Here is a 57,010-nt window from a genome sequence, read left to right as displayed (position 1 = left end):
AGGCGGGGAGGACGAAGGAATCACGCACCACCCCCCCCCCCCCCCTCCTCCCCCCCCCCCCCCCCACCCCTCCCCCCCCCCCCCCCCCCCCCCTCCCCCCCCCCCCCCCACCCCCCCCCCCCCCCCCGCCGCGGCATCCGACGGTCAGCCCGTCAGGGTGAGCCGCCGATCGATCTGATCGGCGTAGGCGGTCTGGTCGCTCGCGGGCGGCGCGAATCCCATTCGGCGTTCGGCCTGGTCCTGATACTCGATTCGCGGCGCGTGAGCCTTGACGCGGTTCAGGGCCCGCTCGCGCTCGTGCGACGTGTCGACGGTGAGTCGCTGTTCGGCGACGTCGGCGCCCGTGCCGGCGCAGCCGCCGAGTCCGGCAGCGAGCGAGGCGGCAAGGGCGGCGATGATGGCGATGTTCCGGGTGTTCTTCGTGGTGTTCATGACTGCAGGTTCACGCGCACCGGTATTGCGCCTCGGATGAACCGGTATGACGCCGGTATGAACGGCAAGGGCGCTTGTTGACAGCCTCTCGCGGGCGCGTCGACAATGCGGATGTGGAGATCCGAGTACTCGGTGACCTCACGATCGACGGCGGTCGGCTCCGGCCCAAGGAGCGGATGCTGCTCGCCGTCCTCGTCCTTCGATCCGGGAACGTCGTCGCACCGTCCGAACTGGCCGACGCGCTGTGGGGCGACGACCTGCCGACGACCTGGCGCAAGCAGCTCCAGGCGCTCGTCGTACGCCTGCGCAGAGCGCTGGGAGCGACCGCCGTCGCGACGGTCCGCACGGGATACCGGCTGCGCATCGATGCCGGCTCGATCGACGCACTGCGATTCGAGCGCCTGCTCGAGGATGCCGCGACGCACCGAGCGACCGGTGATCCCGCACGCGCGGTCGACGTGATCGAGCGCGCGCTCGCGCTCTGGAGCGGGACGCCCTATGCGGATCTCGAGGCGTGGCCGCCGGCCGTCGCCGAGGCCGAGCGCCTCGAGGAGATCCGGGTCTCCGCCGAGGAGGACCTCCTGATGGCACGGCTCGAGAGCGGTGAGCACCGCTCGGTCGTCGCCGACGCTGAGCGCCTGGTGCGGAACGATCCGCTGAGGGAGCGCCGGTGGGCGATCCTCGCGACGGCGCTGTACCGGAGCGGCCGCCAGGCCGACGCCCTCGCCGCCCTGCGTCACGCGCGGGAGCGGCTCGCCGACGAGCTCGGCATCTCCCCGGGCGCAGAACTCAGCGGGCTCGAGTCCGCGATCCTCAGGCAGGACCCCTCCCTCGACGCTCCCGCGACGCCAACGGCGGGAAGCGCCGAGTGCCCGTACCGCGGGCTCCAACCGTTCGGCACCGAGGACTCGGACGAGTTCTTCGGGCGCGACGCCGACATCCGCGCCGCACTCGATCGCCTGGCCGCCTCGCCGTTCCTCGCGATCTCGGGGGCGTCGGGAAGCGGCAAGTCCTCACTCGTGCTGGCCGGCATCATCCCCGCGCTCCGAGCGCGAGGCGAGCACGTCGTCGTGCTCACCTCGGGTGCGACGCCGCTCCAGCGACTCCGCGAGGCGTTCGGCGAAGGCACCGGCGGCGTGGTGGTCATCGACCAGTTCGAGGAGCTCTTCCACTCCGGTTTGTCCGACGCCCACGTCGAGGAGGTGGGTGGCCTCATCGCCGCCGCGGTGACGGGCGGCCAACGCGTCATCGTCGCGGTCCGGGCCGACTTCCTCAGCGTGTGCGCCGCCGAGCCCGGCATCGGTCCGCTGTTCGCGGCGGGCGTGCACCTGGTCGGACCGTTGACGCCCGACGGCCTCCGCGAGGCCATCGAGCAACCTGCAGCCCTGGCGGGGCTCCGCCTCGAGCCCGGCCTGGTCGAGCTGATCCTCCGGGATGCCGCGGGCGCGCCCGGCGTGCTCCCGCACGTGTCGCACGCTCTCGTCGAGACCTGGGCGCGGCGCGAGGGATCCACCCTCACGGTGGCGGGGTACGAGGATTCCGGCGGCATCTCGGGGGCGATCGCCCAGTCGGCCGACCGCCTCTACCTGTCGCTCGATCCCGAGGCTCGCGCGACGTGCCGGTCCACGTTCCTCCGCCTCGTGGAGGTCGGTGCCGACGGTGCGCCGATGCGCCGACGCATCCCGATCCGGCCGATGCGACAGGATGCCGCTCACGAGCGCGTGCTCGCGAGCCTCGCGAGTGCGCGGCTCGTGAGCGCCGAGGAGGATTCGCTCGTCGTCGCCCACGAGTCGCTCGCCACCGCGTGGCCGCGGCTCCGGAGCTGGCTCGAGGACGACGCCGAGGGTCTCCGCACGATGCGCGCGCTCGCGAGCGCCGCCGACACCTGGGATGCCGACGGGCGGCCCGACGAGGACCTCTACCGCGGCGCGCGCCTGGCGAGCACCCTCGCCTGGCGGGACGCGGCGGCACCGGAACTCACGCCGGCCGAGTCGGCGTTCCTCGAGGCATCCGACGCCCGACAGCAGGCCGCCGAGGCCGACCTCGAGCGCCGCGCCGCGCACGACCGCGTGCAGAACCGGCGTCTGCGTGTTGCCCTCGGCACGGCGGTCGCCCTGTTCGCCGTGGCCGTCACCGCCGGAGGGCTCGTGGCCGCCGGCTCGGTCGAGACGGAGCGACAGCGGGAGACCGCACGGATCGAAGCGCTCACGAGCACGTCCCTGTCGCTGCGCGAGACGCAGCCGGATGTCGCCGCCCTCCTCGCCGCGGAGGCGCACCGCCGCTGGCCCGACGATCCCCGGTCCCGTTCGGCGCTGCTCGGGACGATGACGGGTTCCGCCGGTCGGCTCGACACGATCCACCTCGCCGGCGTGGAAGAGATCGCGGGAGTCGTCGTCCCCGGCACCCGGACCGCGCTCGTCGTGACGAATCTGCCCGACCTCCGGGTCGTCGACATCGACACCGGCGAGACGCTCCGCACCCTGGACGTTCCTCGCGACAGTGCGTTCCTGGACAGCCGGCTCGGACCGGCGATCAGTTGGGACGGGGCGCGCGTCGCCATGGTCGAGCAGGACCTCACGGACTACGTCGAACGGTCGGGCGGGCGCCTCAGCGTCGCCGATGTGACATCCGGCGCAGCAGTGCTCGAGCCCATGGACCTCGATTTCCTGGTGAGCACGCTCGCGCTCAGCCCCGACGGCAGCACCGTCGCCGCGATCGACGACGTGGGCACGCTCCGCCTCATCGACGTGCCGACCGGCGGCGTGCGGATCGTCTCCGGGGTTCCGACGCACGAGCCCGAGATGGACACCGATCGTGCCGGCGTCGTCCGGTTCGCGCCCGACGGGCGTCTGCTCTACGGGACGCTCGAGGGTCGGCTGCTCGTGGTCGACGCGTCGTCGGCGAGCGTGCAGGCCGAGATCGCGATGCCGGCCGGCGCGGTCAACGTCTCGATGACCGTCCTGCCCGACTCCCGGATCGTGGCGAGCGGCGATCGCCGCGTCGCGCTCGTGGATCTCGCCACCGGGCAGCTCTTGTGGTCACAGGAGTTCGCGGAATCCGGGGAGCTGTGCCGCTGGGTGACCGCCTCGGCGGAAATGGAGACCGTCTACTGCGGCGGGCTGGAGGGCACCATCGAGGAGCGCAGCCTGCGCACCGGCGCGCCCACCGGCCTCGTCCTGTCACCGCTGCTCGGGTACGTCGGACCGATCGCCATCACCTCCGAAGGGCGTGAGCTGGTCGCCGTCGGCCGCGGAGCCGCGACCATCGCGCGCTGGATGCTCGACGGATCGGGCCTCGCCGCCCGGCTCCTGCTCCCCGGCTGGTCGGTCATCGGCCCGTACTCACGCACCGATCCGCACGTCATCGTCGCCCGGCGCCCCGCCGCCTCGGAGGCGGCCGCCGGCTACACCGAGTACGCCGTGCTCGACACGGCCTCGGGAGAGATCGTGACGCGGATGCCGATCCCGTCGTACAACGTGTCGTGGGCGGGAAGCGGCATGCTCTACGGCGAGTTCGGCGGCGAAGGACCCGGCCACGACGGTCTCTACGACGTCCGCACGGGCGCCGTCGTCGGAGCAACGGCGCTTCCCGACGACCTCGTCCGCACGTTCTCCGACGCGTCGGGTGCGCGGATGTTCGCGTTCCGGGAGGGCGGCGAGATCTGGACCATCGACGCCGCGACCGGCGAGCGGGTGGAGCCGACGTTCGACGCAGACGGTTACCCCGTCTCGCTCTCGACGACCGACGACGGAAGCGAGGTGCTCGTGACCGTGTGGCAGGAGGGCGAGGATGGCGAGGAAGACCAGTACTGGAGCCACGTGTACGACGGAGACAGCGGCGAGCCGCTGCGCACGGGTCTGCATCGCGCGGCGGGGACCGCGTTCTCGTCGCCCGGCGAAATCCTCACGAAGTGGGACGACAACCGTCTCGTCCGCCACGACAGCACCTCGTTCGACCCGATCGACGTGCTCCCGGGCGTGCCCGGGCGCATCGAGGCAGTGAGCATCGACGGCGAGGGGCGGATGCTCAGCGCGTACTCGCCCGACGGCACCGTGTCGATCTACGATCTCGACGCGGGGCTCCGGCTCGGCGACCCGATCCCGGTGACGAACCCGTTCGCTGCGTCGGGCATGTTCCGATCCGACGGCGAGGAGATCGCCGTGAACGTCGCCGGCGGCGTCGCCGTCTGGGACATGCGGCCGGAGACCCATGCGGATGCCGCGTGCCGCATGGCCGGCCGCGACCTCACCCGCGAGGAGTGGAACTCCTACCTGGCCGACCTCGGGGCGTACCGTTCGACCTGCGGGTTCGGGGACGACTGACCCAGCGGAAGCTCAGGCGAGCAGCGCGCCGAGCCCGAACAGGAGCAGGATGTCGAGGTAGAGCACCGCCGACACCGCGAGGCCGGTCAGGTAGAGCGCGGCCTGCACGATCGCCGTGCGGCGACGCCCGAGCAGGAAGGCGACCGCGAACAGGATCACGGGAATCAGGATGGCGGCGATGAGCACGACCCATCCGAGCCCCGTGATCGACGTCTCGAGTGTCGACGCGATCCCGGCCATGCCGATGAGGTTGCCCACCCCCTCCCACGCGTCGTAGGCGAAGAACAGCCCGAACCCGATCGCGAGGGCGAGCTCGAGCCAGAAGGGAGCCCGTCGCTGGGGCGCCTCGACCTCGGCGGTCATGCGGTCACCCCCGCCACGAACGCGATCGGGATGAGTACGACCGCGCCGACGAGCAGCCACACGAGGCGTGCTCTCGGGCGGCGCCGTGTGAGTGCGAACGTCACTCCGAACCACAGCCCCGGCGCGAGCACCGCGAGCCACATGCCGAGCGCGAACATGCCCTGCGAGAGCGGGTCGGCGGCCGTGTTCTGGACGCGCAGCACGCTGAGGATCCACCCGAGCGTGTAGAGGAGGTACACGCCGCCGAACACCCCGAGCAGCACGAGTTCGGCCGAGCCGGGCTGAGCTGAGCGATCCCCCTCGGCGTCGTCGGCGTCACCCGCCTCGTCGGTGTCATCGACGGTCGAAGCCGATGCCGCGGCATCCGTCTTCTCGACATCGCCCACCACCGCACCGCCGTCGGTGGTGGAGGCCAGCGGAACCGGCGTGCCGACGCGCTTCCACCCCGGCGACAGCGACGCGTCGTCATCGCCCTCCCAGCGAAGTGCGTCGTCCTCGTCGTCGGAGTCGCGGCCCATGGCCCCACCCTATCGACGCGATCGGACGAGGCGGTGCGGCTCGGCTCACCGATCGGCCTCCATGAGCTGGCGGATGTTGATGCCGCCCCCGCGAACGTCGGTATCGCGATCGGCCTCGATCGCCTGGCGCAGGTTCGGCACCGCCGGGGCTGCCGGAACGGGCGCGGTGCCGCGATCCGCCTCGATCGCCTGGCGCAGGTTCGGCACGGCCGAGGCTGCCGGAACGGTCGCGGCGCCGCGATCCGCCTCGATCGCCTGGCGCAGGTTCGGCACCGCCGGCGCTGCCGGAACGGCCACGCTGGTGCGATCCGCTTCGATCACCTGACGCAGGGTGTCCGACACCGCTCCCGATGCGAAGGGATCAGTCGGTGCGAGCTGGGTGAGCTCGCTCGAATGGGCGACGGGGACCGATGCGACGGCGAGGGCGGATCCCAACAGGATCGCGACGGCTGGACCGGTCCGGCGAGTGATGCGTGTTGCGTTCATGTCACTCACGCTGCCGTGCGAGGGTTATGGGCCGACCCCGGCACGGTATGGGGCTGGTATGGCCTTCCGGGGCATTTCTGACTACATGACGGTGGGAGTGAGCGCCGACGCAGTGCCCCGACACAGCAGCCGCGACTTCACCCCAAGCCGAGGATCCGCTGGTGGACGTACACGTCGGGCGCCACCGCGGGTGCGCGCGCCTGGTCGGGCCCGCGCGGCTCGGTGTCGTTCGGGATGACGCGCGGCGGCGGCACGGGCCCGGGCGAGCGGTCGTCCTCGACTCTCCGTCGGTCGTACGGCTGGACCTCCGACGTGGCCCCGCGGTCGGCCTCCATCTGCTGGCGCAGGTTCGGCTGCACCTCACGTGAGATCGAACCCCGGTCGGCCTCCATCCACTGGCGCAGGTTCGTCTGCGCCTCACGTGAGATCGAACCCCGGTCGGCTTCCATCTGCTGGCGCAGGTTCGCGCTGGCGGATGACGTGAGCCCGCGGTCCGCGGACGCGGCCTCCCGGGCGACGTGGTGACCGCGTGGGTCGCTGTCGCTCGGCACGAGGCGGGCGCTTCCGCCGTCGGTCTGGGCGACGGTCTCGGCCGCATGGACGGTGATCGGCGTGATCGCGAGTGCGCATCCGAGCAGGACGGCGGTCGCCGATCGGCGGACGGAACGGGTGGTCGTGGTGTTCATGTCTTCGACGATCCGCCGCCTCGGTATGGGCCGGCCCCCCGACGGTATGAGCCCGGTATGCCAGGCCCGCCGTTGCGGGAGCGGCGCCCACCGGCACCGACGCGGAAGCGGGCCGGCTGCCGCCGACCCGCTGGAATGGGCTGATCGGTCATCGTGTGAGGCACGCCCCCAGGTCTGCAGTTTCCGTCGCGATGCAGGCGCGAACGAGGAGCTCGCGGACATAGCGGTCGGCGGCCTCGTGCGGCGACCGGTTCGCCAGGCGCGCGCGGGCTTCGAGCTCGCGGACGTAGCGATCGGCGGCCTCGTGCGGCGACCTGTCGGCGAGGCGGGCGCGAACCTCGAGCTCGCGCACGTAGCGGTCCGCGAAGGCTCGGACGAGCGCGCGGTGCCGTGCCGGGTCCATGGGCGCCGCGACAGCGGCTTGGGCGTCGTTCCCGCCGGCGACGGCCGTGGACTCCGCGGTCGCACAGCCGGCGAGGGTGGCCGCGAGTGCGACGGCGGTCGCAGCTGCGGCGAGGCGAATGTGGTTGGTCGTGGTGTTCATGCGGACCACGCTGCCGCGACGGGGTATGCGACCGACTTCCAGCGGTATGCGGTCGGTATGCAGAGTATGCGACGACGTTGACGCCGCCCGAGCAAGGGCGAACAATGCGGAGCATGAGCGTGGCGGTCTTCGGCCCGCTCACTCTTGAGGGGGTCTCGCTCAGCCCACGAGAACGTGCGGTGCTCGCGGCGCTGGTCCTCCGTGCGGGCCGCCCGGTCACCACCGACGAACTCGCCGAGGCTCTGTGGGGCGACGACCTTCCCGGCACCTGGCGGAAGCAACTCCAGGCGGCCGTGGGCCGGCTTCGCACGGCGCTCGGGCGCGACGCCATCGCGACCTCACCGGGCGCGTACACGCTGCGCATCGATCCCGGCACCGTCGACACGGAGCGCTTCGAGCGGCTCGCCGCATCCGCACGAGAGCACCTCGTCCAGGATCCGAACCGCGCCCTCGACGCGGCCGACCGCGCACGGGCCTTGTGGCACGGCATCCCGTACGCCGACCTCGCCTCGTGGCCGCCCGCGATCGTCGAGGCGGAACGCCTGGACGAAGTGCGTATGGAGCTCGAGGAGATCCGGGTCGAGGGGAACCTGCGCCTCGGCGAGCATGCGGCGACCGTCGGCGAGGCCGAACGCCTCGTCCGTGAGGCGCCGCTGCGCGAACGCCGCTGGGTGCTCCTCGCCACCGCGCTCTACCGGAGCGGGCGCCAGGCCGACGCGCTCGCGGCCATCCGGGCCGCCCGCGAGCGACTGGCCGACGAGCTCGGCGCGGAGCCCGGCGCCGAGCTGTCGGAGCTCGAGCTCGGTATCCTGCGCCATGACGACGCCCTCGAGCTGGACGAGGCGCCAGCTGCTCCGAGCACGGCATGCCCGTACCGCGGGCTCCAACCGTTCGGCGTCGAGGACGAGGACGACTTCTTCGGTCGTGGCGCCGACATCGCGGCGGCGCTCGCCAGACTCTCCCGCTCACGCTTCCTCGCGGTATCCGGCGCCTCGGGCAGCGGCAAGTCCTCGCTCGTGCGCGCCGGCGTGGTCCCGGCGCTGCAGCGGCGCGGCGACCGCGTCGTGATCCTCACGCCCGAACACGACCTCGACGTCCGGATCCGGGATGCCGTGTGGTCCGGACGCCACGCGGACGTCGTCGTCGTGGACCAGTTCGAGGAGGTCTTCCACGCGGGCGAGGCCGACGTCGATGCCGCCGCCCGCGCCATCTCGGAGGCGGCGGTCACAGGGACGACGGTGATCCTCGTCGTGCGTTCCGACTTCCTCGACGACTGCGCCGGGCATCCCGACCTCGCTCCGCTCGTCGCCGAAGGCGTCCACCTCGTCGGGCCGATGGCGCCTATCGCGCTGCGCCAGGCCATCGAGGAGCCGGCCCGGCGCGCCGGGCTGCGCCTCGAGCACGGGCTGGTGGAGCTCATGTTGCGGGATGCCGCGGGCGAGGCGGGCGCGCTCCCCCACCTGTCGCACGCCCTCGTCGAGACCTGGCTGCGCCGCGAGGGCGCGACGCTGACGGTCGCGGGGTATGAGGCATCCGGAGGCATCTCTGGCGCGATCGCGCAGTCGGCCGACCGGCTCTACCAATCGATGGACCCCGAGCAGCGCGAGCTGTGCCGATGGGTCCTCCTCCGGCTCGTGGCGCTCGCACCCGACGGCAGCCCCGTCCGCCGCAGGGTGCCGGTCAAGCCCCTCCGATCGGATGCCGCGCGCGAGCACGTGCTCTCCATGCTGGCCCGATCCCGGCTCGTGAGCGCGGAGGCCGACTCGGTCGAGGTGGCCCACGAGTCGCTCGCCACGGCGTGGCCGCGCCTCCAGTCATGGCTGGAAGAGGACGCGGAAGGCGCACGCATCCTCACCGCAGTGGCGACGGCCGCTGAGGCCTGGAACGCTGCGGATCGTCCCGACGACGACCTCCTGCGGGGCGCACGTCTGCAAGCCGCGATCGAATGGCGGGACGCCGCGCCCCGCGACCTGACGGAGGTCGAACGCGCCTTCCTCGACGCGTCGGCCGCCCGCGCCTCCGCCGAGCGCGAGCAACTCGAGGAGCGTGCGCGGCGCGACCGCCGGCAGAACCGCCGCCTGCGCACGCTCCTCGGCGTCGCGGCCGGCCTGATCGTGCTGCTGGTCGGCGCCGGGTCGGTCGCCGTGGTCTCGTCGCGCGAGGCGACCGCGCAACGGGACAGCGCCTCCCTCGAAGCGCTCGTGGCCACCTCGCTCTCGCTGCGCACCTCGGAACGCGACGTCTCCGCGCTCCTCGCCGCCGAGGCGTACCGCCGCTGGCCCGACGACCCGCGCACGCGCTCGGGACTCATGAGCGTGTTGCAGGCGGCAGGCGGCCTGCTCGGTACCACCGTCGTCGCCTCGAGTGGGAACACTTACGGACGTCTCATTCCGGGGACGGAGCACGCCTTCGTCGTCACGACCGCCGGGGACGCTTCGATTCGCGACGCCCAGACCGGACGCACGATCGAGGACTTGGAGCTCGGTTTCGATCCCGATCCCGACACTGCTGAGGCGTTCGTGGAGGTGAGCGGCGACGGCCGGATCGGTGCGGTGCTCTGGCCGGCTCACACGCCGGGGGGGCTCCGCGCGTTTGGACGAACCACGCGGTCGGAACTGGTCGTGTTCGATCTCCGGCGCGCCGAGCGTATTTGGGGTCCGACCCGGATAGACGTGGGATCGGGTGCGCTCGCCGTGAATACCGACGGCTCGATGATCGCAGTCTCGGATGTCTTCAACGGCGCGGTGACGCTCATCTCGACCTCCGAGTGGCGGGTCAGCGACATCGCCGGAGAGACGCCGAGTAGCGTTCCGTACTCTCCTACCGACCAGGCGGCGAACTCCACTTCCGCGTCGGCCCTCGCCTTCGATGGACGAGACCGCCTCCTGGTCGGACGCTTTGACGACCGCATCGACGTCGTCGACAGCCAGACGGCTGCGATTTCCGCCAGCGTGGCCGTGCCGGGCCGATCTTCGCACGACGCGCTGGATGTGACCGACTCCGGAATCGTGGTCGGGTCGGGTGACGTCGGGTTGGTGGCGTTGGAGCCCGGACACCAGCGGGTGCGTTGGTCGACGGACGTCGAGGGCTCCGACCCGGGTCACTGCAATCGGCTTGCGGTAGCGGAGTCGACGCAACGGGTGTACTGCGGGAGCGCGTCCGGGAGAATCAGCGTCTTCGATCTCGCGGACGGGACACCGATACCTGCCGAAGAGATCGGGCCGTTCTACGGCCCCGTCGGCACGATCGATGTACGTGCCGATGGCGCTCTCCTCACGGTGATCGGTGGCGGCCAGCCGACCATCTCCCGCTGGGAGCCTGACGGGATCGGCTTGGGCCGACGGCTCATCGCCCGCGGCCGGATGCTGGCGGGACCGTATTCGTACGAGGGCTCGCTCGTCCTGACGGCACCCTTGATGGAACCGCGAATCGAAGCCGCGTTCTCTCCATTCTTCACACGACGGATCATGGAGGGCGTGGTCGCCACGGACACCGAAACCGAAGAGGTGAGATACCGATTCGACGAGGCGGTGAGCGATGTCGGCTGGGCTCGGGACGGAAGACTGTACGCCCGCTCGGCCGAAGACACGATGTTCGACATCGTGGACACTGGCACAGGACGAGCGGTCGGATCGCCGATCTGGGGCGTGCAGACGCTCTGGCCCTCGGCAGACGGCAGGACGCTCTTCGCAATACGAGACGACGGCAAGATCCGGGAGTTCGATCCACGGACTGCTGAAGGAATCGGTGGCTCCTGGGGCACGGAAGGCCTCCCCTTCTGGATCTCGGTCGCACCCGATGGCGACCGCATCTCGGCGCTGCACTGGAGCGATGGTTCGCCGCGGGAGAACGAAGATGGCTCCATGAGCGGCCGAGAAGGGACGTGGCTGGCGATCTTCGACGCGTCAGACCATCGGCTCGTGTCCGACGACCCGGCGGAGCTCAACGCGCACGTCATGCTCGACGACGGCGAACTCATCGGTGTGCAGGGCACTCGAATGGGCCGGTACACGACCGATCCTCTCGCTCGGATCGGCACCGTCTCCGGCGCGGCCCGCAGCCTCGAGCCATCGTCCCTGAGCCGCGACGCCAAGACCTTGCTCGTGATGACCGACGACGGGAGCGCGCTGCTGTACGACACCGGCACCGGCATCCGAATCGGCGTGCCGTTCGAAACGGACAGCCGGAACTGGGGTCCGGGCGTCCTCCGCCCGGACGGCCTCGAGATGGCCCTCTCGATGCCCGAAGGCGTCGTGGTGTGGGATCTCGATCCTGACCACCAGTTCGAGTTCGCATGCCGTATCGCCGGCCGCGACCTCACCGGCAACGAGTGGCGCACCTACCTCGGCGACCTCGGCGCCTGGCAGAGTACGTGCGGCTTCGGCGCCGCCGACTGACGTCGCCGGGCCCGTCGGGCAGACTCGGTATGGAGACGGTATGGGCGGTATGCGTCCACGATTGACGCCCGGCGGCGTAGGGCGAACAATGCCGAGTATGGGCGTGGCGGTCTTCGGCCCGCTCACTCTCGAGGGGGTCTCGCTCAGTCCGAGAGAGCGCGCGTTGCTCTCGGCGCTGGTCCTTCGCGCTGGTCGGCCGGTCACGGTCGACGAGCTGGGCGAGGCGGTCTGGAGCGACGCACTCCCCGCGACGTGGATGAAGCAGTTGCAGGCTTCGGTCGGCCTCGTGCGCGGGGTGATCGGCCGCGACGCGATCGAGACCAGCCCCGGCGCGTACACGCTGCGCATCGACCCCGAATCGGTCGATGCCGAGCGCTTCGAGCGGCTCGCGGCATCCGCTCGCGCTCACCTCGTGGACGACCCGGCACGCGCGCTCGACGCCGCACAACGAGCCTTGGACCTCTGGCGCGGACCGCCGTATGCCGACCTCGCGGCGTGGTCACCCGCCGTCGTAGAGGCGGGTCGTCTCGACGAGGTGCGGATGGAGCTCGAAGAACTGCGGGTCGACGCGCAGCTCAGACTCGGCGAGGACGTGGCACCCATCGCCGATGCGGAGCGGCTCGTGCGGGAGTCGCCGCTCCGGGAGCGCCGTTGGGTGCTGCTCGCCACTGCGCTCTATCGCAACGGCCGCCAGGCCGATGCCCTTGCGGCGATGCGTGCGGCGCGCCAGCGCCTCGCCGACGAACTGGGTGTCGAGCCCGGAGCAGCCCTCTCGGAACTCGAACTGCGCATCCTGCGCCACGACGACACGCTCGAGCTCACCGACGCGCCCGACATTCCGAGCGCCTCCTGCCCGTATCGAGGGCTGCAGCCGTTCGGCGTGGAGGACGAGGAGGACTTCTTCGGTCGGGACGCCGATGTCCAAGCGGCCCTGTCCCGGCTCGGCCGGTCCCGCTTCCTCGCGGTGTCGGGCGCATCGGGCAGCGGCAAGTCGTCGCTCGTCCGCGCCGGGGTGGTCCCGGCCCTGCAACGGCGCGGCGATCGCGTCGTCATCCTCACGCCCGAGCACGATCTTCACCTGCAGATCAAGCACGCCGTGTGGTCAGGGCACACCGATGTGGTGGTGGTGGACCAGTTCGAGGAGGTGTTCCACGCCGGCGAGGCCGATGTCGACGCCGCCGCCAACGCGATCAGCGAAGCCGTCCTGACCGGCACGATCGTCATCCTCGTCGTTCGCTCCGACTTCCTCGACGACTGCGCCGCGCATCCCGGCCTGGCGCTCCTCGTCGCCGAGGGCGTCCATCTCGTCGGACCGATGGCGCCGGCGGCACTCCGCCAAGCGATCGAGGAACCCGCCCGCCGCGCCGGCCTGCGGCTCGAAACCGGTCTCGTCGAGCTGATCCTCCGGGATGCCGCGGGCGAGCCCGGCGCGCTCCCGCACCTGTCGCACGCGCTCGTCGAGACATGGGTCCGCCGCGAGGGCGCGACGCTCACCGTCGCCGGCTACGAGGCATCCGGCGGCATCTCGGGCGCGATCGCGCAATCCGCCGACCGCCTCTACCATTCGATGGATCCCGACCAGCAGGTGACGTGCCGACAGCTTCTGCTGCGACTGGTCGCCCTCGCGCCCGATGGCAGCCCGATCCGCCGCCGGGTCCCGTCGAAGCCCCTGCGAGCGGATGCCTCGCGGGAGCAGGTGCTCTCGATGCTCGCCCGATCGCGCCTCGTCAGCGCGGAAGCCGACTCCGTCGAGATCGCGCATGAATCCCTCGCAACGGCATGGCCGCGCCTTCGGGCGTGGCTCGAGGACGACGCCGAGGGCGCGCGCACGCTGGCGGCGGTCGCCGTTGCTGCGGATGCCTGGAACGCGGCCGGCCGTCCCGATGACGACCTTCTGCGCGGCGCGCGCCTGCAGACGGCCATCGAATGGCGTGAAGGTGCGATCCGCGACCTGACCGACGTCGAGCGGGCCTTCCTCGATGCATCCGCCGCCCACGCGACCGCGGAGAAGCAGCAGTTCGAGGAACGCGCCGAGCGGGACCGGGACCAGAACCGTCGCCTTCGGACGCTCCTGGCGGTGGCCGCCGGCCTCATCGTCCTGCTCGTGGGCGCCGGATCGGTGGCGGTGGTCTCCTCCCGGGAGGCGGGCGCCCAACGGGACAACGCCACCCTCGAAGCGCTCGTCGCCACGGCAGTGAGACTGCAGACGTCGGACCGCGACGTCGCCGCGCTCGTGGCCGCCGAGGCGTATCGGCGGTGGCCCGACGACCCCCGCGCGCGCTCGGGACTCATGAGCATCCTTCAGGGGGCAGGTGGATTCCTCGGGACGGCGGTGCTCGCGTCGAGCGGAAACGCGTACGGCAGCGCCATCCCGGGCACGGGGAACGCCCTCATCGTCACGAGCGCCGGGGAGGCCGGTATCCGCGACGCCGGGACGGGACGAATGCTCGACGAATTGGATCTCGGGTTCGATCCCGGCCCGGTCGGTCGGAATCCGCCGCTCGTCGAGGTGAGCGGCGACGGCCGTGTCGGTGCCGTGCTGTGGCCCTCTCAGCCGGGGTCGGACGACTCCGATCCGTCGCTGCTCGTCGTATTCGATCTCGAACGTGCCAAGCGCATCGAGGGTCCGACCCGGACCGTCATGGGAGGTGCGCTCGCCGTGAACGCCGACGGATCCACCATCGCGGTCGCCGGCGCCCACGATGGCCGAGTTCTTCTCGTTTCGAGCGTCGACCTGCAGACGCGCGGCATCGCCGGCGAGAAACCCCACGCACTCTCCGATGGCCGGACCGGCATCTACCCGCACGCCGTAGCGCTCGCGTTCGACCGGCGCGGCAGGCTCCTGGTCGGACGGCTCGATGACCATGTCGACGTGATCGATCCCGCATCAGCGACCATTTCAGCGAGCATGGCAGTGCCCGAATTCACGGCCCACGAAGCATGGTGGCGGGACCGTACTCGTTCGAGAGCTCGTCGGTCGCAACGGCTCCACAAGCCGACCTTGCGGCCGTCGCAGAGGACTACGGGGAGATGCGCCCGGCCCTCCTCTTCCCGCGGGTCCTGGAGCGAGTCGTCGTCGTCGACACGGCGACGGGCGCTGTGACGTACGAATTCGACGAGGCGGTCAGTGAGGTCGGCTGGGCGCGGGACGGACGCCTCTTTGCGCGTTCCTCGGAGGACGGGGCATTTCGACTCATCGACGCGGCCACCGGAGAAGACGTGGCGACGATGGAGTATCCGCTCACCGCGGATATCGGACTCTGGCCGTCCATCGATGGCACGAGACTCTTCGCGTTGTCGGGGGCGGGATTCGTCCAGGAGCTGGATCCTCTGACCGGTGAGCCGGTAGGCGAGCGCTGGGTCATTGACCGCGCCTACCCGCTTCGGCTCTCGACGACGCCTCGGGGCGATCGGATCGCGGTGACGTACGGCAGTACCGAGGGCACGGGAGAGCAACCAGGGACGCGGCTGGCCATCTTCTCGACCCAGGGTCATCGCCTTCTGTACGACGAGCCAGCAGAGATCGGGGCGCACGTCATGCTCGGGGACGGCGGACTCATCAGCATGGAGGGAACTCGCATGGGTCGGTACGACACCGATCCGCTTGCGCGGGCGGGGGCCATCGCGGGGGCGGCGGGCACGTTCCAGCATCCGTCGCCGAGTAGCGACGCCCGACTCCTGCTGGTGACGGTCGGCGACGACACGGTGTTGCTCTACGACACGGCGACGGGAACCCAGATCGGCGAAGCGTTCCCCACCGACGGCCGGCCTCTCCCCCAGGGTTACCTTCGCCCCGATGGGCTCGAGATGGCGCTCTCGATGCCCGAAGGTGTCGTCGTGTGGGACATCGATCCCGACCACCAGTTCGAGTACGTCTGCCGGATCGCCGGCCGCGAGCTCACCGACAACGAATGGCGCATCTACCTCGGCGGCCTCGGCCCCCGGCAGAGCACCTGCGGCTTCGATTCCGACTGACGCCGACGGCGGGGCCGACCGAAGCCCACCCCGCCGATCGGTCGAGGGCCTGCGCCGACGGGGCGTCGGCTCACCGGTCCGCTTCCATGAGCTGGCGCAGATTCGGGACGCCGAGGCTTCCGACCATCGGACCACGATCCGCCTCCAGCGCCTGACGAAGGTTGGGTACCGAGGCGCCGGCACGCGCCGACGACGGACCCCGATCCGCCTCCACGGCCTGACGAAGGTTCGGTACCGAGGCGCCGGCACGCGCAGACGACGGACCCCGATCCGCCTCCACGGCCTGACGAAGGTTCGGTACCGAGACGCCGGCACGCGCGGACGACGGACCACGATCGGCCTCGATGGCCTGACGCAGGTTGACCGGGGATGCCGACAGGCCGATGTCGGGGCCGGTCGGCACGAGCTCGCGAAGCTCGATCGAATGGGCGGCGGGGACCGAAGCGACGGCGAGGGCGGATCCCAGGAGGATCGCGACGACGGGGCGGGTCCGGCGAGTGATTCGTGAAGTGTTCATGTCCACCACGGTGCAGCGCCGCGGTATGACGCTCGGACGGGCCGGTATGAGAACGGTATGGTGGGCCCGACCGCATCGTTGACACTGCGGGCGCGCCGGCGAACAATGCGGAGCATGGGCATGGGGGTGTTCGGCCCGCTCGCGATCGAGGGGGCGTCGATCAGTCGGACGGATCGCGTGGTGCTCGCGGCGCTGGTGCTCCGTGTCGGTCACGTCGTGACGGCCGGTGAACTGGCGGAGGCGCTCTGGGGCGACGATCCTCCCGGCACATGGCCGAAGCAACTGCAGGCGTCGGTGGGGCGCGTGCGCACCGCGATCGGGCGCGACGCGATCGAGACGACGCCCGGTGGGTATCGCCTGCGCGTCGATCCCGAGAGCATCGACGCACAGCGATTCGAACGACTCGCCTCCGTGGCCCGGCGTCACCTCGACGACGACGCGGCACGCGCCCTCGATGCCGCCGATCGTGCCCTGGACCTGTGGAGAGGCGACCCGTACGCCGACCTGGCCGCCTGGCCGCCCGCCCTCGTCGAGGTCGAGCGGTTGCACGAGGTGCGGATGGACGTGGAAGAGGTGCGGCTCGAGGCTCGCCTGCAGCTCGGCGAACACGCCGCATCCGTCGCCGAGGCCGAGCGGATGGTACGGGAGGCGCCGCTCCGGGAGCACCGTTGGGCAATGCTCGCGACCGCCCTGTATCGCAGCGGCCGCCAGGCCGACGCCCTCGCCGCGATCCGCGCCGCGCGCGAGCGCCTCGCTGACGAGGTGGGCGCGGAGCCCGGCGACGAGCTGCGGGAACTCGAGATCGCGGTGCTGCGACACGATCCGGCGCTAGTGCCCGACGAGCGCCCGATCCCGACCGACGAGCGCTGCCCGTACCGCGGGCTCGCCGCCTTCGGCGAAGAGGATGAGGAGACGTTCTTCGGCCGCGACTCGGACGTCGCCGCTGCGCTCGACCGGGTCACGCGCTCGCGATTCCTGGCGATCTCGGGTGCCTCGGGAAGCGGCAAGTCGTCGCTGGTGCGAGCCGGCCTGGTGCCGGCGCTTCGTCGACGAGGCGATCGCGTCGCCGTCCTCACCCCGGACCGCGACCTCGACGTGCGGATCCGCGATGCCGTCTGGGGCGCCGGTCGAGCCGGCGTGCTCGTGATCGACCAGTTCGAAGAGGTCTTCCATGCGGCCGAGGCCGACGTCGACCTCGCCGCGCGCGCCATCGCCGATGCCGTCTCCGGCGGCACGACCGTCATCCTCGTCGTGCGATCGGACTTCCTCGACGATTGCGCAGCGCACCCGGACCTGGCGCCCCTCGTGTCCGAGGGCGTCCACCTCGTCGGGCCGATGACACCGGACGCGCTGCGCGAGGCCATCGAGGAACCCGCGAAGCGCGCCGGGCTGCGGCTCGAACCGGGTCTCGTCGAGGTGATCCTGCGCGACGCCGCCGGCGAAGCGGGCGCACTCCCCCACATGTCGCACGCGCTCGTCGAGACCTGGCTGCGCCGCGAGGGCGCGACGCTGACCGTCGCCGGCTACGAGGCATCCGGCGGCATCTCCGGGGCGATCGCGCAGTCCGCCGACCGGCTCTACCAGTCCATGGACGCCGAGCAGCGCGCCCTCTGCCGGTCGGTGCTGCTGCGGCTCGTCGCGCTCGCGCCCGACGGCAGCCCGGTCCGGCGTCGGGTATCGGCCCGTCCGCTGCGGTCGGATGCCGCGCGCGAGCAGGTGCTCGGCATGCTGGCCGGTTCGCGGCTCGTCAGCACGGAGGCGGAATCGGTCGCCGTGGCCCACGAGTCGCTCGCCACGGCGTGGCCGCGTCTGAACGCCTGGCTCCAGGAGGACGCGGAGGGTGCGCGGATCCTCGCTGCCCTCGCCTCATCCGCCGAGACCTGGCACGCCGACGGTCGTCCGGACGATGAGCTGCTCCGCGGCAGCCGCCTGCAGGCGACGCTCGAGTGGCGCGAGACATCCGCACCGGACCTGACCGGAGTGGAGCAGGACTTCCTCGCAGCGTCGGACGCCCGCGACCATGACGAGCGACGCATCGAGGCCGAGCGGGCGCGCCGTGACCGACGGCAGAACATCCGGCTCCGCTCGGCGCTCCTCGCGGCGGCCGTCCTGCTCGTCGTCACCGTCGTGGCGTCTGCGTTCGTCTTCGTCAAGAGCGGCGAGGCGGAACGCAGCGCCCTGGATCGCGAGATCGAGGCGCTCGCGTCGACGTCGCTCGCGCTGCGGGAATCGGATCGCGACGTTTCCGCGCTGCTGGCCGCCGAGCTGTTCCGCCGCTGGCCGGAGGACTCCCGCGCGCTGTCCGCGCTCTGGGGCGCGATGGCGGTCGGCCACGGACTGGTCTCCCGGATCAGGTACGACTACGGCGCTCGACTCTCCGGCGCGGTGATCCCCGGCGAGCGTCAGTTGCTCCTCGTGCGTGACGAGGCCGCGACCGACGAGGAACCGGCTTCCACGGTGGTCTCGGTCGTGGGGCTCGACGACCCCTCGAACGTCCGCGAACTCGATGTCGAGCTGCCGGCACTCGCGACGTGGTTCAGTCGTGATGTCACGGTGAGTCCGGACGGCCGCATCGCCCTCGTGCAGAGCCCGGCGTTCCGCGAGGACGGCGACGGCGACACCTGTTGCGTCAATACGGTGGACCTCATCGACCTCGAGACGGGCGCACGCCTGGTCGACGGGATCGTGCTCGACTCGCGCACGGGGAACAACCCGACGCTCAATGCCGACGGTTCACGCGCCTACCTCATGCACAACGTCACCGCTGAGCTCATCGTCATCGACACCGCCACCGGCGAGCTGCTCACCACCCTCCCCGGGCCGCCGGAGGAATACGTCGGAGCCGACGGGCGATACACGGCGCTTCGCGTCGCTCAGGACGGCACGATCCTCATGGGCGGGCCCGACGGAATCCACGTCTTCGACCCGGACTCGTTCGCGCAGGTCGACCTCGTCCCGCTTCCCGAGGGCATGAACGAGTGGGACATCGCCGAAGTCGGAGACGGCTCGCTCATCGTCGGCGGCATGGAGTCGTTCGGACGGGTCGACCGAGCCACCGGCGAGGTGCTGTGGCAGCGCGAGATCGTACAGACCGCCTGCATCGACGTGATCGCCCTGCCGGCACGCGGGCGCATGCTGTGCCGAGACGTGACCGGGAGCATCATCGAGCACGACCTCGACACCGGAGTCCCGACCGACCGCACGTTCCCGAGCCTCTCCGACTGGACGTTCTCGCTCCAGACCCTCGACGACGACGAGTTCGTCACGCTCGCGGAGCGGGAAGGCGCATTCGCCGCGCATTGGCGCGTGGACCAGGCGCCGGCGGTCGCGACCTCCGTCGCGCCGGGGCGCGCGGTCGTCGACGGCTTCGGCGGCGACGGCACGCTCATCGCCACGGCGCCGGCGGGATGGCGTCCGGGCGACGGGGGTGATGTGCTGCAGCTCTGGGACATCGAGGCGGACCGCCCCGTCGGCCCCGCGGCGACCGGGCTCGGCTGGGCCGACGACCAGCGCGTCGTGCTCGCCGATGGAGCGGGCGAGCTCAGCCTCTTCGACGTGCGATCCGGCGAGTCGGTCGGACTGCCGGACCGGGAGGGCGATCCCGACGCTCTGCGGGTGACCGCCGGCGGTCGGGGACCGCTCGTGTTCATCGTCGACGGCGACCGGGTGATGCCGGTCGACCCGGCCACCGGCGAGCTCGCCGGAGCGGTGTTCGGTGTTCCCGGGGTCACGCTCGCGCGGTGGGGCGCGAGCGTCGCCGAGCTGGGGGACGGTCGACGCGCCGCCCTGAACTGGTTCGACGAGGAGGCGATCCGGATGACGACGGCGGTATTCGACCTCGAGACCGGCGAGGAACTGGCCCGTGGACTCTACGACGACGGGCCGATCATCGCCTACGGGAAAGACGAGCTGCTCAGTGCGAGCACGGCGCGACTCACCCGCAGCGACGCCGAGCTGAACGCGCGCTCCGCGCTGGCGACGTCGGGTGTGGGCGCCCGGAGCCTGCAACTCACCGCGACCGAGGACCTCCTCCTCGTCGACAGCTGGGACAACCGGTTCTCGCTCTACGACCTGAGAGGCGAACGGCGCCTGGGCACCCCGATCGACGCGGTCGCCATCGACGGACAGGACTTCCCCGCCGCATTCCTCAGCCCCGACGGGGAGCGGCTCGTCACGTACTCCGTCGACGGTGTCGCGGTGTGGGACATCCGGCCCGCGAGCTTGGCCGAGGCGGTGTGCCGCATGACCGGCCGGGAGCTGACCCGCCTCGAATGGGAGGGCTACTTCGGCGACGAGCCGCAGGTCGCCACGTGCGCGGGTCTCACGGGCGGCGGGAAGATGGCGGAGGCCGGCGGGTGACGCCGACGGCGGGGCCGGCCGCAGCCGACCCCGCCGCGCATCATCCGGCCGTGGTGAGCCGAGGATCGAGCCGCGCGGATTCGGACTCCGGCGAATCGACCCGATCCGTTTCCCTCTCGGCATACCGGGCCCACCTGGGCGAGCGACGCAGCACGTGCGAACTCGGCTGATCGTCGTCTGCACACCCGCAGCGAACCCGAAGCGGTGCACCCAAGAGACTCGCAGCGGGGCCGGCCTGAGCCGACCCCGCCGCGGGTCATGCAGGGGCTCGTCAGCGAGCGACCTCGCCGTCGGCGCCGGACGAGGGCCGGCGCCGCATCAGCACAGTGACGGAGAGGACGGCAGGTCCGCTCGCGTCAGCGGGCGACCTCGCCGTCCACGTAGTCGTCCTCGTCGACCTGGGTCCACGAGAAGAGCTTGCGGAGCTCGCGACCCGTGGTCTCGATCGGGTGGCCCTCGCCCTTGGCGCGGAGCTCGAGGAACTCCTTGCCGCCGTTGTCCTGGTCGTCGATGAATCGCTTGGCGAACGCGCCCGACTGGATGTCGGCGAGCACGGCCTTCATGTTCTCCTTGACGTGCGGGTCGATGACGCGGGGGCCCGAGACGTAGTCGCCGTACTCGGCCGTGTCGGAGACCGACCAGCGCTGCTTGGAGATGCCGCCCTCCCACATGAGGTCGACGATGAGCTTGAGCTCGTGGAGCACCTCGAAGTAGGCGATCTCGGGCTGGTAGCCGGCCTCGGTGAGCGTCTCGAAGCCGTACTGCACGAGCTGCGACACGCCGCCGCACAGCACGGACTGCTCGCCGAACAGGTCGGTCTCGGTCTCCTCGGTGAAGGTCGTCTTGATCACGCCGGCACGCGTGCCGCCGATGGCCTTGGCGTACGACTTCGCGAGGTCCCAAGCGGTGCCCGACGCGTCCTGCTCGACGGCGATGATGTCGGGGATGCCGCGACCCGCGACGAACTCGCGGCGCACGGTGTGGCCCGGCGCCTTCGGCGCCACGAGGATCACGTCGACGCCCTCGGGCGCCTGGATGTAGCCGAAGCGCACGTTGAAGCCGTGGCCGAACACGAGGGTCTTGCCCTCGGAGAGGTTGTCCTTGACGGACTCGGCGTAGATGTGGCGCTGGAACTGGTCGGGCGCGAGGATGACGACGACGTCGGCCCAGGCCGCGGCATCCGCGACGCTCTTGACCTCGAAGCCGGCCTCCTCGGCCTTCGGCTTGGACTTCGAGTCCTCCTTGAGGCCGATGACGACCTGGACGCCCGAGTCGCGGAGGTTCTGCGCGTGCGCGTGGCCCTGCGAGCCGTAGCCGATGACGGCGACCTTCTTGCCCTGGATGAGCGAGAGGTCGGCGTCCTTGTCGTAGTAGATCTCAGCCATGTTGCGGTTCTTTCTCCTTGGTTGGGTTCGATGAGCGGATGTCGCGACGCGCGTCGCGCCATCCGGGATCAGCTCTTGAAGACGCGCTCGGTGATCGACTTGCCGCCGCGACCGATCGCCAGGAGGCCGGATTGCGCGATCTCCTTGATGCCGTAGGGCTCGAGGACCTTCAGCAGCGCGGTGGTCTTGCCCGAGTCGCCGGTGACCTCGATCACGAGCGCGTCGGTCGAGACGTCGACGACGCGGGCACGGAAGAGGTTCACGGCCTCGAGCACGGCCGAGCGGGTCGTGTTGTCGACGCGCACCTTGATGAGCAGGTGCTCGCGCTGCACCGACTGGGTCGGGTCGAGCTCGACGATCTTGATGACGTTGACGAGCTTGTTCAGCTGCTTGGTGACCTGCTCGAGCGGGAGGTCCTCCACGTCGACGACGACGGTGATGCGGGAGAGCCCGTCGATCTCGGAGTGGCCCACCGCGAGCGATTCGATGTTGAAGCCGCGGCGCGCGAACAGGCCGGCGACACGCGTGAGCAGGCCCGGCTTGTCCTCGACGAGGAGGGAGAGCACGTGGGTCGACATGTTCAGTCCTCCTGGCTGAAGGCCGGCGAGTGGTCGCGGGCGTACTGGATGTAGGAGTTGGAGACGCCCTGCGGCACCATCGGCCACACCATGGCATCGGCGGAGACGACGAAGTCGATCACCACCGGTCGGTCGTTGGTCTCGAGCGCGAGCTTGATCGCGGCGTCGACCTCCTCCTCCTTGGTCACCCGGATCCCGAGCGCGCCGTACGCCTCGGCCATCTTCACGAAGTCGGGCACGCGCGCGGTGTCGTGGCCGGTGTTCAGGTCGGTGTTGGAGTAGCGGCCGTCGTAGAAGAGGGTCTGCCACTGGCGCACCATGCCGAGCGAGGAGTTGTTGATGACCGCGACCTTGATCGGGATGTCGTTGAGCGTGCAGGTCGCGAGCTCCTGGTTGGTCATCTGGAAGCAGCCGTCGCCGTCGATCGCCCAGACCACGCGGTCGGGCTCGGCCACCTTCGCGCCCATCGCGGCGGGCACCGCGTAGCCCATGGTGCCGGCACCGCCGGAGTTCAGCCACGAGTTCGGGCGCTCGTACTTGATGAACTGGGCCGCCCACATCTGGTGCTGCCCGACGCCCGCGGCGTAGACGCCCTCGGGACCGGTGAGCTCGCCGATGCGCTGGATCACGTACTGCGGCGCGAGGAGCCCGTCGGAGGGCTGCGTGAAACCGAGCGGGAACTCGGAGCGGAGGCCGTCGAGGGTGGCCCACCATTCGGACAGATCGGGCGAGCCGGCCTTCGTCACGTCGCGGTAGGCGGCGAGGAGGTCGACGAGCACGTCCTTCGCATCGCCCACGATGGGCACGTCGGCGGTGCGGATCTTCGAGATCTCGGCGGGGTCGATGTCGACGTGCACCACCTTCGCGTCGGGCGCGAAGAGCGCGGCGCGGCCGGTGACGCGGTCGTCGAACCGGGCGCCGAGCGCGACGAGGAGGTCGGCCTCCTGCAGGGCGAGCACCGCGGGGACCGTGCCGTGCATGCCGGGCATGCCGAGGTGCTGCGGGTGCGAGTCGGGGAAGGCCCCGCGCGCCATGAGCGTGGTCACCACGGGTGCCTTCGTGGCATCGGCCAGCGCCACCAGCTCGTCGGATGCGCCGGCGCGGATGATGCCGCCGCCGACGTAGAGCACCGGACGCTTGGCCTCGGCGATGAGCTGGGCCGCGGCGAGCACCTGCTTGCCGTGCGCCTTGGTGATCGGACGGTAGCCGGGCAGGTCGAGCTTCGGCGGCCAGCTGAACGCGAACGTGGCCTGCTGCGCATCCTTCGTGATGTCGACGAGCACCGGACCCGGGCGGCCGGTCGTGGCGATGTGCACGGCCGCCGCGATCGTGCCCGGGATCTCCTCAGCGCGCTTGACCAGGAACGAGTGCTTGGTGATCGGCATCGTGATGCCGACGATGTCGGCCTCCTGGAACGCGTCGGTGCCCATGAGGTTCGAGAAGACCTGGCCGGTGATCGCCAGGAAGGGCACCGAGTCCATGTGCGCGTCGGCGATGGCGGTGACGAGGTTCGTCGCGCCGGGGCCGGAGGTCGCGATCGCGACGCCGAGCTTGCCGCTCGAGGAGGCGTAGCCCTCGGCGGCGTGGCCCGCGCCCTGCTCGTGGCGCACGAGGATGTGGCGGAGCCGGCGGCTGTCGAGCAGCGGGTCGTAGACGGGGAGGATCGCGCCGCCGGGCAGCCCGAAGACATCGGTGATGCCGAGGAGCTCGAGCGAGCGCACGACGGCCTCGGCCCCGGTGAGCATCTCGGGGCTGCCGTGCGACTGCGACTGCGACAGGGTGGCGGGCGATGGCACGGGAGTGGATTCCGTGGTCATTCGATTCCTGTTCATGGTGGACGGGATGTTCGGGACAGGCGAACGCCTCAGCCCGTGGTCGCGCCTTCGGCAGCGGAGCGCACGAGCTTGGAGTACTTCGCGAGGACGCCTCGGGTGTAGCGCGGAGGAAGCGGAGCCCAGCCTTCGCGGCGGGCTGCCAGCTCGGACTCGTCGACCAGTAGGTCGATGGAACGAGCCGCGATATCGACCCGAATCAGATCACCATCGCGCACGAAGGCGATCGGACCTCGGTCGACCGCCTCGGGTGCTATGTGGCCGATGCACAGGCCGGTTGTGCCGCCTGAGAATCGACCGTCCGTCAAGAGTAGTACATCTTTTCCGAGCCCAGCGCCCTTGATGGCGGCGGTGATGGCGAGCATCTCGCGCATGCCGGGGCCGCCCTTCGGGCCCTCGTAGCGGATCACGACGACGTCGCCGTGCGAGATCTCACCGGCGGTCAGCGCGTCCATCGCGGCGCGCTCGCGCTCGAACACGCGCGCGGGCCCCTCGAATGTGGCGGCGTCGAAGCCGGCGGTCTTCACGACGGCGCCCTCGGGCGCGAGCGAGCCGTGCAGGATGGTGAGCCCGCCGGTCTCGTGGATGGGGTTGTCGAGGGTGCGGAGCACTTCGCCGTCGAGCGGTGCGATGTCCATCTCGGCGAGGTTCTCGGCGAGGGTCTTGCCCGTGACGGTGAGGGCGTCGCCGTGCATGAGGCCGGCGTCGAGCAGCGCCTTCATGAGCACGGGCAGGCCGCCGCGACGGTCGACGTCGTTCATGACGTACTTGCCGAACGGCTTGAGGTCGCCGATGTGCGGCACCTTCGCGCCGATGCGGTTGAAGTCGTCGAGCGAGAGCTCGACCTCGGCCTCGCGAGCGATCGCGAGCAGGTGCAGCACGATGTTGGTCGAGCCCCCGAGCGCCATGCCCACGGCGATGGCGTTCTCGAACGCCTCCTTCGTGAGGATCTGACGCGCCGTGATCCCGGTCTGCAGCAGGTTGACGACGGCCTCGCCCGACCGGTGCGCGTAGTAGTCGCGGCGGCGATCCGCCGAGGCGGGCGATGCCGAGCCGGGCAGCGAGAGTCCGAGCGCCTCGGCGACCGAGGCCATGGTGTTGGCGGTGTACATGCCGCCGCAGGCGCCCTCGCCGGGGGCGAAGGCGCACTCGATGCGCTTGGCGTCGGCTTCGCTCATCTTGCCGGCCTTGACCGCGCCGACCGCCTCGAACGAGTCGATGATCGTGATGTCCTTCTCGGTGCCGTCCTCGAGCCGGACCCAGCCGGGTGCGATCGAGCCCGCGTAGAGGAACACCGACGCCAGGTCGAGCCGCGCGGCGGCCATGAGCATGCCCGGGATCGACTTGTCGCAGCCGGCCAGGAGCACCGAGCCGTCGAGGCGCTCGGCCTGCATGACGACCTCGACCGAGTCGGCGATGACCTCGCGCGACACGAGCGAGAAGTGCATGCCCTCGTGGCCCATCGAGATGCCGTCGGAGACGGAGACCGTGCCGAACTGCAGCGGGTACCCGCCGCCCGCGTGCACGCCCTCCTTGGCCGCCTGCGCGAGGCGCGCGAGCGAGAGGTTGCACGGCGTGATCTCGTTCCACGAGCTCGCGATGCCGACCTGCGGCTTGTCCCAGTCGGCGTCGCCCATGCCGACCGCCCGGAGCATCCCCCGGCTCGTGGTGGCCTCGATGCCATCCGTGACGACGCGACTGCGGGGCTTGGGATCGATCTCCGACATATCGTCGAGTCTAGAGGTCGGCGGCGACCGGTTTCGCCGCCGCCCGAGCGGCCTCAGCGGGCGGCGTCGCGGGCGTCGGCGAGCAGTTCCAGCAGCTCGGCCACGTCATCGGGCCCGCGCAGGCGGTACGCCGCGATCGACTTGCCCTGCCCGACCTTGACGCCGAGGTCCTCGCTGTCGAGCGTCGCGAACGCGTCTTCGTCGGTGACGTCGTCGCCGACGTAGAGCACCGCGTCGGCGCCCGCGTGCTGGCGCAGCCGCGTGAGCGCCTCGCCCTTGTCGCTCGCACGCACCGCGAACTCGAGCACGTTCTTGCCGCTGCGCGTGGCGAGCCCGGGCAGCGCCGCCTCGACGCGCTCGCGCGCGGAGCGCTGCAGCGCGGCGCCCGCCGTCGCGCCGAGCTTGCGCGTGTGCAGCGCGATGCCTGCGGGCTTGCGCTCGACCCAGGCGCCGTCGGACGCGGATGCCGCCTCCTCGACGATCTCGATGAGCTGCTCGAGACGGGTGAGCTCGCCCTCGCGCAGGTCGAGCGTCACGCCCCCGCCGGCCTCGAGCTGGAGCTCGACGCCGTGCGATCCGCTCAGCAGGGCCGCGACGGGCGGCGACGCGACATCCTTCAGGCTGTCGAGCGCGCGGCCCGAGACGAGCGCGACGCGCGTGTCGTCGGCGTCGGCGAGCCGCTCGATCGCGGTGCGGGCCCGCTGGGTCGCGCGCGCCTGCTCGGGCCGGTCGACGAGCGGGGCCAGCGTGCCGTCGAAGTCGAGCGCGACGAGCAGCCGTTCGACCTCGGCGAGGCGGCCGATCGCGGCGCGCAGCTGCTCAGGCACCCCCGGCGAGATCGGGCCGGTTCCCGTCAGGGTCTCGAGGAAGGTCGCGGACCAGTTCGCGACATCGTTCTCCTTGACGCGCTTGCGGAGGAGGCGCATGCGGCGCGCGCGTTCCCGCTTGGGCATGCGCGAGGCCTCGACCATCGCGTCCTTCAGCCCCTCGATGTCGTGCGGGTTCACGAGGATCGCCTGGCGGAGCTCGTCGGACGCGCCGGTGAACTCGCTGAGCAGCAGCACGCCGTCGTCGTCGTAGCGGCTGGCCACGTACTCCTTGGCGACGAGGTTCATGCCGTCGCGCAGCGCCGTGACGAGCATGACGTCGGCCGCGAGGTAGAGCGCCGCCATCTCCTCGCGCGGGTAGCCGTGATGCAGGTACGAGATCGCCGGGTGTCCCAGGGTCGAGTGGTCGCCGTTGAGGCGGCCGACCAGCAGTTCGATCTCGTCTCGCAGCTGCCGGTACGTGTCGACGCGTTCGCGCGACGGGCTCGCGACCTGCACCAGCGTGGCCTCCTCGACGGAGAGCCGGCCGTCTCGCAGCAGCTCGCCGAAGGCCTTGATGCGGTGCCGGATGCCCTTCGTGTAGTCGAGCCGGTCGACGCCGAGCATGACCACGTCGGGGTCGCCGAGGCTCGACCGGATCTCACGGGCCCGCTCCTGGACCTCGGGCCGGCGCGCGAGCTGCTCGAACGCGGCCGCGTCGATCGAGATCGGGAAGTGCCGTGCGACGACGTGGCGCACGCCGTCGCCCTCGGGGACGTCGATCACCGTGCCTCGCGTGCGGAAGCCGAACAGCCGTCGCACGGCGCGCGAGAAGTTGCCGGCGTCGGCGGCCCGCTGGAACCCGATGACGTCGGCACCGAGGAGGCCCTCGACGACCTGTCGGCGCCAGGGTAGCTGGGAGTAGATGCCGTACGCGGGGAACGGGATGTGGTTGAAGAAGCCGATCACGAGGTCGGGGCGCAGCTCGCGGAGCATGCGCGGCACGAGCTGGAGCTGGTAGTCCTGCACCCAGACGACCCCGCCCTCGGCGGCCGCCCCGGCCGCAGCCTCGGCGAAGCGGCGGTTGACCCGCACGTACGCATCCCACCATTCGCGATGGAACCGCGGCGGGGCGATGACGTCGTGGTACAGCGGCCACAGGGTGTCGTTCGAGAAGCCCTCGTAGTACTCCTCGACGTCCTCGGCCGAGAGCGGCACGGGGACGATCGAGATGCCGCCGTGCTCGAAGGGCGCGAACTCGCGGTCGGCCACCCCTGCCCATCCGACCCACGCGCCGTCGGCGGCGCGCATGATCGGTTCGAGCGCGGTGACGAGGCCGCCGGGCGAGGCCTTCCACTGCGTGTCGGCACCCTCGCCGCCCAGGTAGTCGACGGGGAGGCGGTTCGAGACGACCACCATGTCGTACACGGGTTCGGTTCGCAGGTCGTCTGAGTCGGGGTCGGGCTTCACGGCGTCGGGTCCTCCTCGCGGACGGCTCCGTTTCAGGCTAACAGTCCCCACAGGTCCCACCCCGTGTCCAGCCTTCCGGGCTAGACTGCGAAGCCTCATGATCCGCATCGGTATGAGCACCACCTGCGTGTATCCACTCGAACCCGAGCATGCCTTCCGCCTGGCGAAGGAAGCCGGGTTCGATGGCGTCGAGATCATGGTGACCCAGGAGGTCACCACCCAGCAGGCCGAGGGCCTGATCGAGATGTCCGATCGGTGGGAGCTGCCGATCCTCTCGATCCACGCCCCCGTCCTGCTGCTGACGCACTTCGTCTGGGGCCGCGACCCGCGCGTGAAGCTCGCGCGCACGGCCGAGCTCGCGAAGGCGGTCGGGGCCGGAGCGGTCGTCGTCCACCCGCCGTTCCGCTGGCAGGCGAGCTACGCGCTCGAGTTCCTGTCGATCGTGCGAGAGCTCTCGGGCGAGCACGGCGTCGAGATCGCGGTCGAGAACATGTTCCCGTGGCGGGCCGCCGGCCGGAACATGAAGGCGTACATGCCCGGCTGGGATCCGCGCGACATGGACTGCGACGCGGTGACGCTCGACTTCTCGCACGCGGCGCTCTCGGGCGTGAACAGCCTCGAGTACGCGAAAGACCTCGGCGACCGACTGCGCCACGTGCACCTCTGCGACGGGTCGGGAGCGATCGGCGAGGGGCAGATCTTCGACGAGCACCTGCTGCCCGGCTACGGCCGCGAGCCCGTCGCCGAGACGCTGCGGATGCTCGCCGACACCGACTGGGACGGCTCGATCGTCGCCGAGATCAACACGCGCAAGGCGAAGTCCGAGGCCGAGCGCCTCGACATGCTCCGCGAGACCCTCGCGTTCGCGCGCGAGCACACCTCGGTCGAGGGCGCCGCCCCGGCGCACGAATCACCGCTGCGCCGCGCCATCGACGCGATCCTGCCCGGCCGCCAGCGCTGAGACGGCCGGGCGCGGCCCCGATCAGGCGGTGATCGGCGCGAGCCGACCGGCGGGCCGGATGGCGCGTCGACGGCCGACGACGGCGACCGTGCCCGCCGTGCCGAGCACCCCGAACAGCGCGATCACGCCCGATGCGGCCCACACGGCGCCGCCGCCGGCGCCCGACACGATGTGCTGCATGCCCTGCACCGCCCAGGTGAGCGGCAGGAACGGGCTCACCGCCTGGTACGGGCCGCTGACGATCTCGAGCGGGTAGAGGCCGCCGGATGCCGCGAGCTGGAGCACCACGAGGACGAGCGAGACGATCGTGCCGGCCCGCCCGAGCCACGCGCTGAGGAAGGCGTGCACCGCGGTGAACGCGACGGCCAGCAGGGCCGAGAAGGCGAGGGTCTGCGGGAGCAGCGCCCAGTCGACGCCGAGCGCGGTGTGCATGAGCAGCACCACGGCGGCCGCCTGGGCGAGGCCGATGAGCGAGCCGCGGAACAGCGTGCGCGCGACGAGCCGCCCGGTGGGCGCGGTGCTGGCGAGCGCCTCGCGCGTGAACGGCCGGAAGACCAGGAACAGGGCCATCGAGCCGAGCCACAGGCCGATGGGACCGAGCAGCATCGCGACCACCTGTCCCAGCGTGTCGATCTCGTTGTCGCGCGTCGACTCGGAGACCACGGGGTCGGCGACGACGTCCGCGGTCTCGGCGGGGTCCATGTCGCTCAGCGACGACGTTCCCTCGGCGCCCTCGGCGAGGCCGTCGGCGAGCTCCTGGGTGCCGTCGGCGAGCTCGGACGCGCCATCCGCCGATGCCGAGGCGCCCGACTGGAGCTGCGTCAGGCCGTTCGCAAGCTCGGAGGTGCCGGATGCCGCGCCCGAGGTGCCCGCCTCGAGCTGCGTCAGGCCGCTCGCGAGCTGCGACGTGCCGGATGCCGCCCCGGAGGCGCCGGACTGCAGCTGCGTGAGGCCGCCGGAGAGGCCCTGGTACCCCGAGGTGAGCGCGTCGGCGCCGGAGCGGAGCTGCGCCGAGCCGCCGGAGAGCTGGGCGGCACCGGCGGCGGTCTGCGCGATGCCGGTCTCGAGGTCGCCGAGGCCCGCCGCACCGGCACCGAGCGGCACTCCCCCGGCGGCGAGCTCGGCCGCGCCGTCACCGGTGTCGACGACGCCCTGGCGCAGTGCGCAGAGCTCCGCGATCGGCAGGGCCGGCTCGGGGTCGCACGTCGGGGCGACGCCGGCGGCCGCGGCCGTCGCGGCGATGTTGCCGTCGATCAGGCCGAGCAGGCCGACCTCGAGCTGGTCGTAGCCGGCCGAGAATTCCGCGACGCCCTCGGTGTAGGCGGCGATGCCCGTGCCGAGCTCGCCGAGCTGCGAGGTCTCGGCGGCGAGCTGCCCGAGCCCGACCGCGAGGGAGTCGACGCCGGCGGTGTACTGGTCGACGCCGTTCGCGTAGGCGGCCGCTCCGGCGGCGGCATCCTCAGCACCGGATGCCGCGGAGCCGACGCCGCCTGCGAGCTGACCGAGCCCGCCGGCGAGTTCCTCGGCTCCGGCGGCCGACGAGCCGACGCCGCCCGCGAGCTCACCCAGCCCGCCGGCGAGCTCCTCGGCACCCGCCGCCGACGATCCGACGCCGTCGGCGAGCTGTCCCAGCCCCGACGAGAGCGAGTCGGCGCCGTCGGCGAGCTGCCCCGCGCCGTCGGCCGCGTCGCCGAGCGAACCGCCGACCGTGATGAGGTTGCCGTAGAGCCCCTCGAGGTATCGCGTCGTGAGCTCGTTCCCGAACGTCGTCGCGATGGCGTCGCCGACCGCGCTGCCCACGACGCCGGCGAGGTAGCCGTGGGCATCGTCGGTGCGGATGTCGAGCGAGGCGGTCGTCGGCGTGTCGCCCGAGAGCGAGGTGACCGAGGCCGAGAAATCCGACGGGATGGTGAGGACCGCGTACGCCTCGCCGTCGGCGAGCGCCGCGGCGGCCTCCTCGTCGTTCGAGATGGTCCAGTCGAATCCCGTCTCTCCGTCGCCCGTGAGCTCGGTCACGAGCTGGCGGCCGGCGAGCACCGGCTGCTCCTCGCCGTCGGGCGTGGTCATGCTGACCATCTCGTCGTTGTTCACCACGACGGCGGGGATGGCGTCGAGGCGTTCGTCGACGCCGCCGACCGCTCCGGCGACGAGGCCGGCGACGGCGAGGGGCACGGCGATGACGACCGCGAGGAGCGCGGCGCGGCGTCCGCGGCCTCGCGCGGTGGGACCGGCCGGGGCGGTCGTGTCGGGGCGGGTCATCGGAGAGCCTCCTGGGGGCGCGTGACGAGGTCGAGCGAGCGGATGCCGCGGGCGTCGAAGGCCTCGCGGGCGGGGTCGAGGTCGGCGTCGGCCGCCGTGGTCGCGATGAGCACGACGTCGGACGGGACGAGCCGCGCGAGCGCCCGCCAGGTGCGGGCGGCGGCGGCCGGCGGGATGTCGAGGTCGACGGCGACCGCGCGAGGGTTCTCGGCGAGCGCCGCGGCGACCGCGACCAGGGTCCGGTCGAGCGGATCCAGCGCGGCGAACGCGGTGTCGGGGTGGAGCGCGCGGGTGCGCCACGCGAGCGGATCGGCACCGGCGGAGCGCGCCTCCGCGACGCGGCGCAGCATGGCGGTCGTCGCCGCGCTGGTCGAGCCGAGGCGGTACCAGGCGCGCGTGGCGTCGATGCGCGCGGCGATGAGCTCGCCCGCAGTCGCGGCGGCCGCGCCATCCGTCGCCCCGTCGGCGATCGCGACGCGCTGCATGACGGCGCTCGCATCAGTCGGGAGGGGCAGTCCGAGCACCGCGAGGCGGCCGCCCGCGGGCATCACGCGGCCGGCGAGCGTCGCGGCGAGCAGCCGGCGATCGGCCGGGCGCCCGCGTACGACCAGCGCGCCGCCGCGGGGTACGGCGATCGACACGGGTCCGACGGGGTCGGCCGGGTCGCCGACGAGCAGGCCGTCGGCGAGCACGTCGGCGTCGCGCGCGGCCGCCCACTCCGACTCGGCGAGGTGGGCGCGCAGGCCCTCGCCCTCGATGTCGACGTCGGGCAGGATGCGCGCCAGCCACCTCGGCAACCACCAGGCGTGGCGTCCGGCGAGCGCCATCGCCGCCGGGACGAGCGTCATGCGGACGAGGAACGCGTCGAACGCGACGCCGATCGCGAGGGCGAACGCGATGCCCTTGATGACGCCGGTGCCCTCGGGCACGAATGCGAAGAAGACGAAGAACATGATGAGCGCCGCCGCGGTGACCACGCGTGCGGCGTGCTGGAAGCCGTGCACGATCGACGTGCGCGGCTCCTTCGTCTTGACGTACTCCTCGCGCATGCCCGAGACGAGGAACACCTCGTAGTCCATGGCGAGGCCGAACAGCACGGCCATGAGGAGGATCGGCAGGAAGCTCAGGATGGGGCCGGGCTCGATGTGCATGAGGTCGGCGAGCCATCCCCACTGGAAGACCGCGACGGTGAGGCCGATCGCCCCGAACGCGGAGAGCAGGAAGCCGAGCGCCGCCTTGATCGGCACGAACACCGATCGGAACACGATGAGCAGCAGGATGATCGAGAGCCCGACGACGATGAGCGCGAACGGGATGAGCGCGTCGGTGAGGCGCTGGGAGATGTCGATCGAGACGGCGGTGTAGCCGGTCACCGCGATCGGCGTGCCGAAGTCGTCGGTGATCTCGTCCTCGAGGGCGCGGATGTCCTGCACGACCTGCTTGGTGTGGGGATCGGTCGGGCCGCTGTCGGGGATGACCTGGATGATGGCCGTGTCGACCGTCTCGTTCGGCAGGCCCTCGCCGACGTAGGCGACGCCGTCGACCTCGGCCAGGCGCGCGCCGATCGCGTCGAGGTCGTCGAAGATGTCGGTCGTCTGCGTGATGTCGACCGTGACGATGAGGGGGCCGTTGTAGCCTTCGCCGAACCCCGCGGAGATCATGTCGTACGCCTCCCGCTGGCTCGAGCCGGCCTCGCCCCGCCCGCCGGGCAGGTTGAGGTCGAGGCTGGCCGCGGGGATCGCGGCCGCGCCGAGCAGGCCGACCACGAGCAGCACGAACACGACCGGCGCCTTGAGGACCGTGTCGACCCAGCGACGGCCGAGCGTCGGCCGGCCGCCCTCGTCGTGGGCGACGGCACGACGGTGCGCGCGGCTGCCCGGCTTCGGCGCGAGACGGCCCTTCGCGAGGCCGAGCAGCGCGGGCAGCAGCGTGGTGGCGCCGATCACGGCGAGCAGCACGGCGAACGCGGCCGCGATGCCCATGACGCTGAGGAAGGGGATGCCGACGACGAGCAGGCCGAGCAGCGCGATGATCACCGTGAGCCCCGCGAAGACGACGGCGCCGCCGGCCGTCGCGACGGCCTCGGCCGCGCTCTCCTGCGGGTCCATGCCCCGGGCGAGCTGCGTGCGGTGCCGCGACAGGATGAACAGTGCGTAGTCGATGCCGACGGCGAGGCCGATCATCACCGCGAGCATGGGCGCGGTGCTCGACACCGGGGCGAACGCGGCCACGAGCGAGATGCCGCCGAAGGTCGCCGCGACGCCGACGATGGCGGTGAGCAGCGGCATCCCGGCCGCCAGCAGCGAGCCGAAGGTGATGAGCAGCACGACGCCCGCGAACAGCACGCCGAACGCCTCGGTGATGGTGAGGCCGAAGGTCGTCTCCTGGAACACCTCGCCCCCGAACGCGACCTCGAGACCCGCGTCGCGGCCGGTCTCGCCCGTGACGAGCACGGCCTCGATCGACGCATCCGTGACCTCAGTCACCGGCCCGTCGAACTGCACCTGCACGTACGCGGTGCGCTCGTCGTCGGAGACCTGGTCGCCGGCGTACTCGTCGAACGGGCCGAGCACGTTCGCGACCCCCTCGACGTCCTCGAGCTCGGCCTCCATCGCCTCGATCGCGTCGCGGTACGGGGCGTTCTCGACCGACTCGCCGTCGGGCGCCTCGACGACCGCCTTCGCCGACGCGCCGGCGGTCTGGGGGAACACCGCGGCGAGCTGGTCGATCGCATCCTGCGACTCGGTGCCGGGAATGGCGTAGGACTCCTGGAGCTGGCCGCCGAGGCCGACGCCGAGGCCGAGCAGGGCGGCCAGCGCGACGCCCCAGGCGACGATGACCAGCCAGGCCCGGCGGTAGGCGGCGCGTCCGATGCGGTGGAGGAAGAGGGCCACGGTTCTCTCTCAGTCGGCGGTGGTCGGGGCGGACGTGGGGCGGTGTGCGGCGGACGGCGCGAGGATGTCGGCGATGACGTCGTGCAGTGCGACGGCCAGCTCGTCGTCGGTCGGCCGCGATTCCTCGTCGGCGAACGTGCGCCCGGCGGTGAGGAGGAACGCCGCGCCGCCGAGCGCGATGCCGAAGCGCACCTGGTCGGCGACGTTCTCACGCTCCTCGGAGACGGCCGCGGCGAGGCGCCGCACCGACGCGTTCGCGCGCGCGATGATCGGCAGATCGGCCAGGCTCGGGCCCTGGATCAGGAAGACGTGCACCGCCTCGCGGTGCGCCAGCAGGAGCTCGACGACGCGGTCGACCAGCCGGCGACGCCGTCCCGACCCGCGCCCGGCGAGGTAGTCCTCGAGCACCTCCTCGAACTCGACCACGGCCGGTTCGATCGCGGCCTCGAGCAGGGCCTCCTTGGAGGCGTAGTGGTACAGCACGCTCGACTTGGAGTAGCCCGCGTGGTCGGCGATGTGCTGCAGCGACGACGCCGCGAAGCCGACCGAGGCGAATTGCTCGAGGGCGGCCTGCTTGAGCTCGTCGGCGGCGCGCACGCGCGACGCGGGCTTGGCTTCGATGGGCATGCGATCGAGCGTACTTGACCGACCGGTCAGATCCTGCACGATCGGTCAGCACTGGCGGCGTTCTCCCAGCCACGCGGGTGTCAACCGGTCGCACCGTCGGCGCCGCGGACGATAGCGTGGCGGCATGCGCAAGTACCTCTTCAGTACCGCGGTCCTGAGTTCGATCTTCAGTGCGGTCGGCGTCGTTCGCGCCACCGCCGCGGGGCCCCGCGACTGGAGGCTCCTGCTCATGTGGGTCTCCTGGGCGGCGACCCTGGCGATCGCGATCGGCACGGTGGCCGACGAGGAGAAGCGCAGGGAACTGGCCGAGTAGGCGGCGCCCCCGCCGGCCCGGCCTCGCGCCTCGCCTCGGGCGGCGTGTCCGCCCGACGTTCACGCGCGCCTGCCGGAGACTGGACGAGACCATCCGCCGCCGAGTCCCTTTCCACGAACGACCGAGAGGACACCGATGTTCCGCCGCTGGCGCCGCGCGCGGCTCGCCGCCCAAGCCGCCGCCCACACCGCTCCCGCACCCTCGCCTCGCGCGACGGCCGCCGACCTGCGCGGGGAGCACATCTTCGAGCTCGTCAACGCCCGGCTCTCGCGGTTCATCGGTCCCGACGGCCAGTGGTCCCTCGTCCGCCGCACCGACGCCGATTCCGACCGGATCTTCCAGGCCATGCTGACCCACCAGATCGCCGCCGAGGTCACGCGTGCGATCCTCGAGGAGCGCGAACAGGTCGCGGTCGTCGTGCCCGCCGAGGAGGCGTCGCTCGCGCTCACGTGGACGCCCGCGCCCCTCGTCGTGTGGGCCGATCCCGTCGACGCCGGGGCATCCGACGAGGTCGACCTGACCGACGAAGCCGTCGCCGCCGCGTCCGTCCCCGCGCCGTTGCCCGCCCACGAGGCCGCCCGCGCCGCCTGACCCCGTCTCGTCGAGCGCCTCCCGCGGCGTTCCAAATTCCCGCGGCGTTTCTTGTACGGCCACCTCGAGCGGCCGGTCTCCCGCCGTTCGTAGCGTGAACACGAGGGCCTTCGCCCCCCACGCCGATCGACGGGAGCCGCATGACCGCCACCCAGTCCACCGCTGCCGCGCCCCAGCGCAGCCGCGCCCGCATCTCCGCACGCGACCTCGCGCAGATCGCCGTCTTCGCCGCGCTCATCGCGGCCCTCGGCCTGCCGGGTGCGCTGTATGTCGGACCCGCCGCGGTGCCGATCACGTTCCAGACCCTGGGCGTGATGCTCGCCGGCGCGATCCTGGGTGCGCGCAAGGGCGCGCTCTCGGTGCTGCTCCTCCTCGCGCTCGTCGCGGCCGGCCTGCCGCTGCTCTCGGGCGGTCGCGGCGGCCTCGCCGTCTTCGTCGGCCCGTCGGTGGGGTACCTCATCGGATGGGTCCTGGGCGCGTTCGTGGTCGGCTGGCTCACCGCGCGCCTCCTGCCCGCGTACCGCGTGCTCCCGGCGCTCGCCGCGACCGCCTTCGGCGGCATCGTCGTGGTCTACCTCGTCGGCATCCCGGCGTTCGCCGCCATCACGGGCACGCCCCTGGGCGTCGCGATCGCCGGCTCCGCGATCTTCCTGCCCGGCGACATCCTCAAGGTCGTCGTCACGGTGCTGGTCGCGAAGGGCGTCCACCGCGCGTGGCCCGGCCTCATCGAGCCGAAGCCGTGGCCGTGGCGTCGCGAGGCGACGAACCGGGGCGCATGAGCGACTGGCTGCGCGGCCCCGACGAGCGGGTCGCCCTCGCGTTCGGCGGCGACGCCGTGCGCTACGGCGACCTCGCTCGCGCGGTCGACGCAGCCGTGCTCCCCGCGGGAGCCGGGCCGGTCGGATGCCGCGCCGGCACCGACCCGGTCGGGCTCGTCGTGACCGTGCTGGCCTGCCTGGCTCAGGGCCGCCCGGTGCTCGTCGGCGGCGGCGCCGACGAGGCCGCGCGGCTCGCCGACACCCTGCCCGACGGGACCGAGCTCGCGCTCACGACCTCGGGCTCGACGGCCGCCGCCGACGCCCCGCCACGCGTGGTCGCGCGAACGAGCGCGTCGTGGCTCGCATCGGCCGCTCCCCTGGCCGAGCTGGCCGGATCGGACGGCGACGCGCGCGTCGCCGTCACCGGACCGCTGCACGTCTCCATGCACCTCTACGCCGTGCTGCACGCGCTGTGGCTCGGCGCGACCGCGACCGACCGCCTCGACGGCGCCTCCATCGTGCACGCCACTCCGACCCGTCTCGCGCGGATCGCCGACGGGCCTGCGATGCCGCCCGCGGCCATCGTCGCGGGGTCGGCGATGAGCGGGGCGCTGCGCGCACGCGTCGAGGCACGCGGCATCCGACTCACCGAGTACTACGGGGCAGCCGAGCTCTCGTTCGTGCTCGCCGGATCGGGCGGCGCGCTCACGCCGTTCCCCGGGGTCGAGGTCGAGCTGCGCCCGAGCGCGGCCGGCCACGAGATCTGGGCACGGTCGCCCTACCTCGCGCTCGGCGTCGCCGGTGCCGACGGGTTCGCGACTGTCGGCGATCTCGCCGAGCGCACCGCCGACGGCGGCATCCGCGTGCTGGGCCGGGGCGACGCGGCGATCACGACCGCCGGAACGACCATCCCCGCCGAAGCGATCGAGGCGCGACTCGCGGCGGTGCCCGGCGTGCGGGCCGCCGCGGTCGTCGGCGAGCCGCACGAGCTGCTCGGGCAGCGCATCGCGGCCGTCCTGGAGCTCGACGACGGAGTGGCGCTCGAGGCCGTGGTCGCCGCCGCGCGCGCCGGGCTCTCCCCCGTCGAACTGCCGCGACGCTGGTTCGTGCACGAGCTGCCGCGGACCGACTCGGGCAAGGTGGCGCGCGGGCGGCTGCGCGACGCGGTCGCCGCGGGCGACCTCGGGCCGGGACATCCGGCGCCCTTCGACGGCGGGAGCCCGCGATGATCGGCAGCGCGGCGTCGGCGCCCGTGATCGTCGCAGCTCGGCGCACGGCGATCGGCACCGCCGGACGCGGGTTCGCCGGGCACACCGTCGACGCGCTCGCCGCGCCGGTGCTCGCCGCGGCGGCCGCGGCGGTGGCACCGTCGGGGCTGCCCGTCGACGATGTGGTGCTCGGCAATTGCATGGGTCCGGGCGGCGATCTCGCGCGAGTCGCCGCGCTCCGCGCCGGCCTCGGGGTCGGCGTTCCCGGTGTCACGGTCGATCGGCAGTGCGGATCGGGTCTCGACGCCGTCCTCCAGGCGGCGGCGCGGGTGCGCGCCGGTGACGCCGCGCTCGTGCTCGCCGGCGGCGCCGAGTCGGCCTCGACCGCGCCGCACCGGCTCTGGCCCGGAACCCGCGAGCGGTACACACGGGCACCCTTCGCGCCCGCCGGGTTCCCCGACCCCGACATGGGACCCGCCGCCGAGCACCTCGCCCGCGTCCGCGGCATCACTCGCGCCCGCCAGGATGCGTGGGCCGCGCGCTCGCACGCCCGCGCGGCCGCAGCCCAGGAGGCGGGCGGCTTCGACGCCGAGATCGTGCCGGTCGACGGCGTCGCGCGCGATGATCGGCCGCGCGCGACGATGGACCTCGCGCGGCTCGCCAGGTTCGCGCCCGCGTTCGCGCCGGCGTCGGCCTCGCTCGCACGCGACGGCGCGCGGCCCGGCGGCACCGTCACGGCCGGCAACTCGTGCGGATTCTCCGACGGCGCCGCGGCGATGGCCGTCACGACCGCCGAGGTCGCGCGCGACCTCGACCTCCCGGCCCTGCGGGTGCGCGCGGCGGCCGTCGCAGCGGGCGACCCCGCCCTGCCCGGCCTCGGCGCCGCTCCCGCGGCTCGCTCGGCGCTCGCGCGCGCCGGCATGACGGCGGCCGACCTCGGCTTCGTCGAGATCACCGAGGCGTTCGCCTCGCAGCTGCTCGCCGTCAGCGACGAGCTCGGACTCGACGAGGAGACCATCTCGGCCGACGGGGGCGCGATCGCACTCGGCCATCCGTGGGGCGCGTCGGGCGCGATCCTCCTCGTCCGGCTCGCGGCGCGCATGCTGGCGAGCGACGACGCCAGCGCCGGCCTCGCGGCCTGCTCGATCGGCGGCGGCCAGGGCGTCGCGATGATCGTGGAGCGGGTCGCATGAGCGCCATCCGCTTCGACGGCGTCAGCCACGACTTCGGCGACGAGCGCGTCGTCGACGATGTCACGCTCGACCTCGCGGAGCGACGCGTCGGCATCGTCGGCGCGAACGGCTCGGGGAAGTCGACGCTCGCCCGCATGATCAACGGCCTCGTCGCACCGACCGCGGGCCGCGTCGAGGTCGACGGCCTCGACGTCGCGCGCCACGGCCGCGAGGTGCGCCGGCGCGTCGGGTTCGTCTTCACCAACGCCGACACGCAGATCGTCATGCCGACGGTCCGCGAGGACGTCGCGTTCACGCTGCGCCGTCACAAGCTGGGTGCAGCGGATGCCGCGGCGCGCGTCGACGCGACCCTCGCCCGGTTCGGCCTCGCCGAGCTGGCCGACCGGCCCGCGCACCGGCTCTCGGGCGGCCAGAAGCAGCTGCTCGCGCTCGCGTCGGTGCTCGTCGGCGAGCCGTCGATCGTCGTCGCGGACGAGCCGACGACGCTGCTCGATGCACGCAACGCGCGCCGCATCGCCGAGCACTTCGACAGGCTCGACCAGCAGCTCGTGGTCGTCAGCCACCAGCTCGAACTGCTCGAGACCTTCGATCGCGTCATCGTCATGGAGAGCGGCCGAGTCGTCGCCGACGACGAGCCGCGGCACGCGCTCGACGCGTACCGGGCCCTGATCGGATGACGCGATGATCGGCGTGTTCCTCCCAGGCAGCTCGCTCGTGCACCGCACGCCGGCGCTGGCGAAGCTTGGACTGCTCGCGGCCGTGATCACGATCGTGGCCCTGCTGGACTCACTCGTCGCGCTCGGCGCGGCCTCCGTCGCGGTCGCCGCGCTGTTCGTGCTCGCCCGCATCCCGCTTCGGATGGCATGGCGGCAGGTCGCGCCGATCCTCTGGGTGCTCGCGTTCGCGGTGCCGGTGCAGTGGATCTTCGCCGGATGGGAGGCCGCCGCCACGATGGGGCTGCGGCTGGTGCTCGCCGTCGCGCTGGCTGCCGTCTACACCCTGACGACGCCCGTGTCGGCGACCCTCGACGCGGTGCAGGTGCTGCTCCGCCCGTTCCGCCGATGGGTCGACGCCGACCGGGTCGGGCTGGCGCTCGCGCTCGCCATCCGGTGCGTGCCGCTGCTCGCCGACCTCGTGCGCGAGGTGCTGGAGGCGCGCAAGGCGCGCGGCGCCGAGGGGTCGCCCACCGCCCTGGCGGTGCCGGTGATCGTACGCGCGCTGCGGACCGCCGACCACCTCGGCGAGGCGCTCATGGCCCGCGGCGTCGACGACTGAGCGAAGCGCCTCGGCGGCGCAGGCGCTTCGCCGGCAGCTACGCGGCGATCACGGCCGGCACGAGCCGCTGCCGCTGCACGCCGAGCCCGTCGATGCCGATCTCCATCACATCCCCTGCAGTCAGGTAGGGGAATCGGCCCGACAGGGCCACGCCCTGAGGCGTGCCGGTGTTGATGAGGTCGCCCGGCTCCAGCACGAGGAACTGCGAGAGGTGGTGCACGATCTCGGCGACGCGGAAGACCATGTCCGCGGTCGACGAGTCCTGACGTGGCTCGCCGTTGACGCGGGACCACAGACGCAGCGCCTGAGGATCGACCTCATCGGCCGGCACGAGCGCGGGTCCGAGCGGGTTGAATGTCTCGGCGCATTTGCCCTTCGACCACTGCCCGCCGGAGACGGCGACCTGGAAGTGCCGCTCCGAGACGTCGTTGCTCACCACGTAGCCCGCGATGTGGTCGAGGGCGGCCTCGGGTGAGGGGAGGTACCGGGCGCGACGGCCGATCACGACGCCGAGCTCCACCTCCCAGTCGACCTGCGTCGCGCCCGGGGGCACCACGACGTCGTCGAACGGGCCGACGACCGTGTTCGGGTGCTTGAAGAAGATGATCGGCACGGCGGGGGGCTCGTCCCCCGATTCCGCCGCATGCGCGGCGTAGTTCTGGCCGATGCAGACGACCGCGGTCGGACGCGCGATCGGCGAACCGATCCGGGCCGACGCGGCCGAATGGTCGATCGGCAGGTGGCCCGCGGCGAGCGCCTCACGCGCGCGTTCGATGCCGCCGGCGGCGAGGAAGTCGCCGTCGATATCCGCGGTGAGGCCGTCGAGCCGGTAGGTGGTGCCGTCGACCCGGACGACGGGGCGCTCGTGGCCGGGATCGCCGAGACGCATGAACTCCATGGGAAGGACCTTTCGAGTGGTGAGTGGGGGAACGGTCAGTGCGTGTAGGGACGGTGCTTGTCGATCGCGGGATCGAGCTCGACCCCGAAGCCGGGCGTGTCCGGGACCTTGAGGCGACCGTTCACCGGTACCGGCTCGCCCACGAGCATGGGCGAGAACATGGGCACCACCTCTTCGGCTGTCTCGTGCATCATCAGGAACTCGGCGAACGGACTGTTCGTCCGCGTGACCACGAAGTGGTACGAGTACACGCTCGAGCCGTGGGGCACGACCAGCGCACCGTGGGCGTCGGCGAGCGCGGAGATCTTGAGCAGTTCGGTGATACCCCCGCACCATCCGACATCCGGCTGGATGATGTCGGCGGCACCCATTTCGAGCAGGTGGCGGAATCCCCACCTGGTCGCCTCGTGCTCCCCGGTGGTGACGAGCATCGTAGGGGGGACGCGCCGGCGCAGCTCGGCGTAGCCCCAGTAGTCGTCGGGCAGCAGCGCCTCCTCGATCCACTTCAGGTCGTACTGCGCTGCGCCGTGGGCGAGCCGGGTTGCGTACTCGAGATCGAGCGACATCCAGCAGTCCAGCATCAGCCAGAAGTCGTCGCCGACTCGCTCGCGCATGTCCCGGATCATCTCGAGGTTCTTCCGCAGGCCCTCCTCGCCCTCGGCTGGGCCGTGGTGCAGCGGCATCTTCCCACCGATGAAGCCGAGCTCCTTGGCCCGGTCGGGCCGGGCGCCGGTGGCGTAGAACTGCAGCTCTTCCCGGACGGGGCCGCCGAGCAATTCGTAGACGGGCACCTGACGGATGCGCCCGAGCAGGTCGTAGAGGGCCAGGTCGACGCCGCTGATGGCGTTCAGGACGACGCCGCGACGCCCGTAGAAGACCGTGGACTTGTACATCTGGTCCCAGATCCGCTCGATGTCGGTCACCTTGGCACCCTCGAGGAACCGGGCCAGGTGCTTCTCGACGATGAACGCGCCGATCTCGCCTGCGGTGGTCACCGAGAAGCCCACTGTGCCATCGGATGCCTCGATCTCGACGACGAGCGTGCCGAGCACGTTGATACCGAAGCTCTGCCGGGACTGGCGGTACTCGGGGTACATCGACATGGGAGTGGCGATGTGGTCGTCGATCCAGTGGCCGGCGGACTGGTCGTGGTAGTCGGCTCCGCCGCCACGCAGCGTGTACGCGCGGACCTGGCGGATCGTGGGGGTTCCCGTCATTTCGTGGTGCTCCAGTCGGTGGGGGTGGGATGTCTCGGGATCAGCGGTCGAACCGCACGAGGACCTTGCCGGGAGTGCCGTCGCCCGAGGCGAGTGCCGCGAACGCCGCATCCGCCTCGTCGGGCGAGACCTCACGGCTGATGAGCGCCCGAACGCGATCTCCCGCCTCGGCGACGAGGGCGGCGGCATCGGCGAAGTCCTCCGCGGAGTAGGTGAAGCTGCCGACGAGGCTGCGCTCCTCCGTACTCACCAGGAACGCGTCGAGGGACACCTGCGGCGAGCCCATGCCGACGAGGCACACGTTCCCGCCCATCCTCGTGGAGGTGAGCGCGTCTCTCAGCGTGGACGTGATCCCGACGGCGTCGAATGAGACGTCGGCGGCGCCACCGTGCGCGGCGAGCTGGTCGACCAGCGGACCGTCGGCAGGGTCGATCACGTCAGCGCCGAGCGACGCGCACAGCTCGCGCCGGGCGGGGTCGATCTCGCTCACGTGGATCCGGTCGAGCCCGGCCGCCCGGAGCGCGAGCACCACGGACTGGCCGATGGGACCGCCACCGACGACGAGGGCTCGCCGGTCGCCGTCCCGGAGGACGCGGCGGACCGCGTGTACGGCGACCGCGACCGGCTCGATGAGCGCGCCGAACTCGATGGGCAGCTCGGACGGCAACGGGACCACGTTCCGCTCGGGCACGATGACGTAGTCGGCGAACGCCGCGGGCACTTCGCGCGCCACGCCGATCACGGTCTTGCCGGGGTGGTGCTGTTCGCGGCCCGCATAGGCCGCGGCGTCCTGCTCGGGCACCACCACCGGGTTGAACGTGACCGGCTGCCCCACGGCGAGAGTGGACGATCGCGGGTCACCGAGCGCCGCCACGGTTCCGGCGGACTCGTGGCCCATGACCTGGCCCGGGAACCGCCGTCCATTCTCGCCCGTGTACCCGTGCACGTCGGATCCGCAGATGCCGGTCGCGGCGACTCGGATCATCACCTCCCCCGCTTCGGGACGGGGGGGCTCCGTGTGGACGACCGCGAGGCGGCCGAGCTGCTCCAGGACGAGTGCGCGCATGAGCTGGGTTCCTTCGATGGATCGTGTGCGGGAGGATCGGCGCGGGTCAGCGCTCGACGGCGAACGTGTCGAGCGCCTGCTTGCCGTCGGTCTGGCGAATGACGCCTGACACCGTGCGGCTGGCCCAGATGAGCACCGCGCCGATGAATGCGATGGCGGCGAGCAGAACCAGTCCGGCGTCGGCGCCGAAGGTCGCCTCGGCCCAGGTCTTCGCGATGGGTGCGACGAAGCCGCCGAGGCTGCCGATGGAGTTGATCAGCGCGATGCCGCTCGCGGCCGCCGCCCCGACGAGGAAGGACGTGGGCAGCGTCCAGAATACGGGCTGCACCGAGATGAATCCGGCGGCACCGAGGCTCATGGCCGCCAGCGCGAGCACCGGGTTGTCGAGCAGGCCGGAGAGTACGATGCCGAGGCCGGCCGCGGCGAGCGCCGCGGTCGCGATGAGCCGCCGGTGTCCGGTGCGGTCCGCGAGCCGGGAGAGCACGAAGGTCACGATGAGCGCGCAGCCCCACGGCACGGCGGTGAGCAGTCCGACCTCGAGGCCGACAGGCTTGCCGACGATCTCAGCGATCTGCGTGGGCAGGTAGAAGGTGATGCCGTAGACGCTCATCTGGATCGTGAAGTAGATGGCGGCGAAGTACAGCACCTTGGGGTTCCCGAGGGCGCGCAGCGCACCGCGAGGCGAGTGCTCCTCCTTCACCTGGTCCTCCATGTCGATCGCCTCGAGCAGGACCGCGCGCTCGTCGTCGCCGAGCCACTTCGCCGTCGACGGCCCGTTGTCGAGGTAGAAGAAGGCGAAGACACCGACCACGACGGTGATGAGACCCGTGACCAGGAACATGATCTGCCAGCCGTGCAGTCCGCCGAGTCCGTCGAGATCGAGGAGGAGACCGGACAGCGGTCCGCCGAAGATGAAGGCGAGGGGTGCGCCGAAGTAGAAGAGGCCGTTGACCCGTCCTCGGTAGTCGAGCGGGATCCAATAGGTGAGGAAGAGGATCACGCCGGGGAAGAAGCCCGCCTCGGTGATTCCCAGGAGCACGCGAAGCAGGTAGAACTGCCACTCGCTCGTCGCGAACATCATCAGGGCGGAGACGATGCCCCACGAGACCATGATCCGGGCGAGCCACACCTTCGCGCCGACCTTGCGCATGATCAGGTTGCTCGGGATCTCGAAGGCCGCGTACCCGAGGAAGAAGATCCCTGCGCCGAGCGCGTAGGCCGCATCGGAGATGCCGGTGTCCGCCTGGAACGACGCCTTCGCGAAGCCCAGGTTCGCGCGGTCGAGGAACGCGAGGACGTACATGAGCAGAAGGATCGGGATCAGGCGCAGGGTCACCTTGCGGACGACGGCGGCGAGCTCGACAGGCTGCACGCGTGGGCGGACGGTCGACTGAGTTGACATAGGGGGCATCTCCATTGACGTGGGTCGGATTCAGTCGCAGTTCATATCCGTGAATTGCGGTTCATGGTCATGAAAGCGCGTGAGTATGGCACACGGGCCCCGGTCGGAGCAAGCGGGCGGTCGTTCCTCCGCCCGTTGCGATCGACCGGGCTTCGTCACACCGCCGGAAGACCCATGCCGCGCCGCACCCGGGCGACGGCACGGCGCAGCGGCTCGTACATGGAGTACGGCCACGCATCGTCGGTCCGGCTCGTGGGCATCGTGATGCTCATCGCCGAGACGATCCCCGTCTCGGTCGTGGTCGTCACCGGCACGGCCACGCACCGGCATCCCGAGATGAACTCCTCGTCATCGACGCTGAAGCCGAGCTCGCTTCCCCGTCGGATCACCTCGACGAGGGCGGGCACGTCCGTGAGCGTGCGCTCGGTGAGCCGGGGCAGCACCACCTGACCCAAGCGCTTCGCGGCATCCTCGGCGTCGAGCGTTCCGAGCAGCGCCTTCCCGATTCCGGTCGCGTGCGCATGCAGCCGCATACCCACGGTCGAAGCCAGCCGCATCGGGTTCGGCGACGGACTGATGGCGATGTACACGTTCTCGACGCCGTCCAGGCGAGCGAGCTGCACGGTCTCGCCCGTCTCGAGCGCGAGTTCGTCCATGATCGGGCCAGCGACCTCGATGAGCAGCCGATGCCCGTCGTACCGCTGGCCGACCTGCCAGCTCCGCAGGCCGAGCGCATAGCGCGCGTTCCGGCGTGCTGTTCCAGCCAGCCGGAGGCGACCAGCGTCTGGAGCAGACCGTGGGCGCTCGAGCGCGGCAGCGAGAAGTGCTCCACGATCTCGAGGAACGATGCGGAACCAGCCTCGGCGAGGTAGTCGATGATCTCGAGTACTCGCGCGGCCGACTTCACCGGTCCGCTCTTGACATCGCTTCCCGTCATCCGACCATTATCCGTTCATCCGGGCACGCGGTCGTCGATGTCACCGGCGTCCGGCAGACTGGTCGATCGCCGACCCGACGGCCGACCCGAAGGAGCCCTCTCCCCCGATGATGGGCATCACCCACGCCACGAGCGGCGCTGCGGCCTGGATCGCGATCACGAGCACCCTGCCCATCGTCACGTCCGGTGCATATCCGCTCGACCCGGTGGGCGTGCTCGCCGGTACGGCGGTGTGCGCGGGTGCGGCGCTGCTGCCCGACGCCGACCACCACAGCGCGACGATCGCGCACTCGGTTCCCGTGCTCGGGCGGCTCGCGACCGCCACGGTCGGCATGCTGTCGGGCGGGCATCGGCAGGGGGCGCACTCGCCGATCGGACTGGCGGTCGTCGCGGCGGCCGCGTGGGCGCTCACGCTCGCGACGATTCCGACCGAGGAATTCGGCACGTTGGCGGTCGGCGCAGGCCTGGGCTCGGCGGCGCTCGCGGCGTTCGGCCTCAAGGCGCGCGACTTCGTCCGCACCTGGGCTGCGGCATGGGTGCTCGGCGCGATGCTGGGCGCGTTCATCGTGCTGTTCGCACCCGAGCAGGTCACGTGGTTCCCGCTCGCGGTCACGGTCGGCTTCGTCGCGCACCTCGCGGGCGACTTCCTCACCACGGGTGGGCTTCCCGGCCTGTTCTGGCCGTGGGTTCCGAGGCCGCCGGAGCCGCTGCATCCGGTGCCTGTGCTCAACCGAGTCTGGATGCCGAACGGCTACGTCGCGCTGCCCCTCCTCGGCGACACCGGCTCGCTCCGCGAGACGCTGCTGGGCGCCGCGCTCGGCGTCTACTGCTTCACGGGGTTCGCGCACGAGGGGCTGCTGTTGCTCGGCGTCGACCTGTACGCGTTCTGGTGAGGCGCGATCACCGTGGTCGCCGATGGCACGTCGCTGACGCCGCGTTCGTCAGTCGCGGAGCCGATCGCACGGCACCTCGACCGCCCACCGCTCCGGAGCGGTCGCGACTGTCACGGTCCCGTCTGCGCCGGCGTCGGTCGCGCACTGCTGGCCGGCCCGTGAGATCCCGGTCGCCCACTCCGGGCCCCCGTCGCGCGGGGAGGGTTGCGGCAGCGCCGCGCTCACGACGGTGAGGGCGAGGGTGCCGACGACCACCACGGCCGCGGTCCTCCGCAGGACCCCGACGCGCCACGCGACCGAGGTCGCGAGGAGCACGAGCGCGAGCAGGTACATGGGCGGCACGACGCCGTACCGCGGGAGGTGAAGGTGGACGGCCAGCTCGACGGGGACGAGCGAGTAGAAGTAGTCCGGGTTCGAGTTCAGCACGTACGCCGCCGACCAGGTCGCGGCGGACCCGACCGCGAGCGCGACGCCGGCGATGCGCTCCACGGCGACCCCGCGCCACAGGATCCACCCCAGGGCGAGCAGGAACGGCACGAGCACGAGCGCGGCCCCCCACCAGCCGAACTCGATCACCCAGATCGCCTTCCACTGCCGTGACGGGAACACCGCCCCCATCGGCACGTGGTACAGGTAGCCCTCCACCGTCGACAGCACCGGAGGCGCCGTGGTCACCCCGGCATCGCGGGGCGCGAGCACGTACGCGGCGACCTGCAGCGCCGACCCGACGAGGACTCCCCCACCGATGATCCACCGGTTCGGGTCGCGGAAGCGCCACGCGAGCAGCGGCAGGAACAGGATCATCTGGATCTCGGTGAGCGCGGCGGTCAGGCCGACGAAGCCCAGCAGGATCGCCGTGCTGCGGCGGCGAGGCGATGCGAGCAGCAGCCACGGGGCGAGCCAGAGTGCGTACCAGTGCAGGTTCGCGGCATTGCCGAGCACCTCGTACGCCGCAGCGGGCGCCAGGAACGTGAGCGCACCCAGCGCGACGCGCGCCGGCAGCCAGACGACCACGTCGCGGGCGCACACGAACACCACCGCCGCCACCCCGCCGACGACGAGGCACGACCCGACGGTCATCGCGAACCCGTATCCCTCGACGGGCACCACGACGACGGCGATGCCGGCGATGACGCGCGGGACGAGATGCAGGTAACCCTGGTACGGCTGGAGCAGCACGCTGACGGGGTCGGCGGCAAGGGCCTCGCCGAGGAAGATCGCGCCGTCCTCGGCCCACAGCGTCGCCCGCGCGACGGCGTCGATGCGGAACCACGAGACCAGGGTGCCGATCACGGCGAGGACGACCGCCCAGACCCAGTCGGGCAACCGTGCTGCAGCCGAACGGATCGGCGCCGCGACCCCACCGGTCGCTCCCGTCGCCGTCGATGTCGCCTTCACCGTGGTTGCACCGTCCGAGGCCGCATCGCTCCACAATACGACCCGAACTCGCGCGCTGAACGACGATGCCCCGGCGATCGCTCGCCGGGGCCGGTGGTGCACCCCCAGGGACTTGAACCCTGAACCCACTGATTAAGAGTCAGTTGCTCTGCCGATTGAGCTAGAGGTGCGTTGCGGTGGGATTCTCTCAACCCCGAACCGAAGATCAACGGTATCAGGTGGGCGCATGGAACGCGAAATCGGGGTGCGGCCGGGCGCGTCGCGACATCCCGGGCTCAGCGACGGTACCGCAGCCAGACCAGCCCGTGCTCCCAGCTCTCGGTCGCGATCAGGCGGAACCGGCCCTCGGGTGGCGCGCCGGCCCCGTACCATCGACTCCCGCCGGACGAGTCGCCGGCGAAGCAGGGGTGGATGAGCAGGCTGATCTCATCGAGCAGGCCCGCCCGAAGGAGCGCCCCGATGAGCCGCCCGCCGCTGTCGACACGCACCACCTCGACCCCGCGTCGGCCGAACTCGTCGAACAGCGCGACGAGATCGACCCGATCGGCGCCGAGGACGAGTTCGTCGACGTGCCGGTCGGCCGGTCGCGCCGGAGTCGTCTCGGAGTGCACCGCGAGCACGTCGGACCAGTATCCCGCGTTGCGCAGCGCCTCCCAGGCACTGACGCGGCCACCGCTGTCGACGATCGCGAGCACCGGTGCACCGGCAGCGGGGCCGGGCGCCGGGGCCGCGGCGAGGGCCGCTTCCTGGGCGAGGATGGTGTCGGCGCCGGTGAGCGTCACGCCCTCGCGCCAGGTGCCGACGAGCCCGTAGTAGCGACCGAGGTCGACGTCGAACCCCCGCGTCGCCCCCTCGAGGGAGACGGCGACGTGCGCGACCGCGTACGGACGCGGCCGGCGCTCCCCGGACGCCGCCATGGCGCCATGGTACCCGGGCAGGTCACGCGCCGCACCGCCACCGTCCGCCGCGGCGATGCCCGCGGCTAGGCTGGCAGCGTGACGGATGCCACGACCGCGCCGGAACCCGGCGACACACCCGATGCCGCAGCCGACGCCGACCTCGACGACCTCGCGCTCGACAACGACCTCGCGCTGGCGCTCGAGCTGGCCGACCTCGCCGACCGGGTCGCGATGGAGCGGTTCCGGGCGGTCGACCTGCACGTCGACACGAAGCCCGATCGCACGTTCGTGACCGAAGCCGACCTCGCGGTCGAGCGCGGCGTGCGCGAGCTCATCGCGCAGCGACGCCCGGGCGACGGCGTGCTCGGCGAGGAGTATGGCACCGAGGGCTCGGGCGCGCGGCAGTGGATCGTCGATCCGATCGACGGCACGTCCAACTTCCTCAGGGGCGTGCCGGTGTGGGGCGCGCTCATTGCGCTCACGGTCGACGGCGCGCCTGTCGTGGGCGTTGCATCGATGCCGGCGCTCGGACGCCGCTGGTGGGGCGCGCAGGGGCTCGGGGCGTTCACGACCGATAGCCCCGACGCCGCGCCGCGAGCCATCCGCGTCTCACAGGTCGGCGGGCTCGCCGACGCGTCGCTGAGCTTCCAGAGCATCGCGCAGTGGCGCGACGCCGGGCAGCTCGACCGGCTGCTCGCGCTCGGCGAGCGCGTATGGCGCGACCGCGCGTACGGCGACCTCTGGTCGTACTGCCTGCTGGCCGAGGGGCTCGTCGACGTCGTCGCCGAGTTCGACCTGAAGCCGTGGGACATCGCGGCGGCCGTGCCGATCGTCGAGGCGGCCGGCGGCCGCGTGACCTCCACCGGCGGCGGCTCCCTCGGCGACGGCAGCGTGCTCGCGACCAACGGGCGGCTGCACGACGCGGTGCTCGAGGTGCTCGCCCGCGACGCGGCATCCGCTCGGGACTGAGCGTGCCGTCGATGGAACTCTGCATCTTCACCGAGCCCCAGGAGGGCTTCAGCTACCACGAGCAGCTCGCGCAGGCGCGGGCGACCGAGCGGCTGGGCTTCGACGGCTGGTTCCGCAGCGACCACTACCTGCGGATGGCCCCGGGAGACCCGCTGCCAGGCCCGACCGACGCGTGGACGACGCTCGCGGGTCTCGCTCGCGAGACCCGCCGCATCCGCCTGGGCACGCTCGTGTCGTCGCTGACCTTCCGGCATCCGGGCATCCTCGCGATCCAGGTCGCGCAGGTGGACGCGATGTCGGGGGGCCGCGTCGAGCTGGGTCTTGGCACCGGATGGTTCGCCGCCGAGCACGCGGCGTACGGCATCCCGTTCCCCGAGCGCCGGTTCGACCTGCTCGAGGAACAGCTGCAGGTCGTCAGCGGTTCGTGGTCGACTCCGGTCGGCGAGCACTTCGACTTCGACGGGCGGCACTACCGGCTCGAGCGTTCCCCCGCGCTGCCGAAGCCTGCGCAGCAGCGGGTGCCGCTCATCATCGGCGGCGGCGGCCCCGCGCGCACGCCCGCGCTCGCGGCACGGTACGCGAGCGAGTTCAACCGCGGCTTCGTCGGCGAGGACGAGATCGCGGCGGCGTTCGGCCGGGTGCGCGCGGCGTGCGAGGAGGCCGGACGCGATCCGGACAGCCTGCGGCTGAGCGTGGCGCTTCCGACGGTGATCGCGACCGATGACGCGACCTACCGTCGTCGTCTCGCCGCCATCCACGCCGACGTCGACACGTTCTCCGAGGTCAACATCGCGGGCACCCCGGCGCAGGCCGTCGAGAAGCTGCAGCGCCTGCGCGACCTCGGCGCCGACCGCGTCTACCTCCAGTGCGTCGACGTGCGCGACCTCGACCACGTCGAACTGATCGGCGCCGAGGTGCTCCCGCACCTGCGCTGATCGCGGCGCGGCGTCATCGCGCCTCCGGACGGTTTACCCTTGAAGGTGAGGGCCGGGGGGCCTCGAGGGGATGAGTTCACGCGATGGCGCGCAGACGACAACGGACGGCGGAGGCACCGCCGCAACTGGGGCCGGAAGACGACCCCTACGTCGCCTACCTGCTGTGGCGCGCCGAGCGCGACGCTGCGGAGGCGGCCGATGAGCCTGCGCCTGCGGAGTCCGCACCGGAGACGGTCCTGCCCGCGCTCAAGTCGTCGTGGGTCAGGCGACTGGCGGTCTGGCACCGCAACGCCGGCGGCTGACCACCGAACCGGACGATATCGCCGAGGTCGTGCTGCCGCCGAGTGTCGGCAGCGGTCCGCCGCTGAGCGCATCGGCCCAGAGCTGGCGGTACGTCCGCCCCGAACGGGGTGTGTCGACGCGTCCTCGCTGCCGAGTAGGGTCTGGACCGAGTCCGGCGACTCCCCGTGACCGATGAAGCAAGCGGAGGAATCATGCTCAAGAAAACTCTCGCAGCGGCCGGATTGGCCGCCGCGTTCGTACTCATCCCGACGTCGGCGCAGGCGCTCGACTGCATCAATGTCAGCAAACCGCCCGCGGCGTGCGGGAACGAATGCACCGCGCCCGTCATCAACGGCAACTGGGCCTGGCTGCCGAGCGTCTTCGAGGGCGCACCAGGGGTTTGGGTGTTCGTGCCGCCCGGAACGGTGCAGGACTTCGGCCTGCCCGGCGCGAACGGCAACTACCAGAACGGCGAGGGCTACGCGCTGCTCGTCAACGCGATCTGCGACTCGCTGGGTCAGGTGAACGAGAAGCGCCAGGCCGAGCACGGAATCCAGCTCATGGAAGGCTGTCCCTGACCCCGGCCGGACGACCGCCGGACACGGCGAAGGCCGCCCCTCGCGGGGCGGCCTTCGTGGCTTCCGAGCGTGCGATGACGGCCGATGGTGGAGATGGGGGGAATTGAACCCCCGTCCATCGCTGCGGTTCCGCGCCTTCTCCGGGCGCATCCTGTGAAGCGTTCTGCTCGGCCCCGACCCTTGCCACAGGCAGCCAGGTCGACGGGCCCAGCCTGAAGAAAGTCCCACGCGTCGCTCAGGCGACGACGCGCAGCGAGTTCCCTAGATGACGCCAGCGACCGGGGCGGGAACCCACCCGGGCTGACGGACTATCGGGCTCGCTTAGGCAGCGAGAGCGAAGTCGGACTGCTTGTTATTGGCAGTTATTGTTTCGCAGGGAGCGTTCACGAGATAACCCTGCATCCTCGGCCCGCTTCTCGCAGTCTCACAGGCGATGTCGAAACCGATCATCCCCATGTCACGCCATCCGAACGCGTCGGATCGCGGGCCGTCATACGCACGCTGTGGAATTGCCAACCCGCATCACCCGAGGGCTCCGCGGCCTTACAGGATACAACATGGCCGTCGCCACTGACATTCCCGGTCCCGGATGGCGCTCCCCCGCGCACCCCGGCCGCCTCCGATCGTTCATGCGAACGTAACCCACGGCCGTCGCGCACCCCGTAGCGTCCCCGCATGGAGCAATTCCACGCGGGAGCCGGATGATCGGCCGCGTCGACCCGTTCATCGGGACCGAGGTCACCGACCTGCCGCCGCGCACGGGCCTCGCCGCGACGTGGTGGTGGCCGAAGCCGCAGGTCGGCAACACGCATCCGGGCGCCACGTTCCCCCTCGGCATGGTCTCGGCGTGTGCGTATTCCGGGGCGTACCCGACAGGCTACGGGCGGTACGACCTCGCCACCGAGGGCATCCCGCCGACCGTGCACGAGCGCGTCGTGGCATCCGGATTCACGCACTTCCAGCAGTCGGGCACCGGCGCCATACGCAAGTACTACAACTACTTCCGCGTGACCCCGATGCTCGAGCCGCTCGACGTACTGGGCCGGACGTGGGACCTGCACGACGAGGTCGCGGAACCCGGGTACTACGCGGCGACCCTCGAGAGCGGCATCCGCGCCGAGCTCACGGTGGGGCCCAAGAGCGCCGTGCACCGCTACACCTTCCCGCGCCACCGCGATGCGCGGATCGTCATCGACTTCTCGCTCGGCGGGCTGGGGATCCCCTTCGGCGAGACGATCCCGCTGCGGGCCAGGCTCGAATCGGTCGGGCCGGGCGTCGCGCAGGGAGAGATCGTCGTCGAGGGCGCTCCCCTCGCGGTGGCCGTCGAGTGCGACGCCAAGGGGCTGGCGGCAGATGCTCTGGTACGACCGGCGGCTCATGCCCGGTGGCACGCGGTTGGCGTTCGACCACATCAGGCCCACGACGCTACGGCCGTTCGGGCTCATGTGGGCCGGGCCGAGCGAGCCCGGGCAGAGCATCGAGGTGCGCATCGGGTTCTCGCTGCGGGGCATCGAGCAGGCCCGCGCGAACCTCCGTCGCGACTGCGACGAGGGTCCGTCGCGTTTCTCGTTCCGACGCGACCGCAGCCGCAAGGCGTGGCGCCGACACCTGCGCTCGATCACCGTCGACGCCCCGTCGGCCGAGCGCGAGACGGTGTTCTCGACGGCGCTCTACCACTCGCTCATCAAGCCGTGCCTCGCCCCCGAGGAGAGCCCGTTCTGGCCGACTGAGGGCCCGTTCGCCTTCGACATCTGCACGATGTGGGACATCTCCCGCACGCAGTTGCCCCTCATCACGACCCTGCTGCCCGAGCGGGCGGTCGAGCTCGCGAACGCGCTGCTGACGATCTGCGAGGAGGAGGGCAACTTCCCGATCGGCTACCGGATGGCGCGCGGCAGCGACCGCTTCTCCCGGCAGGCGAGCGCGCTCGCCCAGACCTTCCTCGCCGACCTGTGCCAGCTCGGACTGCCGGGCATCGACTGGGACTGGGCGCTGGTGCACATGCACTCCGACCTGCGCCGGACTTACGGCGAGGAGTTCCTCCAGCTCGGGCTCACGCAGCCGATCACGCACACGCTCGACCTCGCATTCGGCTACTGGTGCACCGCGAAGGTCGCGGCGCGTGTCGGCGACCACGCGCTCGTCGAGCAGTTCACGGCGCTCGCCGCCCGGTGGCGGAACGCGTTCGAGGACGATTCCGGCCTCCTGCGCCACTCGACGTTCTACGAGGGCAGCCGGTACAACTACTCGTTCCGTCTGCTGCACGACATGCGCAGCCGGATCGCGCTGGCCGGCGGCGACGAGGAGTTCGTGCGCCGGCTCGATGCGTTCTTCGGGTTCGGGGCGCCGCCCGTGTCGCAGCCGGGCATCGCGCCCGACCTGCAGGAGATCGCCGACGGCTATGCGCTCGGCCGCTTCGAGGGCCTGAACAACGAGCCCGACATGGAGGCGCCGTGGGCGTACCAGTACGCCGGTCGACCCGACCGCACGGCCGACGTCGTGCACGCCGCCGTGCACCAGATGTTCGGCACCGGCCGCGGGGGCCTTCCGGGCAACGACGATTCCGGCGGGCTCAGCTCGTGGTACGTCTGGGCCTCGCTGGGCCTGTTCCCCGTCGCGGGCCAGAACCTGTTCCTCGTCAACGCGCCGGCCTTCGCCGAGGCCGAGCTCCGCGTCGGCGAGGGCTCCCTCGCCATCCGGACCGAGCGGTTCGTCGAACCGCGCCCCGACGGCCCGGCCCAGTACGTGCAGTCCGCGACGTTCAACGGCGATCCGCTCGAACGCACGTGGCTGCGCGGCGACGAGGTGCATCGCGGCGGCGACCTCGTCGTGCGCCTCGGGCCCGAATCCGGCGGGTGGGGGCGGATGTCGAGACCGCCGTCATCCTCGGACGCCTGACCCGCGACATCCCACCGGCGCAGCTCGCGCACCGATGCCCACGCCCGCACGCCCACCCGAAACGGAAGGACGAGCCCATGACCACCAGACCCCGACGCCGACTCGTCATCGTCAACCGCGCCGACCCGGTCATCTGCGGTCACTCGGTCGAGGGGCGCAACCTCGCCGAGACGGCGCTCGAGCGCGGCTTCGACGAGGTGCGCATCGTGACCTGGCCGATCGAGCGCCTCCAGGCCACCGGTCTGCCGCTCAAGCCGCTCGACCGGATGCTGCCGTACAGCGAGGGCATCGTCGTCGAGCGCCCGGAGCCGGTCGGCGACTACAAGGTGCCCGACGGCCGGTACCTCGCGGGCATCACGGGCCGCCTCGTCGAGCTGTTTACCGACGGCGTGCCCACCGTGTGCCTCTCGCTCTACCTGAGTCCGCACACGGTCGCCGTGACCGACGCGGTGCGCGCCGCGTGGAGCACGGGCCTGCCCGTGAACGTCACGACGATCGCCGAGGCGGTGGGCTCGGATGTCACGAACGTCGTGCGGTCCTGCGTCGAGGAGGGCCGGTTCGGCGCCGCGGCGCACATTCTCTCGAGCTACCTCGCGCAGGACCACTGCGTCGCCGTCTCGGAGTACACGCGCGACCTCATCGTCGCCGCGGCATCCGAGATCGACGCGTTCCACGGCACCCGCTTCGCCGACCAGTGCCGCGAGCGCATCCGCATCTCGTACCCGGCGATCGACACGTCGCTCTACGTCGACCTCGACCCGGCGCTCGTCGACGGCGTGCTCGCGGCGCGCGGGCTCGAGCGCGACGGCTACGTGTTCTTCCTCTCCCGGCTCACCAAGGCGAAGGGCGTCGACGACCTCATCGCAGGCTTCGAGCGCACGCCGGCGAACACGCGCCTGAAGCTCGTGATCGCGGGTCGGGGGCCGGATGCCGCGGCGCTGCAGCAGCTCGCGGCCGCGTCGCCGCTCGCCGACCGCATCGTCTTCCTCGACGACGTCGACGACGCCGAGAAGCCGTACCTCATGGCGGGCTGCGCCGCCTACGTGCTGCCGAGCAAGCCCCGCCCGGAGTTCGTCGAGACGTTCGGCATCGCGCTCGCGGAGCAGATGCTCGCGGGCGGCGGCGCAGTGATCACGACCGACACGGGCGGCATCGGCGAGGCGGTCGGCGAGCACGCGTTCATCGTGCCGGTCGAGGATCCCGACGCGATCGCCGCGGCGATCGACGCCGCGCTCGCGATGCCGGCCGACGAGCGGGACGCCCGCGCCCGGCGCGCCCGGGCGCATACGCTGCAGTTCGACCGCGGCGTCGTGTTCGATCGGCTGTTCGACGGGGCGGGCGTGCTTCCGGAGCGACTGCCGCTCTGAGCTCGGACGGCGCACGTATGCTGGGCACGGTCGCGTCCGCGCCGTCGCTGCAGCCGAGGGGGTTCGCATGCCCACGATCATCGCCGTCACCGGTCGCGCCGAGGAGCGCGTCGAGCCCGAGCTCGGCGCCGTCTCGCTCGCCGTGAACGCGTCCGGCTCCGAGCGCGACGCCATCATGCGTTCGGTCGGCGAGTCGCACGAGCGGCTGCTCGAGGAGATCCGCGAGCTCGACGCCTCCGGCCTGCTCGAGTCGTGGTCGGCGGGCCAGCTGCGCGTCTGGTCGCACCGCCCGTGGAACGCCGAGGGCCGGCAACTGCCGCTCGTGCACCAGGCGAACGCCGATGTCGAGGTCGTGTTCCGCGACCTCGGGGCGCTCGGCGCGTGGCTCGGGTCGATCTCGGGCGCACCGAACGTCTCGGTCGGCGGCGTCGACTGGCGATTGACGGATGGCACGCGCGACCGCGTGCAGGAGTCCGCGCAGCGCGCGGCGGTCGCCGACGCGGTGCGCAAGGCGGGCGTCTACGCGCAGGCGCTCGGACTCGGCACGCCGACTCCCGTCGAGCTCGCCGACCACGGGATGCTCTCCGAGCAGCCCGTGCCACGGGCGCACAAGGCGACCATGGTGCGCGCGATGGCCGCCGACGTCGGCGGGGCCGCTCCCACCCCGGAGTTCGCCCCCGCGAAGCTCCTGCTCGAGGCATCCGTCGATGCGCGCTTCAGCGCCGAATGAGGGCGCGCGGCGCCGTGCCCGTCAGCCGCGCTCGATGAGCCAGGCCTCGAGCGCGTCGATCTCGT

General features: G+C 71.8%; 44 protein-coding genes, 1 tRNA gene, 1 other RNA gene and 2 pseudogenes (1 of these 48 cut by a window edge). 22 read left to right on the top strand and 26 right to left on the bottom strand.

Annotation, left to right across the window (positions count from 1 at the left end):
- Positions 1-144: 144 nt before the first annotated feature.
- Positions 145-432: a hypothetical protein gene (locus ACZ4TW_RS14125; RefSeq protein ID WP_465543397.1), complete on the bottom strand. Its 288-nt coding sequence runs from the start codon at positions 430-432 to the stop codon at positions 145-147.
- A 113-nt stretch (positions 433-545) separates the two neighbouring features.
- On the opposite strand from ACZ4TW_RS14125, the gene ACZ4TW_RS14120 reads away from it, so the two are divergent.
- Positions 546-4,754, top strand: a complete 4,209-nt coding sequence (locus ACZ4TW_RS14120; RefSeq protein ID WP_465543394.1) for an nSTAND1 domain-containing NTPase — start codon at positions 546-548, stop codon at positions 4,752-4,754.
- A 12-nt stretch (positions 4,755-4,766) separates the two neighbouring features.
- Here the strand turns inward: ACZ4TW_RS14120 and ACZ4TW_RS14115 are convergent, their stop codons facing one another.
- The 5 genes from ACZ4TW_RS14115 to ACZ4TW_RS14095 all read right to left on the bottom strand — a co-directional run bounded on the left by ACZ4TW_RS14115 (position 4,767) and on the right by ACZ4TW_RS14095 (position 7,351).
- Positions 4,767-5,117, bottom strand: coding sequence for a hypothetical protein (locus ACZ4TW_RS14115; RefSeq protein WP_465543392.1), 351 nt, complete (start codon positions 5,115-5,117; stop codon positions 4,767-4,769).
- Complete coding sequence (locus ACZ4TW_RS14110) at positions 5,114-5,635, bottom strand: Asp23/Gls24 family envelope stress response protein (RefSeq protein ID WP_465543390.1); 522 nt, start codon at positions 5,633-5,635, stop codon at positions 5,114-5,116. The genes ACZ4TW_RS14115 and ACZ4TW_RS14110 overlap by 4 nt, the downstream gene beginning before the upstream one ends.
- Before the next feature lie 45 nt (positions 5,636-5,680).
- Entirely contained in the window at positions 5,681-5,977 is a 297-nt protein-coding gene (locus tag ACZ4TW_RS14105) for a hypothetical protein (RefSeq protein WP_465543388.1), read from the bottom strand.
- A gap of 281 nt (positions 5,978-6,258) precedes the next feature.
- Positions 6,259-6,807: a hypothetical protein gene (locus tag ACZ4TW_RS14100; RefSeq protein WP_465543386.1), complete on the bottom strand. Its 549-nt coding sequence runs from the start codon at positions 6,805-6,807 to the stop codon at positions 6,259-6,261.
- Between the two features lie 148 nt (positions 6,808-6,955).
- Positions 6,956-7,351 carry a hypothetical protein gene (locus ACZ4TW_RS14095; RefSeq protein WP_465543384.1) on the bottom strand — a complete coding sequence of 132 codons (396 nt, stop codon included), beginning with the start codon at positions 7,349-7,351 and terminating at the stop codon, positions 6,956-6,958.
- A 113-nt stretch (positions 7,352-7,464) separates the two neighbouring features.
- On the opposite strand from ACZ4TW_RS14095, the gene ACZ4TW_RS14090 reads away from it, so the two are divergent.
- The 3 genes from ACZ4TW_RS14090 to ACZ4TW_RS14080 all read left to right on the top strand — a co-directional run bounded on the left by ACZ4TW_RS14090 (position 7,465) and on the right by ACZ4TW_RS14080 (position 15,723).
- On the top strand, positions 7,465-11,748 hold the full coding sequence (locus ACZ4TW_RS14090) for an nSTAND1 domain-containing NTPase (protein ID WP_465543381.1): 4,284 nt from the start codon (positions 7,465-7,467) through the stop codon (positions 11,746-11,748).
- A 97-nt stretch (positions 11,749-11,845) separates the two neighbouring features.
- Entirely contained in the window at positions 11,846-14,851 is a 3,006-nt protein-coding gene (locus ACZ4TW_RS14085) for an nSTAND1 domain-containing NTPase (RefSeq protein ID WP_465543379.1), read from the top strand.
- Complete coding sequence (locus ACZ4TW_RS14080; protein WP_465543377.1) at positions 14,779-15,723, top strand: YncE family protein; 945 nt, start codon at positions 14,779-14,781, stop codon at positions 15,721-15,723. The genes ACZ4TW_RS14085 and ACZ4TW_RS14080 overlap by 73 nt, the downstream gene beginning before the upstream one ends.
- Positions 15,724-15,793: 70 nt before the next feature.
- On the opposite strand, the gene ACZ4TW_RS14075 is transcribed toward ACZ4TW_RS14080, so the two are convergent.
- Positions 15,794-16,240, bottom strand: coding sequence for a hypothetical protein (locus ACZ4TW_RS14075; protein WP_465543375.1), 447 nt, complete (start codon positions 16,238-16,240; stop codon positions 15,794-15,796).
- A gap of 114 nt (positions 16,241-16,354) precedes the next feature.
- Between ACZ4TW_RS14075 and ACZ4TW_RS14070 the strand changes: the two genes are divergently transcribed.
- A complete protein-coding gene (locus ACZ4TW_RS14070) occupies positions 16,355-20,599 on the top strand; it encodes an nSTAND1 domain-containing NTPase (protein WP_465543373.1) in 4,245 nt (1,414 codons plus the stop codon).
- Positions 20,600-20,955: 356 nt separating this feature from the next.
- Here ACZ4TW_RS14070 and ilvC read toward each other — a convergent pair whose 3' ends face one another.
- From ilvC to ACZ4TW_RS14045, 5 genes are all read right to left on the bottom strand, one after another.
- Positions 20,956-21,984, bottom strand: coding sequence for a ketol-acid reductoisomerase (gene ilvC / locus ACZ4TW_RS14065; RefSeq protein ID WP_465543371.1), 1,029 nt, complete (start codon positions 21,982-21,984; stop codon positions 20,956-20,958).
- A 68-nt stretch (positions 21,985-22,052) separates the two neighbouring features.
- Entirely contained in the window at positions 22,053-22,562 is a 510-nt protein-coding gene (ilvN, locus tag ACZ4TW_RS14060; protein WP_465543369.1) for an acetolactate synthase small subunit, read from the bottom strand.
- 2 nt (positions 22,563-22,564) lie between these two features.
- Positions 22,565-24,379 carry an acetolactate synthase large subunit gene (locus ACZ4TW_RS14055; RefSeq protein ID WP_465543367.1) on the bottom strand — a complete coding sequence of 605 codons (1,815 nt, stop codon included), beginning with the start codon at positions 24,377-24,379 and terminating at the stop codon, positions 22,565-22,567.
- A 47-nt stretch (positions 24,380-24,426) separates the two neighbouring features.
- Complete coding sequence (gene ilvD / locus ACZ4TW_RS14050) at positions 24,427-26,121, bottom strand: dihydroxy-acid dehydratase (protein ID WP_465543365.1); 1,695 nt, start codon at positions 26,119-26,121, stop codon at positions 24,427-24,429.
- Between the two features lie 53 nt (positions 26,122-26,174).
- A complete protein-coding gene (locus tag ACZ4TW_RS14045) occupies positions 26,175-28,346 on the bottom strand; it encodes a bifunctional alpha,alpha-trehalose-phosphate synthase (UDP-forming)/trehalose-phosphatase (RefSeq protein WP_465543413.1) in 2,172 nt (723 codons plus the stop codon).
- Between the two features lie 148 nt (positions 28,347-28,494).
- Here ACZ4TW_RS14045 and ACZ4TW_RS14040 point away from each other — a divergent pair, with 148 nt between their 5' ends.
- Positions 28,495-29,358: a sugar phosphate isomerase/epimerase family protein gene (locus ACZ4TW_RS14040; protein WP_465543363.1), complete on the top strand. Its 864-nt coding sequence runs from the start codon at positions 28,495-28,497 to the stop codon at positions 29,356-29,358.
- Positions 29,359-29,379: 21 nt separating this feature from the next.
- Here ACZ4TW_RS14040 and ACZ4TW_RS14035 read toward each other — a convergent pair whose 3' ends face one another.
- Genes ACZ4TW_RS14035 through ACZ4TW_RS14025 form a run of 3 tightly spaced genes read right to left on the bottom strand, consistent with a single transcriptional unit; the run spans position 29,380 to position 35,138 of the window.
- Positions 29,380-31,617, bottom strand: a complete 2,238-nt coding sequence (locus ACZ4TW_RS14035) for a YhgE/Pip family protein (protein WP_465543361.1) — start codon at positions 31,615-31,617, stop codon at positions 29,380-29,382.
- On the bottom strand, positions 31,614-34,511 hold the full coding sequence (locus ACZ4TW_RS14030) for an MMPL family transporter (RefSeq protein WP_465543359.1): 2,898 nt from the start codon (positions 34,509-34,511) through the stop codon (positions 31,614-31,616). Before ACZ4TW_RS14030 ends, ACZ4TW_RS14035 begins: the two co-directional genes overlap by 4 nt.
- A gap of 9 nt (positions 34,512-34,520) precedes the next feature.
- The gene (locus ACZ4TW_RS14025) at positions 34,521-35,138 is read right to left on the bottom strand and encodes a TetR/AcrR family transcriptional regulator (RefSeq protein ID WP_465543357.1); all 618 of its coding nucleotides are present in this window, start codon (positions 35,136-35,138) and stop codon (positions 34,521-34,523) included.
- 124 nt (positions 35,139-35,262) lie between these two features.
- Here ACZ4TW_RS14025 and ACZ4TW_RS14020 point away from each other — a divergent pair, with 124 nt between their 5' ends.
- From ACZ4TW_RS14020 to ACZ4TW_RS13990, 7 genes are all read left to right on the top strand, one after another.
- Positions 35,263-35,451, top strand: coding sequence for a hypothetical protein (locus ACZ4TW_RS14020; protein ID WP_465543355.1), 189 nt, complete (start codon positions 35,263-35,265; stop codon positions 35,449-35,451).
- A 135-nt stretch (positions 35,452-35,586) separates the two neighbouring features.
- Positions 35,587-36,042 carry a hypothetical protein gene (locus ACZ4TW_RS14015; RefSeq protein WP_465543353.1) on the top strand — a complete coding sequence of 152 codons (456 nt, stop codon included), beginning with the start codon at positions 35,587-35,589 and terminating at the stop codon, positions 36,040-36,042.
- A gap of 140 nt (positions 36,043-36,182) precedes the next feature.
- Positions 36,183-36,821 carry a biotin transporter BioY gene (locus ACZ4TW_RS14010; protein WP_465543351.1) on the top strand — a complete coding sequence of 213 codons (639 nt, stop codon included), beginning with the start codon at positions 36,183-36,185 and terminating at the stop codon, positions 36,819-36,821.
- Positions 36,818-38,029, top strand: a complete 1,212-nt coding sequence (locus ACZ4TW_RS14005) for a class I adenylate-forming enzyme family protein (protein WP_465543348.1) — start codon at positions 36,818-36,820, stop codon at positions 38,027-38,029. The genes ACZ4TW_RS14010 and ACZ4TW_RS14005 overlap by 4 nt, the downstream gene beginning before the upstream one ends.
- Positions 38,026-39,201 carry a thiolase family protein gene (locus tag ACZ4TW_RS14000; protein ID WP_465543346.1) on the top strand — a complete coding sequence of 392 codons (1,176 nt, stop codon included), beginning with the start codon at positions 38,026-38,028 and terminating at the stop codon, positions 39,199-39,201. The genes ACZ4TW_RS14005 and ACZ4TW_RS14000 overlap by 4 nt, the downstream gene beginning before the upstream one ends.
- The gene (locus tag ACZ4TW_RS13995) at positions 39,198-39,878 is read left to right on the top strand and encodes an energy-coupling factor ABC transporter ATP-binding protein (protein ID WP_465543344.1); all 681 of its coding nucleotides are present in this window, start codon (positions 39,198-39,200) and stop codon (positions 39,876-39,878) included. Before ACZ4TW_RS14000 ends, ACZ4TW_RS13995 begins: the two co-directional genes overlap by 4 nt.
- 4 nt (positions 39,879-39,882) lie before the next feature.
- Positions 39,883-40,476 carry an energy-coupling factor transporter transmembrane component T family protein gene (locus ACZ4TW_RS13990; protein ID WP_465543342.1) on the top strand — a complete coding sequence of 198 codons (594 nt, stop codon included), beginning with the start codon at positions 39,883-39,885 and terminating at the stop codon, positions 40,474-40,476.
- A gap of 37 nt (positions 40,477-40,513) precedes the next feature.
- Here the strand turns inward: ACZ4TW_RS13990 and ACZ4TW_RS13985 are convergent, their stop codons facing one another.
- The 6 genes and pseudogenes from ACZ4TW_RS13985 to ACZ4TW_RS13960 form a co-directional block, all read right to left on the bottom strand.
- Positions 40,514-41,374: a fumarylacetoacetate hydrolase family protein gene (locus tag ACZ4TW_RS13985; RefSeq protein WP_465543340.1), complete on the bottom strand. Its 861-nt coding sequence runs from the start codon at positions 41,372-41,374 to the stop codon at positions 40,514-40,516.
- 35 nt (positions 41,375-41,409) lie between these two features.
- Entirely contained in the window at positions 41,410-42,591 is a 1,182-nt protein-coding gene (rhmD, locus tag ACZ4TW_RS13980; RefSeq protein ID WP_465543338.1) for an L-rhamnonate dehydratase, read from the bottom strand.
- Positions 42,592-42,631: 40 nt separating this feature from the next.
- Positions 42,632-43,657 carry a zinc-dependent alcohol dehydrogenase gene (locus ACZ4TW_RS13975; RefSeq protein ID WP_465543335.1) on the bottom strand — a complete coding sequence of 342 codons (1,026 nt, stop codon included), beginning with the start codon at positions 43,655-43,657 and terminating at the stop codon, positions 42,632-42,634.
- A gap of 46 nt (positions 43,658-43,703) precedes the next feature.
- Positions 43,704-45,059, bottom strand: a complete 1,356-nt coding sequence (locus tag ACZ4TW_RS13970) for an MFS transporter (RefSeq protein WP_465543333.1) — start codon at positions 45,057-45,059, stop codon at positions 43,704-43,706.
- 155 nt (positions 45,060-45,214) lie between these two features.
- Positions 45,215-45,715 (bottom strand): IclR family transcriptional regulator, encoded by a 501-nt coding sequence (locus ACZ4TW_RS13965; RefSeq protein WP_465543331.1) that lies wholly within the window; start codon positions 45,713-45,715, stop codon positions 45,215-45,217.
- A gap of 122 nt (positions 45,716-45,837) precedes the next feature.
- Positions 45,838-45,996: pseudogene (locus ACZ4TW_RS13960) on the bottom strand (helix-turn-helix domain-containing protein); the annotation flags it as partial.
- Positions 45,997-46,103: 107 nt separating this feature from the next.
- On the opposite strand from ACZ4TW_RS13960, the gene ACZ4TW_RS13955 reads away from it, so the two are divergent.
- On the top strand, positions 46,104-46,889 hold the full coding sequence (locus ACZ4TW_RS13955) for a metal-dependent hydrolase (protein ID WP_465543330.1): 786 nt from the start codon (positions 46,104-46,106) through the stop codon (positions 46,887-46,889).
- A gap of 48 nt (positions 46,890-46,937) precedes the next feature.
- Here the strand turns inward: ACZ4TW_RS13955 and ACZ4TW_RS13950 are convergent, their stop codons facing one another.
- From ACZ4TW_RS13950 to ACZ4TW_RS13940, 3 genes are all read right to left on the bottom strand, one after another.
- A complete protein-coding gene (locus ACZ4TW_RS13950) occupies positions 46,938-48,287 on the bottom strand; it encodes a hypothetical protein (RefSeq protein ID WP_465543328.1) in 1,350 nt (449 codons plus the stop codon).
- Between the two features lie 94 nt (positions 48,288-48,381).
- A tRNA-Lys gene (locus ACZ4TW_RS13945) sits at positions 48,382-48,457 on the bottom strand.
- Between the two features lie 105 nt (positions 48,458-48,562).
- Positions 48,563-49,204: a dihydrofolate reductase family protein gene (locus ACZ4TW_RS13940; RefSeq protein ID WP_465543326.1), complete on the bottom strand. Its 642-nt coding sequence runs from the start codon at positions 49,202-49,204 to the stop codon at positions 48,563-48,565.
- 78 nt (positions 49,205-49,282) lie between these two features.
- On the opposite strand from ACZ4TW_RS13940, the gene ACZ4TW_RS13935 reads away from it, so the two are divergent.
- The 4 genes from ACZ4TW_RS13935 to ACZ4TW_RS13920 all read left to right on the top strand — a co-directional run bounded on the left by ACZ4TW_RS13935 (position 49,283) and on the right by ACZ4TW_RS13920 (position 51,950).
- Complete coding sequence (locus tag ACZ4TW_RS13935) at positions 49,283-50,155, top strand: inositol monophosphatase family protein (protein ID WP_465543324.1); 873 nt, start codon at positions 49,283-49,285, stop codon at positions 50,153-50,155.
- An 11-nt stretch (positions 50,156-50,166) separates the two neighbouring features.
- Positions 50,167-51,090 (top strand): LLM class F420-dependent oxidoreductase, encoded by a 924-nt coding sequence (locus ACZ4TW_RS13930; protein WP_465543322.1) that lies wholly within the window; start codon positions 50,167-50,169, stop codon positions 51,088-51,090.
- Between the two features lie 83 nt (positions 51,091-51,173).
- Entirely contained in the window at positions 51,174-51,392 is a 219-nt protein-coding gene (locus ACZ4TW_RS13925) for a hypothetical protein (protein ID WP_465543320.1), read from the top strand.
- Positions 51,393-51,584: 192 nt separating this feature from the next.
- Complete coding sequence (locus ACZ4TW_RS13920) at positions 51,585-51,950, top strand: hypothetical protein (protein WP_465543318.1); 366 nt, start codon at positions 51,585-51,587, stop codon at positions 51,948-51,950.
- Positions 51,951-52,035: 85 nt separating this feature from the next.
- Here ACZ4TW_RS13920 and ssrA read toward each other — a convergent pair.
- Positions 52,036-52,404: a transfer-messenger RNA gene (gene ssrA, locus ACZ4TW_RS13915) on the bottom strand.
- 247 nt (positions 52,405-52,651) lie between these two features.
- Between ssrA and ACZ4TW_RS13910 the strand changes: the two are divergent.
- From ACZ4TW_RS13910 to ACZ4TW_RS13895, 4 genes and pseudogenes are all read left to right on the top strand, one after another.
- A pseudogene (locus ACZ4TW_RS13910) lies at positions 52,652-53,092 on the top strand (glycoside hydrolase domain-containing protein); the annotation flags it as partial.
- 211 nt (positions 53,093-53,303) lie between these two features.
- Positions 53,304-54,848 carry a glycoside hydrolase domain-containing protein gene (locus ACZ4TW_RS13905; RefSeq protein ID WP_465543316.1) on the top strand — a complete coding sequence of 515 codons (1,545 nt, stop codon included), beginning with the start codon at positions 53,304-53,306 and terminating at the stop codon, positions 54,846-54,848.
- A gap of 77 nt (positions 54,849-54,925) precedes the next feature.
- The gene (locus tag ACZ4TW_RS13900) at positions 54,926-56,215 is read left to right on the top strand and encodes a glycosyltransferase (RefSeq protein WP_465543315.1); all 1,290 of its coding nucleotides are present in this window, start codon (positions 54,926-54,928) and stop codon (positions 56,213-56,215) included.
- A 67-nt stretch (positions 56,216-56,282) separates the two neighbouring features.
- Positions 56,283-56,945: an SIMPL domain-containing protein gene (locus ACZ4TW_RS13895; protein ID WP_465543314.1), complete on the top strand. Its 663-nt coding sequence runs from the start codon at positions 56,283-56,285 to the stop codon at positions 56,943-56,945.
- Between the two features lie 21 nt (positions 56,946-56,966).
- On the opposite strand, the gene ACZ4TW_RS13890 is transcribed toward ACZ4TW_RS13895, so the two are convergent.
- Positions 56,967-57,010, bottom strand: the end of a protein-coding gene (locus ACZ4TW_RS13890) for a tyrosine-protein phosphatase (RefSeq protein ID WP_465543313.1). It continues 694 nt past the right edge of the window; the window shows 44 of its 738 coding nt (coding positions 695-738); its start codon lies off the right edge, out of view — the gene reads right to left on this strand; the stop codon is at positions 56,967-56,969.

The sequence above is a fragment of the Agromyces sp. NPDC029043 genome, assembly GCF_055564615.1.
This window is presented reverse-complemented; position numbering and strand designations above follow the sequence as displayed.

What these genes read in the sequence shown, in the direction of transcription:
- ACZ4TW_RS14125 (WP_465543397.1), bottom strand. Translation starts at nt 432, where the DNA reads ATGAACACCACGAAGAACACCCGGAACATCGCCATCATCGCCGCCCTT.
- ACZ4TW_RS14115 (WP_465543392.1), bottom strand. Translation starts at nt 5,117, where the DNA reads ATGACCGCCGAGGTCGAGGCGCCCCAGCGACGGGCTCCCTTCTGGCTC.
- ACZ4TW_RS14110 (WP_465543390.1), bottom strand. Translation starts at nt 5,635, where the DNA reads ATGGGCCGCGACTCCGACGACGAGGACGACGCACTTCGCTGGGAGGGC.
- ACZ4TW_RS14100 (WP_465543386.1), bottom strand. Translation starts at nt 6,807, where the DNA reads ATGAACACCACGACCACCCGTTCCGTCCGCCGATCGGCGACCGCCGTC.
- ACZ4TW_RS14095 (WP_465543384.1), bottom strand. Translation starts at nt 7,351, where the DNA reads ATGAACACCACGACCAACCACATTCGCCTCGCCGCAGCTGCGACCGCC.
- ACZ4TW_RS14090 (WP_465543381.1), top strand. Translation starts at nt 7,465, where the DNA reads ATGAGCGTGGCGGTCTTCGGCCCGCTCACTCTTGAGGGGGTCTCGCTC.
- ACZ4TW_RS14085 (WP_465543379.1), top strand. Translation starts at nt 11,846, where the DNA reads ATGGGCGTGGCGGTCTTCGGCCCGCTCACTCTCGAGGGGGTCTCGCTC.
- ACZ4TW_RS14080 (WP_465543377.1), top strand. Translation starts at nt 14,779, where the DNA reads ATGCGCCCGGCCCTCCTCTTCCCGCGGGTCCTGGAGCGAGTCGTCGTC.
- ACZ4TW_RS14075 (WP_465543375.1), bottom strand. Translation starts at nt 16,240, where the DNA reads ATGAACACTTCACGAATCACTCGCCGGACCCGCCCCGTCGTCGCGATC.
- ACZ4TW_RS14070 (WP_465543373.1), top strand. Translation starts at nt 16,355, where the DNA reads ATGGGCATGGGGGTGTTCGGCCCGCTCGCGATCGAGGGGGCGTCGATC.
- ilvC (WP_465543371.1), bottom strand. Translation starts at nt 21,984, where the DNA reads ATGGCTGAGATCTACTACGACAAGGACGCCGACCTCTCGCTCATCCAG.
- ilvN (WP_465543369.1), bottom strand. Translation starts at nt 22,562, where the DNA reads ATGTCGACCCACGTGCTCTCCCTCCTCGTCGAGGACAAGCCGGGCCTG.
- ACZ4TW_RS14055 (WP_465543367.1), bottom strand. Translation starts at nt 24,379, where the DNA reads ATGACCACGGAATCCACTCCCGTGCCATCGCCCGCCACCCTGTCGCAG.
- ilvD (WP_465543365.1), bottom strand. Translation starts at nt 26,121, where the DNA reads ATGTCGGAGATCGATCCCAAGCCCCGCAGTCGCGTCGTCACGGATGGC.
- ACZ4TW_RS14045 (WP_465543413.1), bottom strand. Translation starts at nt 28,346, where the DNA reads ATGGTGGTCGTCTCGAACCGCCTCCCCGTCGACTACCTGGGCGGCGAG.
- ACZ4TW_RS14040 (WP_465543363.1), top strand. Translation starts at nt 28,495, where the DNA reads ATGATCCGCATCGGTATGAGCACCACCTGCGTGTATCCACTCGAACCC.
- ACZ4TW_RS14035 (WP_465543361.1), bottom strand. Translation starts at nt 31,617, where the DNA reads ATGACCCGCCCCGACACGACCGCCCCGGCCGGTCCCACCGCGCGAGGC.
- ACZ4TW_RS14025 (WP_465543357.1), bottom strand. Translation starts at nt 35,138, where the DNA reads ATGCCCATCGAAGCCAAGCCCGCGTCGCGCGTGCGCGCCGCCGACGAG.
- ACZ4TW_RS14020 (WP_465543355.1), top strand. Translation starts at nt 35,263, where the DNA reads ATGCGCAAGTACCTCTTCAGTACCGCGGTCCTGAGTTCGATCTTCAGT.
- ACZ4TW_RS14015 (WP_465543353.1), top strand. Translation starts at nt 35,587, where the DNA reads ATGTTCCGCCGCTGGCGCCGCGCGCGGCTCGCCGCCCAAGCCGCCGCC.
- ACZ4TW_RS14010 (WP_465543351.1), top strand. Translation starts at nt 36,183, where the DNA reads ATGACCGCCACCCAGTCCACCGCTGCCGCGCCCCAGCGCAGCCGCGCC.
- ACZ4TW_RS14005 (WP_465543348.1), top strand. Translation starts at nt 36,818, where the DNA reads ATGAGCGACTGGCTGCGCGGCCCCGACGAGCGGGTCGCCCTCGCGTTC.
- ACZ4TW_RS14000 (WP_465543346.1), top strand. Translation starts at nt 38,026, where the DNA reads ATGATCGGCAGCGCGGCGTCGGCGCCCGTGATCGTCGCAGCTCGGCGC.
- ACZ4TW_RS13995 (WP_465543344.1), top strand. Translation starts at nt 39,198, where the DNA reads ATGAGCGCCATCCGCTTCGACGGCGTCAGCCACGACTTCGGCGACGAG.
- ACZ4TW_RS13990 (WP_465543342.1), top strand. Translation starts at nt 39,883, where the DNA reads ATGATCGGCGTGTTCCTCCCAGGCAGCTCGCTCGTGCACCGCACGCCG.
- ACZ4TW_RS13985 (WP_465543340.1), bottom strand. Translation starts at nt 41,374, where the DNA reads ATGGAGTTCATGCGTCTCGGCGATCCCGGCCACGAGCGCCCCGTCGTC.
- rhmD (WP_465543338.1), bottom strand. Translation starts at nt 42,591, where the DNA reads ATGACGGGAACCCCCACGATCCGCCAGGTCCGCGCGTACACGCTGCGT.
- ACZ4TW_RS13975 (WP_465543335.1), bottom strand. Translation starts at nt 43,657, where the DNA reads ATGCGCGCACTCGTCCTGGAGCAGCTCGGCCGCCTCGCGGTCGTCCAC.
- ACZ4TW_RS13970 (WP_465543333.1), bottom strand. Translation starts at nt 45,059, where the DNA reads ATGTCAACTCAGTCGACCGTCCGCCCACGCGTGCAGCCTGTCGAGCTC.
- ACZ4TW_RS13965 (WP_465543331.1), bottom strand. Translation starts at nt 45,715, where the DNA reads ATGGACGAACTCGCGCTCGAGACGGGCGAGACCGTGCAGCTCGCTCGC.
- ACZ4TW_RS13955 (WP_465543330.1), top strand. Translation starts at nt 46,104, where the DNA reads ATGATGGGCATCACCCACGCCACGAGCGGCGCTGCGGCCTGGATCGCG.
- ACZ4TW_RS13940 (WP_465543326.1), bottom strand. Translation starts at nt 49,204, where the DNA reads ATGGCGGCGTCCGGGGAGCGCCGGCCGCGTCCGTACGCGGTCGCGCAC.
- ACZ4TW_RS13930 (WP_465543322.1), top strand. Translation starts at nt 50,167, where the DNA reads ATGGAACTCTGCATCTTCACCGAGCCCCAGGAGGGCTTCAGCTACCAC.
- ACZ4TW_RS13925 (WP_465543320.1), top strand. Translation starts at nt 51,174, where the DNA reads ATGGCGCGCAGACGACAACGGACGGCGGAGGCACCGCCGCAACTGGGG.
- ACZ4TW_RS13920 (WP_465543318.1), top strand. Translation starts at nt 51,585, where the DNA reads ATGCTCAAGAAAACTCTCGCAGCGGCCGGATTGGCCGCCGCGTTCGTA.
- ACZ4TW_RS13905 (WP_465543316.1), top strand. Translation starts at nt 53,304, where the DNA reads ATGCTCTGGTACGACCGGCGGCTCATGCCCGGTGGCACGCGGTTGGCG.
- ACZ4TW_RS13900 (WP_465543315.1), top strand. Translation starts at nt 54,926, where the DNA reads ATGACCACCAGACCCCGACGCCGACTCGTCATCGTCAACCGCGCCGAC.
- ACZ4TW_RS13895 (WP_465543314.1), top strand. Translation starts at nt 56,283, where the DNA reads ATGCCCACGATCATCGCCGTCACCGGTCGCGCCGAGGAGCGCGTCGAG.